This is a genomic window from Nocardia sp. CDC159, assembly GCF_023740735.1.
Taxonomy (GTDB): domain Bacteria; phylum Actinomycetota; class Actinomycetes; order Mycobacteriales; family Mycobacteriaceae; genus Nocardia; species Nocardia pulmonis.
This window is the reverse complement of the sequence record NZ_JAMRXH010000001.1, coordinates 1-57,671: the sequence shown is the minus strand read 5'-3', so window position 1 is coordinate 57,671 and position 57,671 is coordinate 1. Positions and strand designations below refer to the sequence as shown.

Sequence of the window (57,671 nt, the reverse complement as noted above, 5' to 3'; positions counted from 1 at the left end):
ACACGGTGTTCTCCTCGGCATTCGGGTTGCCGCAGTTGCCGATTCCCGACTCCATCGCGGCACAGGTGGCCGAGATCCAGGCCCGGGGCTGGCCGCCGGTGCCCACGCTGCTCACCGCCGATCCGCCCGAACACCACTACTACCGGCGCATGCTGGCCAAGGCGTTCACCCCGCGGTTCATCGCGCGGCTGGAGCCGGAGATCCGGGCGATCGCGCGGTCGCTGGTGGGGAACCTGCCCGAGGGCGAATCCGTGGATCTGGTCGGCACTTTCGCCGCACCGCTGCCGCTGCGGGTGATCGCCCAGGTGCTGGGCGTATCCGATGAGCGCATCGATGACTTCAAACGCTGGTCGGATCAGTTCACCGCGACCGTGGGCGGGCAGCTCGACGATGCCGGGCTGCTCGACCAGGCCCGCGGCATGCTCGAGTACCAGCAGTACTTCGCGGCCGAACTCGACGAGCGCCGCGCCCGTCCGCGCGAGGATCTGCTCAGTGGCCTGGTGGCCACGCCCAGCGCCGAATCCGGTGACGAACCGCTGGGCACCGGGGCGATCCTCAGCATCATCCAGCAGTTGCTGATCGCCGGGAACGAGACCTCGACCAAGCTCATCACCGGCGTCCTGCACGAGCTGGTGCGCGCCCCGCAGTGGTGGGAACGGTTGCGCGACAACCCGATCGAATGTTCCGAGGCGGTGATCGAGGAGGGGCTGCGGCTGCTCAGTCCGGTGCAGAGCATGTTCCGGATCACCACCACCGAGACGTCGCTGGGCGGCTACACCATTCCGGCGGGCGCGCTGGTGGTGCTGGTGTTCGGCTCGGCCAACCGCGACGAGACCGCCTTCGACCGACCCGACGATTTCGATCCCGGGCGCGCGAATGTCAAGGCGCACCTGGCCTTCGGCGCGGGCATCCACGCCTGCCTCGGCGCGCCGCTGGCCCGGCTGGAGAGCCGGATCGCGCTGCAGGAGCTGGCGCGGAGGTTCACCTCGATCCGGGCCGCCGACGACAACGACTTCGCCTACGAGCCGAGCTTCATGCTGCGCGGGCTGCGGCGGCTGGCGCTGATCCTGGAAACCGGTGACCCGCGATGACCGTCGCCGATCCCGACCCCTCCCCCATGCCCGGCACCGCCGCGTCCGAGGTGCTCACGTGGTCGCGTGGCTACGTGGAGCGCCATCCGCTGGCCGCGCTGCGCACGGTCGGCGGCCAGGTCGTGCTGGGCGTGCGGGCGTTTCGGTATCTGGGCGGCGATATCGTGCGCGCGCGTTTCCCGTTCGCCGAATTCGTCGAGCAGGCGACGTTCATGGCGCGCACCGCGGTGGTGCCGACGCTGTTCGTCACCGTGCCCATCAGTGTCACGCTGTCGATCCAATTCGGTTTGCTCGCGGGCCAACTCGGGGCGACATCCCTGGCCGGGGCCGCCAACGGGCTGGCCACCATCCGCCAGGGCGCGCCGCTTGTGGCGGCGATCCTGATGGCGGCGGCGGTCGGCTCGGCGATCAGCGCGGACCTGGGGGCGCGCACGATTCGCGAGGAGACCGCCGCCATGGAGGTCATGGGCGTATCGGTGATCCGGCGGCTGGTGGTACCGCGGCTGGCGGCCAGCGTCGTGATCGCGGTGGCGCTGACCGGATTCACCTGCTTCATCGGCTTTCTCGCGGGCTACGCCTTCACCGTCACCCTGCAGGGCGGCACGCCCGGCAGCTACACCGCGACCTTCGCCTCCTTCGCCACCGTGCCGGACCTGCTGCTCACCCTCGGCAAGGCGGTGGTGTTCGGCGTCATCGTGGCGATCGTGTCCTGTCACAAGGGGCTGGACACCCGCCACGGCGCGGCGGGGGTGGCCAATTCGGTGAATTCCGCTGTCGTGCAGTCGATTCTGCTGCTGATGCTGGTCAATGTCCTGATGACGCAGCTGTATCTGATCGTCTTCCCCAAAGCGAGCTTCTGAGATGGCCGCCACCTACTACCCCATCCGGCTGCGTCCGATCGCCCTGGCCTCGGCCCGGGCGATCCGGCACGTGGCGCGGGTCGGGCATATGGTGGCGTTCTTCTTCCGCATGCTCGCCGGGGTGCCGATCGTGTTGCGGCGGTATCGGCGCGAATTCTTCCAGTTGCTCTCGGATGTGACGTGGGGTAACGGGTCGATCGTGGTCGGCGGTGGCACCGCGGGGGTGGTGCTGGTGGTCGGCGCGGCCGGGGGCGCGGTGGTCGGCATCGAGGGCTACAACGCGCTGAACCTGCTGGGACTGGGGCCGGCGACCGGACTGCTGACCGCCTTGGCCGCGGTGCGCGAGCTCGCACCCCTGATGGCCGCGCTGGCGTTCGGAATTCAGGCCGGCTGCCGGTTCACCGCCCAGCTGGGTGCGATGCGCATCGCCGAGGAGATCGACGCGCTCGAATCGGTGGCCATCCGGCCGATTCCGTATCTGGTCACCACCCGGGTGCTGGCGTCGGCGCTGGCGGTGGTGCCGCTGTTCGTGGCCTGTCTGGCGCTGAACTTCCTGGTGTGCCAGGCGGTCGTGTTCCTGTCCAGCGGCCAGCCCTCGGGCAGCTATCTGCACTACTTCGCGCTCATGCTCAGCGGCCGGGACATGGTCTTCGCGGTGATCAAGGTCGCGGTGTTCGTCGCGATCATGGCCACGATCCAGTGCTACTACGGCTTCCATGCCGGGGGCGGGCCGCGCGGGGTCGGCATCGCGGCCGGTCACGCCATGCGGGCGGGCATCACGATCATGGCGATCGTGAACATGCTGCTCACCATGGCGTTCTGGGGTATCGACGCGGGCGCCAGGTTGGGCGGATAGACATGGGCAACGATTTCGAACTCGACGGGCGCGGCCCGTCGACACCGCTGCTGGTGACCACCGCGATCATGTTCACCGTCGTGTGCGTGGTGGTCGCGGGCCTGCTGGTGGCCAAGTCGAACGGCAGTCTGGACGAACGGGTCTCGGTGACGGCCGAACTGGGCAATGTCGGTGACGGGCTGCCCCGCAAGTCGGACGTGAAATACCGCGGTGTCCTGGTCGGTATGGTGCGCGGCGTCACCCCGGCTCGGCCCGGCGCACCCAATATCGTGCACATCGACCTGAAACCCGAACACGCCCAGACCATTCCGCGCACCGTCACCGCGCGCATCGTGCCCAGCAATGCCTTCGCCGTGTCCTCGGTGCAGCTGGTCGACCACGGCGACGCGCCCCCGCTGCGCGCCGGGGACCGCATCGGCGAGGACCACAGCCTGCCCACCCAGCTGTTCCAGACCACCCTCGCCAAGGTGCGCGAACTGGTCGCGGCGCTGGGGCGCGCCGATTCCGATCGCACCCTGGGCCTGCTGCGCACGCTCGCCGACGCGACGGCCGGACAGGGCCCGGCGCTGACCGCCGCCGTCGACGGGCTCAACCGCGTCACCGCGGAGCTGAACGGCCTGGGCGTGGACGACGGCGGTCCAGCCACGCTGCCCACCTGGCGGCAGGCCATCGCCGCGCTGCGCGGCAGCGCGCCGGAGCTGGTGGACGCCCTGCACGCCACCGTCGCGCCGCTGCGGACGCTGGCCGAACGCCAAGCCGAGCTGACGAATCTGCTCACCGGCGCGCGGCACACCGCGGGCACCGTCGACACCGCGCTCGGCAACCACATCGATCAGCTGGTCGACATCGGCGCCCAACTCACCCCGGTGCTCGGCGTGCTGGCCGACGACGCCGCCGAGTACCCGGCGGTCATGCTGCGAATGAACACCCTCATCGACACGTTCTTCCGGGAACTGTGGACCCGCAGCGGAACCAAGCTGACCTTCTCGTTCAAGATGGTCGTCTCGTTGACCCCGCTGCGTCTCTACACCCGCCCGGACTGCCCCACCTACGGCGATATGCGCGGCCCGAGCTGCGACACCGCACCCGAGACCACACCGGTGCCCGATGTCGTCGGCGTGCCGGACGCGCGCTCGTACGTGCCGCCGCCGGGCACCGTGCTGCCGCCCCCGGCCAGCGCCGCCGACCGGATTCTGCTGGGCCCGTTGGCGATTCCCGCATCCCCGCCGCTGTTCACCCCCGCCCCGGGAGGGACGCCGTGACCGCGCATCACCGTCGAGTACTCTGGCTGGCCGCGTTCCTGGCCGTCTGCCTCACGCTCACCTGGACCATCTTCGTCACCCTGCGCCGCGATGTGAGCGGCCCGACCACGAGCTATGCGGCCGTGTTCACCGATGTCGCCGGGCTGCGGGCCGGTTCGGATGTGCGGATGGCCGGGGTGCGGGTCGGACGGGTGGACGCGGTGGAACTCGACGGCGCACTGGCCCGCGTCCGCTTCCGGGTGCAGCGCGACCAGCCGGTCTACGGCAACACCCGGGCCGCGGTCGTCTACCAGAACCTGGTCGGGCAGCGGTATCTCGGGCTGTCGCTGGCCGATTACGGCCGCCCCGAGCGGCTGCCCGGCGGCAGCGTCATACCCGTCGAGCACACCGAACCGTCCTTCGACGTCACCGCGCTGCTCAACGGATTCGAACCGCTGTTCACCCTGCTGGACCCGGCCAACCGCGGCAACCTGTCCACCGCCCTGATCGAGGCGCTGCAGGGCGACACCCACGCGATCACCACCCTCATCGCCGAAACCTCCCGGCTGGCCCAGACTCTCGCCGGACCCGACGATCTGCTCGGCCGGGTGATCACCGGCCTGGACGGCGTCGCCGCCACGATGGCCGCGCAGGGCCGCCATCTCGAGCACACCCTCACCCAGGTCCGCACGGTGGTGGCCGGGTTGACCGAACGCCGGGCCCAGCTGGTGTCCTCGGTCGGGTCGATCTCGGCCGTGCTGCAACGAGTGTCGGCGGTGCTGACGGGGGTCGCACCGGATCTGGAGCAACTGCTGGGCCGCCAACCGGGATTCCTGGCCACGCTGCTGGCCAATCCGGACGGACTGGCCACGATCGGGGCGAATCTGCCCGCGGTGTTCAAGGGCCTGGCCCGCATCACCGGCGACAGCACCGCCATGAGCGCCCAGGCCTGCGACTTCAACTTCACCATCGCCGATTTCCTCCGTCCGATCATCCCCTCGATCGTCGACGCCTCGACGCCGGGTGGGCAGCGCAAGTACTCGCCGATGTGCAGGTGAATGCCGATGAGACACTTCCGTTTTCGACTACCACGACGTCTGGAATCGATGGACCGGGGCTGGCTGGGCGCGCTGTCGCTGGCCACACTCGCGGTCGTCGTGGCGGCGACCACCGTGGTGAGCACGCTGCATCTCGGCCGGACCCGCTACACCGCGGAATTCCTGCAGGCCGCGGGCATTCGCGGCGGCGAGGAGGTCACCGTCGCCGGGGTGCCGGTCGGCACGGTGGAGGGCGCGCGGTTGGCGGGCGACCGCGTGGTGGTGACGATGACCATCGACAGCGGGGTGCGCCTGGGCGCGCAGACCACCGCGGCCATCGCGCTGACCACCGTGCTCGGCTCGCGCGCGGTCACCCTGCGCCCGGCCGGTCCCGCGGGCCTGCCCGATCGGCGGATTCCCTTGGCGCAGACCACGGTTCCCTACGACCTGCAGCGGGTGCTGCACGATTCCACCACCACCTTCGAGCAGGTCGACGCCGACCGGTTCGCGACCTCCATGCAGACCCTCGCCCGGCAGCTGCGCGACACCCCCTCGGTGCTGCCGCAGGCCCTGGCCAATGTCGAGAATCTCGCCCGGGTCCTCGCCGAGCGGCGTGGGCAGATCTCCGCGCTACTGCGCAATACCGCCCAGGTCGCCACCCTGTTCGGTCAGCAGCAGACCGAACTCGGCGTGCTGATCGAACAGGGCCGGGATCTGGTGCGCGAGCTGGTTTCCCGCCGCGACGCCGTCGTGCGCCTGCTGAACGCGGCCACCACCCTGATCACCACCACCCACGACATCCTCGACGCGCACCGGCCCGATATCGACCAGTTGCTGAGCAATATCCGGCAGCTGACCGCGATGGTCGGCGACCACGACGCCCTGCTGCGCAATCTGCTGCAGGCCATGCCGCTGGCGACCCGGAATGTCGCCAACGCCACCGGCACCGGCCCCTTCCTGGACTTCCTGCTACCCGGCGGCCTGCTGATCGACTCCTGGCTGTGCGCGATCACCGAGGCCGCCAAGCAGAACAACTGGTCCGAGCACTTCCAGTACTTCGAGGACTGCCGATGAGAAGGTTCCCGGCCCGTATCGCCCTGCTCGTGCTCACCGTGCTCGCCCTCGCCGCGGCGGGGTACCGGCTGCTGCCCGACGGCGAACCCGGCCCGCGCACGATCACCGCGCAATTCGACAACGCCATCGGGCTCTACCAGGGCAACACCGTCGCCGTACTCGGTATGCCGGTCGGCACGGTCGAGCGCATCACCGCGCGCGGCGGCTATGTGGAGGTCGTCCTCGCGATCGAGGACGCGAATCTGAGGATTCCCGCCGACGTGCAGGCGGTCACGGTCTCCACCTCGATTCTCACCGACCGCCACGTCGAACTCACCCCCGCCTACACTGGCGGCCCCACCCTGGGCGACGGCGCGGTGCTGGGCTTGGATCGGACGAAGACCCCGGTCGAATTCGACCGCGTGCTACAGATGGTGGACAAGCTCGGCACGTCCATGCGTGGCGACGGCAAGGGCGGCGGACCGATGGCCGAGGTGCTCGATGCCACCACCGCCGTCGCGCAAAGCAGTGGCTCCCAGCTGAAGTCGGCGCTGGCGAAGCTGGCCGAGGCCATCCGCACCGGCGACGACGACGGCCGGGCCACCCGCCAGAGCATCACCACCGTCATCGACAACCTCGGCAAACTGTCCGACGCGGCGGCGCGCAACCAGGATCTGATCCACGAATTCGGTTCCGGCGTGGGCCGATTGAGCGAGCTGCTGGCCGCGGAGGGCATCGGCCGGGGCGAGACCGGCCATCGGCTCAATCAGGTGCTCGACCAGCTGAACACGCTGCTGACCGACCACGGCGACGACCTGCGCGCCACCGTCGCCAGCAGCGCCAGCGTCTCCCAGGCGCTGGTCGACTATCGGCGCGAGCTGACCGAACTGCTGGACGTGGCGCCGCTGGCCGTCGACAACGTCGTCGCCGCGATCGATCAGCGGAACGGCTACCTGCGGGTCGGCGCGCACTTCGACAACGTGTTCTTCGACAGCTCGATGACCAAGGAGGTCTGCAACATCCTGGGGCTGCGCCAATTGGGCTGCAGCACCGGGAAGATGAGCGATATGGGTCCCGACTTCGGGCTCACCTCGATGCTCGAGGCGATGACGAGGTTGGGCAAATGAGCCGCGCCACACGCTATCTCACGGCCCTGCTGTGCGGAGCCCTGACCCTGGCGAGTGCGGCCTGCGCGCGCGGCGTGCAGGATCTGCCGCTACCCGCGCCCGGGGTGAGCGGACCCGGCTACCACCTCGAGGCGGTCTTCACCAATGCGCTCAACCTGCCCGATCGCGCCAAGGTGCGGGTGGGCGGCGCCGACGTCGGCGAGGTCGAGTCGATGCGGGTCCGCGACTACACGGCCGTGGTGCGCCTGCGCGTCCTCGACAGCGTGCGCCTGCCGGTCGGCACGACCGCCGAATTGCGTTCGGCCACACCGCTGGGCGACGTCTTCGTCGCGCTGCGCCCGCCCGCCACCGCGGGTCCGACGCTGCGCGACGGCGACACCATCGCGGTCGGCTCCACCGTCGCCGCCGCGACGGTGGAGGAGGTGCTGGCCTCCACCTCACTGCTGGTCAACGGCGGCGTGATCGGCAACCTCACCCGCGTGCTCAACGGCGTCGGCGCCGCGACCGACGACGGCGGCGCCCGGCTGACCGCGCTGGTCACCCAGTCGCGCGAACTGCTCGCCACCATGGCGCTGCGCACCGACGAGCTGCGCGGCGTGCTCGCCCAAACCGCGTCCCTGGCAGAGGATCTCAACGCCCGCCGCGGTGCGATCGACGACATCCTGGTCACCGCGGGACCCGCGCTGACCGTGATCGCCGACAACACCGCCCAGATCGCCGGACTCGCCGATCAGGTCGCCGCCCTGACCACCCGGCTGCGGCGGCTGCCGTCGATCGCGGGCACCGACACCCGCAGTCTGGTCCACGATCTGAACGAGCTGTCGCGGGCGTTCAATGTCGCGGCGACCGATCCACGCGTCACCATGGCCAATCTGCTGCGCATGCTGCCGCCGACCCTGAAGTTCTTCAGCGCCAACGCGGCCCACTCCGATGTGGACCTGCATCAGGTCGTCGTCGGCCCGGTCGACGATCCCGGGCATCTGGCCGATCCGCAGTTCCGCGCGCCGCTGCCCGAGGACTGGGCCAATCTGGTGGGCTCGCTCACCTTCGTGCTCACCCAGCTCGGCAATCGGGTGACGGGAGGCGGGCGATGAATCCTCTCGAACCTTTCGCACGCGTGCTGGTGCGGCTCGTCCGCCTCGGGGTGGCGCGCAAACTGCTGCTCTCGACCGTGGCGCAGGCGGTGGTCGTGCTGGTCGCGGTGGCCTATCTGATGTTCGGGGCGCTGCGCGCGAATCCGTTCGCCGAGCAGTTGACCGTGCGGGTGGAGCTGGCCGAATCCGGTGGGCTGCTGGCGGGCCAGGACGTGACACTGCGCGGCATCCCGATCGGGCGCGTGGTCTCGGTGCGGTTGCACGAGGGCGGGGTCGAGGCCGTCGCGCGCATCGACGCCGCGGCGCGAATCCCGCGCGACGGCACCATCGTTCGCGTCTCCGGCATGTCACCGGCCGGTGAGCAGTACCTGGATTTCCAGCCCGACGGCGCGGCCGGGCCGCCGCTCACCGACGGCAGCGTGATCGGGCGGGACCGCACCCGCACGCCGATCGCGCTGTGGCAGGTGCTCGGCGATATCGACGGCCTTCTCGCCCAGGCCGATCCGGCCAAGCTGAAGGCGATCGTCGACGAGCTCGGCGTCGGTCCCGACGGCCCGGGCAAACTGCGGGATCTGCTGTCGGGCGCGCAGTTGCTGCTGTCCACCCTCGCGGGTGCGCTGCCGCAGACGATGACACTACTGCGCAGCAGCCGCCCGGTGTTCCAGCTCATCGACACCTCGGGGCCGGGATTGCGCCGGGCGGCCGACGATCTGGCCGCGACCCTGTCGGGGCTGGGGGCCAAGGACGGCGGCATGCGGACGCTGCTCGACGCCTCGCCGCGGCTGCTGCGGCAGGCCGACGCGCTGATCGCCGACAACTCCCCGACCATGGTCCAACTGCTGGGCAATCTGACCACGATCACGCAGCTGGCCTATATTCGGCTCCCCGCGCTGCGGCAGCTGTTTCGCGACGACCGCGGCTCGGTCCTGGAGGCGGTGACCTCGACCATGCACGGCGGCGGCATCTGGGCGGTGGCCAACCTGTACTTCCGGCATTTCTGCGACTACCCGCATCCGCGGGACGTGCCGTTCGTGCCGAACTACCCCGAACCGTTCCTCTACTCCTACTGCCCCGACGACGATCCGGGACTGCTGATCCGCGGCGCCCGCAATGCCCCGCGCCCACCCGGCGACGATACCGCCAACCCGCCGCCGGGTCTGCATCCGCATCAGCGCACCGATCCCACCCCGGTCGGACCGCACACCATTCCCCTGCCCTACGGCGGTCCGACCATGCCACCGGAGTCCGAACCGCAGCGGCACGGTGGCAACTAGTTCGATCCGAGGAGAATCATGAGCGATCACGACATCACCGACGACACTCCCGACGAGCCCGAATCCACCGGTGCGACAGCCGAATCGGACGCGGAATCGTCCGAAGAAGGAGTCGACGACGGTCCCTCCCGCACCCGACGCCGCTACGCGGCGCTGCGCGTGGCCGCCATCGCGACGGCGGTCGTGCTGCTCCTCGGTCTCACCGCCGCCACCGCGATCCTGGGCTGGAAGTACACCGACATGCGGGCGGTGCAGGCCGCCGCGGAGCAGGCGCGCCGCGCCGCCGCCGACTATGCGGTGACCCTCACCTCGGTGGACACCGCCAACCTCGATGCCAACTTCAAATCGGTGCTGGACGGTTCCACCGGTGAGTTCCGCGACGTCTACAGCAAATCCAGCACCCAGCTGCGCCAGCTGCTCATCGACCACAAGGCCACCGGCCACGGCGTGGTGCTGCAGTCGGCGGTGCAGTCGGCCAGCGAGAACGAGGCGGTGGTGCTGCTGTTCGTCGACCAGACCGTCACCAATACCGAAATGCCCGACCCCCGTATCGATCACAGCCGCATCGTCATGACGATGCAGCGGGTCGGCGGGCAGTGGAAGGCCGCGAAGGTGGACATCCCGTGAGGCGAATCATGACCGCGACAACGTTTTTCACCGCCCTGCGCCAGCTGCGCGACGAGCTGATCATGCGCTCGATGCTGGCCCGCGTGGGCGACATCCCGGAGACGGTGCTGCTACCGGTGCTACGCATGGTCGGCGACGACCGCGCTGCCGTGGACGAGCAGTGGGCGGCCCTGACGGCGCATCGCGGCCGCGGTGCGCTGTGGGAGCCGCCGTCTCGGTCCTGGCGGCGGCGCTACGGCCAGTACATCGCCGAATTGGAGTGGGCCATCACCGGATTGACCCGGCACCTGGCCCGCGAGGATGTGAGCGAACTGGTCACCACCGCCGTCTCGGCCCGGCTGCGCCGCTGGCTGCGCCTGCTGCTGCCCGCGTTCGGCACCGTGGGTCTGATACCGGACCGGCTGTACCCCCGGGTTATGGACGTGGGCGTCGGCGTCGCCTCCTTCCTGGTGGGTCCCGTGCACCGCACCGGCGTCGAACCCGACGGCACCCTGGTCTACGACATCCCGGAGTGCGCGATGCACACCGCCCCCGGATCGCTGCTGCCCCAGACCAATTCGTGCCTGATGGGCTGCAAGGCCGCCTGCGAGCGCGTCTTCGACGCCGACTCGGCCATACCGCTCGAATTCGACCCCCACCTGCCGGGCCTGTCGTGCACCCTGCGCGTCCACCCGGCGGGCCGATGAACCGACGAGGAGGGGCCATGACCACCCCGACCGACCAACCCCTGGACTACATCCCGCTGCCCGACGAATACGACTACGAGATCACCGAATTCACCGGCCGCATCCCCGAGGACCTGCGCGGCGTGCTGTACCGCAACGGACCCGGCAAACTCGACGCGGGCGGGCAGCCGCTGGGCCACCTGTTCGACGGCGACGGCATGATCTCCCGCTTCGCCATCGCCGACGGCCGGGTGCACTACCGCAACCGCTTCGTGCGCTCCAAACACTACTGCGCGTCGCTGACCTCCGACGGCATCCCGTTCCGGGCGCTGGGCACCCTGCGGCCGGGCGGGCCGCTGGCCAACGCGCTGCGCTTCCCCGCCAATGTCGCCAATACCGGTGTGGTCATGCACGCCGGAAAACTGCTGGCGCTGTGGGAGGGCGGGCCGCCCACCGAACTCGAGCCCGAAACGCTGGCCACCGTGGGCGTGCACCGGTTCGGCGGGGCGCTGCGCTGGCTGGGCGCGTTCTCCGCCCATCCCAAATGGGACGCCGTCTCCGGCGATATGTTCAACTTCGGGCTGGCCATGATGCCTCGGCCCAAACTCATCGCCTACCGGGTGAACACCCGCGGGCGGCTCGACCGGGTCGGCGAGATCGGCCTGCCGCAACCGATGTTCGTCCACGACTTCGGCCTCACCTCGACACATCTGGTGTTCGTCATCGCTCCGCTGGTGTTCCCGTGGCCGAAGATGTTCGCCGCGGGACTGGGCCTGCGCAACTACATCGACGCGCTGGAATACCAGGCCCAGCGCGGTTCGCTGATCGCGCTGCTCCCCCGCTACGGTGGCAAACCCCGGCTGCTGCCGACCGAGTCGCTGATGCATCTGCATCTGAGCAACACCTACGACGACGGCGCCGACACCGTCGTGGACCTGGTCAACTACCACACCAGCTGGGAGCGGCTCGACGCCCAACTGCGCGGCGTCGGCCGCGGCGCCACCGCCGAGGTCCCCTACGGCGGTCGGTTGCGGCGGCTGCGAATCACCAAGGGCGGGCGCGTGATCCACGAGGACCTGAGCGATCTGCAGGGCGACTTCCCCACCTTCAACCTGCACTACACCGGCAGCCGCAACCGATTCACCTATCTGGCCGTCGGCTCGTCGGACAGCAGCTACCCGAACGCGATCGCCAAGCTGGACAACGTCTGCGGCACCCAGACCGTACACCGGCTGCCCGCCGGGCACTTCGCCCACGAGGCCGTCTTCACGGCCCGTCCCGGCGGCACGGCCGAGGACGACGGCTGGCTGCTGGTGGCCACCCAGGACCGGCCCCGGCGGCGAGCCCATCTGCGCGTCCTCGACGCCCGACGCCTGGATGCGGAGCCGCTCTACGTCGGCGCGCTGCGTCATCACCTGCCGCTCACCTTCCACGGCAGTTTCACCCCGCGCGCCGCCTGACCGGCGCGCCCATCGAATTGCAGGAGTAGGTCATGGATCTCGAACTCAAAGGTAAGCGCGCGCTGATCACCGGCGGCAGCCGCGGCATCGGGCTCGCCATCGCGCAGACCCTGCTCGCCGAGGGGGCGTCGGTCGGTATCTGCGCCCGCGGCGCGCAGCCGCTGGCCGAGGTGGCGGCGCGGCTGGGCGAGCAGGGCACGGTGTTCCACGCGGCCGTCGATGTCGCCGACGCCGCGGCGCTGTCGGAGTTCGTCGGCGCGACCGCGGCGGCGCTGGGCGGGCTGGACATCGTCGTGGCCAATGCGTCGGCCTCGGTCGGCGAGGGCGACCAGGCGTGGGCGAACAATTTCCACACCGACCTGATGAGCCTGGTCACCCTCATCGAGGCGGCCACCCCGGCGCTGGAGCGCAGCGACGCCGCCGCGATCGTGGCCATTGCCAGCACCTCGGCGCTCGAGGCCGGAATTCTGCCCACCGCCAACGGTTTCGGCGCGCTCAAGGCCGCCATGATCCAGCACACCTCGGCACAGGCGCGGGCGCTGGGCCCCAAGGGCATCCGGGTCAACGCGGTCTCACCGGGCCCGGTGTATTTCGACGGCGGGGTGTGGCAGACCATCCGCGAGCGCATGCCCGCGCTGTACGAGGGCGCGGTGGCGGCCACGGCGCTGGGCAAGCTGGCCACCGCCGCCGATGTCGCCGCGGCCGTCGCCTTCCTCGCCTCCCCGGCGGCCGGGCAGATCACCGGCGCGAATCTGGTGATCGACGGCGGCTTCACCAACCGCTTCGACTACTGAGGACCATCCATGTCGGGACCCGCCGGGCGGATCGACGCCGTACTGGTGTGCGGCGGGCAGTGGCACGACTTCGATTACGCGCGACTGCGACTGCTCACCGAACTCGCCACCCACGAGCGGGTACGCACCCGCGTCTTCGAAACCTACGACTGCGCCGACGCGTTGGCGGCGGCCGATCTGCTGATCACCTACACCTGCAATGTGGTGCCGACCGCCGACCAGCGCACGGCGCTGTCGCAATTCCTCCGGCGCGGCGGGCGGTGGCTGGCGCTGCACGCGACGAATGCCGCCATCGCCCGCCGCACCGACGGCCGCTTCGCCACCCCGCGGGTGCTCGGAGAACTGCCGCGGCTGCTCGGCAGCCAGTTCCTCGGCCATCCCCCGATCGCGCCGTACCGGGTCGAGCTCGCCGAGCCGGACCATCCCTTCCTGCACGGCATCTCGGATTTCGAGGTCACCGACGAGCTCTACATCAGCGAACTGCATCCGCCGCTGCGGGTGCTGGCCCACACCCGGTTTGTCGGCGAATCCCCCGGATTCGAGGAGGGACACACCGGCGCCGACGAACCGCGCCCGGTGCTGTATCTCAAGCAGCACGGCGCGGGGACCGTCTGCTATTTCACCCTGGGGCACTGTCGCGGCCGATTCGATCTGCAGGATCTCGGGGTGGACGATCTCGGCACGACCGATCGGGGCAGTTGGACCGTGCCGGAATTCAGCATCGTTGTGAGCCGCTGTGTGGCCTGGGCGGTCACCGGTGTGCCGGATATCGCAATCGTTGCCGGGGAGGCTGTTTCGTGACCACCGCACCGCCACCCGAATGGGTGGGCCGCCCGTCGCTGTTCGACATCGACGGCACCTGGCTCGGATTCGAGGACGAGCGATGCACCGGGGACCGCCGAGCCGAATCGGAGCGTTCCTACGGCGGGTTCACCGACGCGCTCTACTTCCTGCCGCAGCGGCGGGTGTCGCTGCAGACCTGGACCCAGGCCGTCCGCGAGGTGCGGGTGTGCTCGTCGCTGCTGTACCAGGGGCCTGCCCTGATCGGTGTGTTGAACGGCATCCTCACCCGCGATCCGGCCCTGACCGCCGGCCGGATCGGCCACGAAACTCGCTGCGGTCCGGTGTCCTTCGCCATGCCCACCGACGAGGACAGCCGCTACCGCGGGGACGTGCAGCTGTGGAGGGCCGCCCGCGAACCGCTCGGCAGTGCGGAGATGACGATGGAGGTGCATCCGCTGGATCCGCTCACCGCGGAGTATCGGCTGCGTCTGGCCGGGCCGATGGACTCGCTCTCGCGCATCCGGGTGCGTCGTGACGGCAACCGGTCCTTCCACGAGGGCCCCGACATCTGGGGCAACGGCACGGCCTACGGGCGCGCCAATTTCGTTCGCCTCCACGAGAACACCGGCCGCCGCATGATCGGGCGCGAGTTCATGCTCGACGCCGAGCCCGGCACGGACGCCGGTTCCGCGCTGGCGGTGAGCTATCAGATGTTCGACCACACCAGTCTCGCCGTGGTGATGCACGGCGTACTCGAACGGGAATGAGGGCCGCCATGGCAGCCACGAACTATCGCGAAAGTCCCTTCCTCACCGGCCATCACCGGCCCAACCGCATGGAGGTCGACGCACCCGACCTGTTCGTCGAGGGCGAGCTGCCCGCCGATCTGGCGGGGGTGTTCTATCGCAACGGCGCGGAACCGCTGTATCCACCGACCGCCGAGGACTACCACTGGTTCGACGGCGACGGCATGGTGTACGCGTTCTTCCTCGAGGACGGCCGGGTGTCGCTGCGCAGCCGCTGGGTGCGCACCGACAAGCTCCTGCTCGAAATGAAGTACGGCCGCAGGCTCTTCGGCGTGCTCGGCGATCCCGCGACCACCGACCCCCTGGCCGAGGGCACCCGCTACAACACCGCCAACACCAATATCATCCTGCACGGCGGCAAACTGCTGGCCCTGATGGAGGGCGCGCCACCGGTGGAACTGGATCCGCGGACCCTCGACACCCTCGGCGAGGAGCACTACGGCGGCGTCATCACCATGACGTTCTCCGCGCATCCGACCGTCGACCACGGCACCGGCGAGCTGATCAATATCGGCTCGATCGCGCGCCGCCAGGGCACCGCACCCGAGATCCACTACGAGATCATCGATTCCGAGCGGCGGGTGACGAAGTTCGAATCCATCCCGATGCCGCATCAGAGCATGATGCACACCTTCTTCGTCACCGAGAACCACGTCGTCTTCCCGGTGACACCGCTGGACATCAGCCTGAAACGGGTGCTGTCCGGCGGCCCCCTGGTCGCCTGGGATCCCGATCGGCCCACCAAGCTCGGCCTCATGCCGCGACTCGGCACGGCCGCCGACGTGCGCTGGTTCGAGACCGAACCGCGGCAGATGATGCATCAGGCCAATGTGTGGGAGGAGGACGGCCGCATCGTCGCCGATGTCGCCGCGGCCGACGGCACCGCGCTGTTTCCGGATGTGCACGGCCGCTGGCGTTCACACCGGGAGACGCGACAGAGCCTGCGCCGCTGGACGATCGACCCGGCCGCGCGCACCCGGGTGGTGCGCGAGGAGGTGCTCGACGATCACGACATCCAGTTCCCGCGCCCGGACGACCGGCTCATGACCACGCCGAGCCGCCAGGTGTTCGCCAACAGCAATCTGCATTCGGTGCACGGCCGCGCCGAGGGGATGGACTCGGTGCTGCGGGTCGACACCCACACCGGAGCCCAGGACCTCTACCACTTCGGCGACGGCACGTCCGCCGGAGAGCTCATCTTCGCCCCGCGCGTCGGCGGCGCCGGCGAACTCGACGGCTACGCACTGACCCTCGTCCACCGCGCCCACGCCCCCGAGACCGAACTGGCGATCTTCGACGCCGCGCGGCTGGCGGACGGGCCGCTGGCCCGGGTGCGTGTCCCGTTCCGCATTCCCAGCGGTTTCCACTGCAACTACTACAGCGTCGACAACCCGCTCTACCGCCAGGCGACGCGATAGCGAAAGCGAGTGTGCCATGCCAGTTTCCAGCCAGGAGTGGCGACTGATCAGGCGTCCGGCCGGAGCTCCGGCCCCGGCGGATTTCGACCTCGCCACCACCACGGTCGGCGATCCGGGTCCGGGTCAGGTGCTGGTGGCCAACCAGTGGCTGTCGGTCGATCCCTACACGGACAAGGTGGCGCGGCCGGTCTCGGAATTCGGCTTCGACGCCGCGATCGACTACCGCGCGGGCGATCCGGCCGACCTGCTCACCGCCGCCGCCCCCGCGGGCATCGACGTCTATTTCGACAATGTCGGCGGCGCTCAGCTGCAAGCCGCCCTCGCCGCGATGAACCCGTTCGGCCGAATCGCGCTGTGCGGCTGGATTTCCGGCTACAACGCCACCGAGCCGCTGCCGGGCCCCGCGAATCTGAATCTGGCGATCACCAAACGAATAACCCTGCGCGGCTACCTCGTCGGCGATCACCTCGACCGCGCGGGGGACTGGGTGCGCACCGCCGCCCGCTGGCTCGACGACGGCTCGCTGCGGGTGCGCGAAACCGTCGTCGAGGGCATCGAGCACGCGCTGGACGCCTTTCTCGGCATGATGGGCGGGGCGAACACCGGCAAGATGCTCGTGCGGCTGGCGTCGCGGACCGGCCGGGAGGCGTGATGAGTACCACCAACCTGCGCACCATCGAGATACGCAATCCCGCCGACGGCCGGACGGTCGGCTCCGTGCCCGACCACGACGCCGACGCGGTCGCCGACGCCGTCCGCGCCCTGCGATCGCGGCAACCCGAATGGGAGGCCCTGGGTCCGCGCGGCCGCGCGAAATGGCTGCTGCGCCTGCAGGATTGGCTGATCGACAACGGCGCCCACCTCACCGACGTCATCCAGTCGGAAACCGGCAAGACCCGATTCGACGCCGAGATCGAGGCGCCCGCCGCCATCGATCTGATCAAGTACTGGGCACGCAATGCCGAGGCATTCCTCACCGACGAGCACCCGAAACCGCACAGCCCGATCGGGCGGACCAAGCGGCTGATCACCACGTTCCGGCCGCATCCGGTCGTCGGCATCATCACCCCCTGGAATCTGCCGCTGCTCAATCCCTGCTTCGACGCCTTCGCCGCGCTCATGGCCGGGGCCGCCGTCCTGGTCAAGCCGTCGGAGGTGACCCCGCTCAGTGCCGTCGCACTGGGCCGCGGCTGGACCGAGATCGGTGCGCCGCGGGTCTTCACGGTGCTGACCGGGGGCGGCGACACCGGCCGCGCGGTCGTGGACGCGGTCGACTACGTCCAATTCACCGGATCCACGAAGACCGGCCGGGCGATCGCGGCCGCCTGCGGGACCGCGCTGACGCCCTACAGCCTGGAGCTGGGCGGTAAGGATCCGGCCATCGTGCTGGCCGACGCCGACCTCGAGCGCGCCGCCGCCGGAATCGTCTACGGCGGGCTGTTCAATGCCGGACAGGCCTGCATCTCCGTGGAACGGGTGTACGTCGAGGCACCGGTCTACGACCGCTTTCTCGCGCTGCTGACCGCCGAGGTCCGGCGCCTGCGCCACGGCAGGGACGGCCGTGAGTTCGCCTTCGACATCGGTGCGCTGGCGACCCGGGCGCAGTGCGAGATCGTGCGTCGGCATGTCGACGACGCCGTGGCCCGCGGGGCGCGAATCCTGCTCGGCGGCAAGCCGACCGGCGTCGGCACCTTCTTCGAGCCCACCATCCTCGTCGACGTCGACCACACCATGTCCTGCCTCACCGAGGAGACCTTCGGTCCCACCCTGCCGGTGCTGAAGGTCGCCGACGAGGACGAGGCCATCCGACTGGCCAACGACTCGGCCTACGGCCTGTCGGCCACCGTCTGGACCGGCGACCGCCGCCGCGGCGAGCGAATCGCCCGCCGCCTCGAGGTCGGCGCGGTCAATATCAACGACGCCTTCGCCAACCTGGTGAACTTCGCCATCCCCATGGGCGGTTGGAAACAGTCCGGCATCGGCGCCCGCTGGGGCGGCGCCGCCGGAATCCGCAAATACTGCCGCCAGCAGGCCATCACGGTACCGCGCGGTCCTGCCCTGAAGCGAGAACCGCTGTGGTACCCCGCGTCCCGCTGGCGATCCCGGTTCGTCACCACCGCCATGCGCGCCGTCGACGCCCGCGGCCTGCGCCGGTTGCCGCTCCGCCGAGCCAGGCCAGCGCGGCGGTGCACCGATTATTCGACCAGGCAGCCGTAGGTGCGCAGCTGCGCGATCTGGGCTTCGGGCATCTGCTGGCGTCGAGCCTCGGCGATGGTCACCTGCGGCGGGATGCTGCGCGGAAAATTGAAGACGTTGCCCGGGTCCCAGCGCTTCTTGACCGCGACCAGCCGCGGAAAGTTCCCCGCGTAGTACATGTGCAGCCGGTCCTCGATATTGCGGTCGGTCCAGTTCAGATAGGCCTTGTCGAAGTGCGGCCGCAGGTCGGCGTAGATGCCCTCGAACCATGCCATGAATGTGTCGTCCTCGGCGGGATCGGTCCAGTCGCCGCGGATGTCCAGACCATAGGGCTCCGCGCTGTCCAGCGGTGCGGGCAGCTCCGTGCTGCCGTGATGGCCCGCGAAGACCCACGTCCAAATATTGCCGAACGCGCGCGAGTGCCAGCGGGCGAGGATATCGACGGCCGTCTCGTCGAATTCGGTGTACCTGCCCAGGGACAGGCAGGTGGCCCGGGAGCGTCTGTGGAATTCCGGGCTCCCGACCTTGTCGTAGATGACCTGAGTGGCATCGATATAGGGCATGGCCTGCACGGACTGTTCGTCCGGTGCGGGGGTGGCCGCGCGCAGGGACCGCAGCTCCTTGTCCAGCTCGTCCGGCGTGCCCACGAACAGCCCACCGATGTCGACCCACCCGACCGATTCGGGCTGGATGGTGTAGTAGCTGTTGACCCGGGAGTCCGCCGCCGGGGACCAGCGCTGGAAGGCGTCGAAGGTCGCCGCGAACCGGTCCCACGGCCAGACCAGGCGGAACATGGTGACATCCCCGATGGGATGGGTGCGCACGAGGAAGGACGTGACGATTCCGAAATTCCCGCCGCCGCCACCGCGGCAGGCCCAGAACAGATCGGGATGATGCGCCTCGTCGACAATGCGGATTTCCCCCTCGGCGTCCACGATCTCCAGGGCCACCACGTTCTGGGACATGGTCCCGAAGGTGCGGCAGAGCAGCCCGATCCCGTTGCCCAGGGTGTAACCCGCGACCGCCACCTGCGAGCAGGTGCCGGTCGGCACCGCGCGCCCGTGCGCCCACAGCGCTTGTCCGATCTGGTAATTGCGGGCGCCTGGGCCGATGCGCGCCAGATTGTCCGCCATCAGTTCGATGGAGTTGATCTCCGACACGTCGATGACGATCCCGCCCTCCACCGAGGAGTAGCCCTCCGTCGAGTGGCCGCCCGATCGCACCCGAAACGGCACCGCCTGCTCCCGGGCATATCCGACCGCGGCGGCGACCTCCGGGGCGCTGGCACAGTAGATGATTTCCCGGGGGCGAGACTGGTGACGGTCGTTCCAGCCTTTGCGCGCCGCGTCGTAATCGGGACTGTCAGGAGTAACGACCCGCCCGATAGATGACGCCGAACCCGACATGATCCAACCTCCTCCCTGGTCGCGGCTCGAATTCGACGCTCAGGATTCCAAATCCAAATTCTTCGCGACGGAGCGATCCAACATCCGGTCGGGCAACAGCCGTGTCGCCAGCGCGATCAGCGCGATCTCCTTGCCGATGCGGTACCGGGTGCGGGGACGACGGGCCGTCAACGCGTGCTCGACGGCGCGGGCGACGTCGCCGGGGGTGTTCGGACTGGCGGCGGCGCTGGCATCGTTGGCCTTGGCGAAGGCGGCGTAGCGATCGCGATAGAGGGCCGCGATCGCCTCGGGGGCGTTGTCGAACAGGCGATCGGCCATGGCCGCCTGCTTCTCCCAGATCGGGGTGGGGATCGCGGGCGGCTGGATCACCGACACGCCGATCCCGAACGGCGCCAATTCGCGTCGCAGCGCATCCGACAGCCCTTCCTTGCCGAACTGGCTGGCGGCGTAGGCGCTCAGATACGGCAGCGCCAATCGGCCGATCCCCGAGGTGATGTTGACGATGCGCCCGGCCGGGCCGCCGGTGCCCGCGCCCGCTCGCAGCAGCGGCAGGAACTGCCGGACCATCGAGGCCGTACCGATCAGATTGACCTCGAGCTGATTGCGCATCTCCTCGCGCGGAACGCATTCCAGTGGGGCCGAGACGCTGATACCGGCATTGTTGACCAATCCCAGCAGACCGCCGCCCGCCAGCTCGTCGCTGACGAGTTTGTACACGTTGGTGATCGACTGCTCGGAGGTCACATCGATCGGCACCGGACGCAGCCGGTCACCGGGCAGCACGCGGCGTAGCTCGTCGGCCGCCTGGTCACTGCGAATCCCGGCATAGACGATGAACCCGTGGTCGGCCAGATGCACCGCGCACTCCCGGCCGATGCCGGACGAGCAGCCGGTGATCACGATCGCTTTCCTCTTGTCAGCCACAGCGCCTCACTTTCTGCTCGCGACGGATACGGGATGCTCGAGTGCGGTGGTCAGAACGCGCAGCGCTTCGTCGGCGATGCGCGTCGCTCGTTCGACGGTGACCAGGCCCTCGACGTAGGTGACATTCATCTGCAGGGCGTCGTGGCTGGTGTTCACGCTCGCCACGAGGAGTCCGCTGACGGAGATACCGGCGATGAACTGCGCACCCGACAGGCGCCAGTCCGCGATCCGATCCGGGAAGTCGTAGCGGCCGATATTGGACACGCAGATATTGCCCGGACCGTGAGCGTCGAGGAATTCGACGAAGCGGCGGCTCGACGCGACCGAGTCGGGACAGATCAGCGGCTGTCCCGCGATCTGGGCCAGGTGCTGGCGGAAGCGTTTACGACGCATCAACTCTCGATTCACACCGCGCGCCACGTCCCACAGGTCCGCTCCGGGCCCGTAGCCGGGATAGGTGGGCAGGATGCCGACGTAGACGCCCGCGTCCTCGGCCGCCACCGGCGGGACCAGCTCGCCACGCAGATCGACCGGCGAGCCGATGCCGACCCGGCCGTGCGCGTCCGGTGCGACCACGCGGCCGTAGGCTCGCGCGAGGGCGGCCACAATCGCCCCGTGCACCGTCGCCCCCGCGGCGCGGCACTGCGCGGTCAGTGCCCGGGTCTGGTCGCCGCTCAGCTCGCGATGCAGCAGCCTGCTGCGCCGGTCCGAGGAGGCCGGTTCGGCCTGTGGTCGTAACCGCTGCGGGCGGCGGACGAGAGTGAGCGCCTGGTCGACCAGGCCCGTCCCCACGGCGTAAGTCAGGCCCCACGGACCCCGAAACGCCCGCGGCAGCACGGCGTTCAGTGACGGCACCGGCCGCCGGGGCCGATCGGACCCGGGTGCTGCCGCCAGCTCGACCAGCCGGCGCAGCAGCGTCAGCGCGGCGGTCCCGTCGGCGATGACGTGGGACACCGTCACGATCACATCGTGTGTCTGCCCGTCGGCGGGTCCGTGCCGGACATCGGTGACGCGCAGCAGCGGCCGCGTCGCGCCCGGGAGCGGGGTCGCCAGCTCGTGGTCGACCTCGCGTTCCCACGCCGTCTCGTCGCCGGCGACGACCCGGACCGGCAGCCGAGGGTCGGCGGGGGCCACGAAGGCCGGAGCGGTGCCGTCGGGCCGGGTGGCGATACCCGCCCGCAGCAGCGGCTGCTCCCGGGCGAGGGCGGCCGCGGCCCCGCGCAGGGTCTCCTCCGGGAGGTCACCGGACAGGCGCACGCGCGCAACCACATTCAGCGGCGCGATCTGGTCACAGATCCAGTACCACCGCTCGGACACGCTCAGCGGTCGTCGAATCTCGCCATGAATTGTCGTGTCGGCCGCCGGAGAATCGTCGATCATCGAATCGAAACCACCTCTCCCGAGGAGCGGGCTCGCCACGACCAGGCCGGAATGGGAAACTACTGGAATCACCTAGGTCGACTATAGTAGCTGCAGAATTGCGGGAATGTCTGCTCAACAAGACGGAACCGGAGGCGTGCCAGTGACCGAGACCCGTCTCGTCGAACTGTCGGCCGGTCCGATCGAATACCTCGACTCCGGCGACGGCCCACCCCTGGTGTTCCTGCACGGCGCGATGAAGGACGCCGAGGTCTGGCGCGAGGTCGTCGCCCGGCTCGACGGCGCCTACCGCTGCATCCGCCCGACCATGCCTCTGGGCGCACACCGCCTGCCGATGCACCCCGATGCCGACCTGTCCGTCGCCGGGCTCGCCGCTCTGGTCGGCGAATTCCTCGACGCCCTCGAGGTGAGCGACGTGACGCTGATCCAGAACCATTGGGGCGCCGCACAGATCATGCTCGCCGACGGCCACGGCGACCGGCTCGGGCGGCTCGTGCTGTCGGCGTGCGAAGCCTTCGACAACTATCCCCCCGGGGTTCCCGCACGCCTGTTCGCCCGCGCCGCGCGCCTACCCGGACTCCTCACCGCGCTGGGTACCGCCCTGCGCGGCAGCCGGTTCCGTCGGCGATACGCCGCCGGTGACGCCACCGTCGCCCACCCACTCCCCGCCGATCTGGCCGATCGGTGGCTGCTGCGGTTCACCGATCCCGCGATCCGGCGCGACCTGGCCAAGGTGCTGCGTGCGACCTACTCCCCGGCCGACAAGGCCCGTTGGGCGGCGGCGGCCGAACACTTCACCGGCCCGGTCCTGGTCGTCTGGGCGAGTCAGGACCGCCTGATGCCGCGCGACCACGGCCCGCGCCTCGCGGCGTCCTTCCCCCGCGCCGAGCTCGTCGAGGTCGAAGATTCGGGCACCTGCATACCACTCGACCGGCCCGAGGAATTCGCCACCGCGGTACTGCGCTTTCTGAAGAACGGTGCTTTCCGAAGAACGGTCGACCCACCACCGATGTGATGCGTCATACGGTTCGGCTCGTCTGTAACTAACTATTTGCTACTCTCGTCGAAGAGGAACTCCCCCAGACACCGCGACGCCGGAGGCAAGTGGAGTGACCAGATCGGTGAGCATCGCTGTGATCGGGGCGGGATTCTCGGGCCTGGGCATGGCCATTCGACTCAAGCGGGCCGGTTTCTCGGACCTGGTCATCTTCGAGAAGGACCGCGACCTCGGGGGCACCTGGTTGCAGAACCACTACCCCGGCTGTGCGGCCGATATTCCGTCCGTACTCTATTCGCTGTCCGCGTACGAAAAGCGCGATTGGAGCCGGATCTACGCCACCCAGCCCGAGATCCTGGCGTATCAACACGAATTGGCCCGCAGATTCGATCTGGAGCGACACTTCCGGTTCGACACCGAGATCGTGGATTTCACCTTCGACGAGACCACGGCCCGTTGGCGGCTCACCGCCGCCGACGGCCGCCGGTTCGAGGCCGATCTGGTCTTCGGCGGATTCGGGCCGCTGCACCAGCCGCGCATTCCCGCTCTGCCGGGCCGAGATCTGTTCTCCGGCACGCAATTGCATTCCCGCCAGTGGGACGACGACTTCGACCCGACCGGCAAGCGCATCGCCGTCGTCGGCACCGGGTCCAGCGCGGTGGAGATCGTGCCGGCACTGGCCGAACGCGCGGCCCAGCTGTACGTCTTCCAGCGGTCGGCGCCCTACATCATGCCGAAGACCGCCGATGTCGCGGTCACCGGGACGCTGCGCCTGGCGTTGAAATATCTGCCCGGGTTCTACCGGCTCCTGCGATTCCTCGTCGTCGCCGTCACCCATATGGCGCACCTCGCCCAGAAATACGACTTCTTCTGCCGTCTGATGGAAAGGCAGGCGGCCGCCCTGCGGAACAAGGAGATCACAGATCCGCACCTGCGCGAAATGGTGACGCCGACATACCGATTCGGGTGCAAGCGCACACCCAACACCAACGAGTACCTTCCGGCCCTGACCAGACCCGATGTGGAGGTCATCCCCAGCGCGCTGGCGCGGCTCACCGCGCACACCGCCATCGCCGCGGATGGAACCGAACGCGAGGTCGACGCCGTGGTGTGGAGCACCGGATTCGCGGTGGGCGACGCGTTCCGCCGCCTGCCGATCACCGGGCGCGACGGGATCACCCTCGCCGACACCTGCGGGCCACAGGGGGTGGAAACCTATATGGGGCTGTGTGTCTCGGGCTTTCCGAACCTCTTCTTCATCCTCGGGCCGTACGGCCAGACCACGCACACCTCGCTGCTGCTCAACATCGACTTCCAGACCCGCTATCTCACCACCATCGCCCGCGCGTTCCGCGACCACGACCTGCGAACCATCGAGGTGCGGCGCGAGGCCCAACGCCGGTTCCTCGAACGGGCATGGAGCATCACCAGTCTCGGCTTCATGAGCCGCGGCGGCAGTTGCGCGAACTATCTGCAGGACCCCGTCACCGGCCGCGTGCTGGCCTGGCCCGGCTCGGTCACCGACATGTGGCTGCGGCTGCGGCGGGTGCGCTTCGAGGATTACCGGATCACCTATGCCGAGGGTTCGCAAATCCCGAGCGGGTCGCCCGGAATCGCCGTCGTCCCCGAGCCGATCGGAGACTGACATGGCACCGACCTCGCCCCCGCGGGTGATCGTGATCGGCGCGGGCATCGGCGGGCTGGCCGCCGCGATCTCGCTGAACAAGCTCGGAATCGATGTCGAGATCTACGAGCGCGCAACCGAGCTGAAGCCAGTGGGTTTCGGTCTTTCGGTGGGCGCCAACGCCATCAGCGCATTGCGGAGCATCGGCCTCGACCTGCGGCTGGCCGAGCGCGGCCGGACCCTCGAGACCTATCGGATCTTCACCTCCGGCGGCACACTGCTACGTTCGCTGCCGATCGCCGAGGCGATGGCGGCGCTGCCCGACGCCACGGTGCAGATCGGCAGACCCGATCTGCAGCGGGCACTGTTGGATGCGGCGGCCGGCATCCCACTTCATCTCGGCTCTGCCGCCACCGGATTCGAGACGGCCTCGGATTCGGGCCCGGTTCGCGTGCGCTTCGCGGACGGCCGAAGCGCCGAGGGAGATGCGCTCGTCGGCGCGGACGGTGTCCGCTCCGCCATCCGCCGCGGGCTCGTCGGCCCCCACGACGAGGAACGTTATGGCGGCTACGTCGCCTGGCTGGCGCTGGCGCCCTTCGCACATCCCCGGTTCCCGCCCGGTTCGGCAAACCACTACTGGGCCAAGGGAAAACGCTTCGGCATCATCGACATCGGGGGCGGACGCGCTTATTGGTGGGGCACCGAGGAAATACCGGAGCCGACCGACCGGACCTGGAAGCCGGACAAGGATCGGATCGTGCGCACCTTCGCCGACTGGCCCGAGGAGGTGCGCGCCGTCATCGATACCACCCCCGCGGACGCGATCCTCGGGGTCCCGGAAACCGACCGCCCCTTTCTCGAGAACTGGGGCGCGGGCCCGGTCACGCTGCTCGGCGACGCCGCCCATCCCATGCTGTCCAGCCTCGGGCAGGGCGCGTGCATGGCGATCGAGGATGCGGTCGTGCTCGCACGCAGCCTCGCCGCGAGCACGGATCCGGCTACCGGCCTGCGCCGATACGAGGACGCCCGCCGGGACCGCGTGCGCGATATGGTCGCGCTCGCGCACCGCGTCTCCCGCTTCGAACAGGGGCCGACGCGGCTGCGGGCGGCCCTGCGCGACACCGCCGTTCGGCTCCTACCGCACCGGCAGCTGGTTCGATCCTTGCGCGCGCCCTTGGCATTCCCCGACCCGTCGCCCGGATCGGCCGCTCCCTTCGCCCACCTCAGCCCCAACCCGACAGGAAAACGAGATGACTGCTGACGCGCGCAGAACAGTGATCGTGGTCGGCGCGGGCATCGGCGGACTCACCACCGCCATCGCCCTGCGCCGCGCGGGCATCGGCGTCGAGGTCTACGACGCCGCGGACACGACACCCAACTACGGCATCACCCTGACCGCCAACGGGGTCGCGGCGCTGCGCACCCTGGGTATCGAGCTCGCGCCGAGCGACCGGGAGGCGCCGTGGGAGTCGTATCGTTTCATGACCTTTCGCGGGCGGACGCTGAAGCGGATGCCGCTGGGCGAGATCCACGCCCGGTTGGGCGTGACGAGCATGCTCACCAGCAAAGCCGACCTGCGGCAGCTGTTGCTGAAGGAGGCCGAGGGCATCCCCCTCACCGAGGACGCGAGGGCGACCGGCTACCGCATCGACGACAGATCCGCCCGCGTGACGGTCGAGTTCGCCGACGGTCGGCGAGCCGAGGGCGATGCCCTCATCGGTGCCGACGGCATCAACTCCGTGGTACGCCGCCAGCTGGCCGGTCCGGAACCGACCCGCTACGCGGGCCACATCTGCTGGCTGTCGATCGTCGCCTTCGAACATCCGCACTTCGCCACCGGCGCGAGCAACCACTACCTGGGCGCGGGGCAGCGCTTCGGATTGCACGGCATCGGCGGCGGGCGCGCGTTCTGGTGGGCCACAAAGGATATGCCCCGCGCGGCCGCCCGCGACTGGTCCGGCGGCAAGGACCAGATTCGACGCGCGTACGAGGGCTGGGCCGACGAGGTCCAGCAGGTGATCCGCGTGACCCCGGAGGAGTCGATCGCCGTGGTGCCGATGGAGGACCGGGCCGTGCGCGATCGCTGGGGCATCGGACCGGTGACACTGCTCGGCGACGCGGTGCACGCGATGCTGTCCAACACCGGGCAGGGCGCGGCCATGACCATCGAGGACGCCGTCGTCCTCGCCCGCAGCCTGGCCGCGGCCGCCGACCCGGCACAGGGACTGCGCGAGTACGAGAATCGGCGTCGCGACCGGACCCGCCGCGCGGTCGAGCGCGCCCGCCAGATGTCCGATCTCGAGCAGGCGTCACGCCCGATGCTGCGCTTCGCCCGCGCCGTCACCACGCATCTGGTGCCCACCCGCGTTCAGGCGAACGCCATGCGGTCGATGATGACATTGCCCGCGTCGATCGGTTGACGTCAGGACAGATCGGCCAGCGCCGCCGGGCGGACCACGAAATCCTCGGTGCGGGCGGTGGCGTCGATCCGCAGCGCCCTGCGATTGTCATCGGTGTAGGGGTCCCAGCGACTTTCCTTGCTGCTGGCCGGAATCGAGTTGCCGGCGAAGGTGACCAGGGTCTCCTGATGCACCTGGGCGGCGGCGAAATCGGCGGGGGTGCGCGCGGTCTCCTCGGTCAGGAACAGGCTCTGCATATCGCTGCCGTGGATCGCGCCGAGCGCGGGAACCATCGCGGTGGCGGCCACATAGCCGTAGACCTGTAGCCAGGCCGTGCCACCGCCGCGGTTGTGCGCCTCGATCATGCGCAGCGCCGGGCCGTAGTAGTTGAGGTCACCGGCCAGTGTGGCGTCGGCGAGGGTGACGTCGGCGATCGCCTCGCGATACTCGGCGCGCAGTGCCAGCACCTGCTCCACCCGGTCCGGGCGCACGTTGTCCAGCACCGGAATTTCTTTGCCCTGCATCAGCAGCGGAAGGATATTGCCCTCGTCGGCGGTCACGGAGACCAGCAGGGGGATGTTCCGGCCGCTGCCCGCCGCCATACTGTCGAGTACCGGGCGGGGGACGATGTCTCCGTCGATCACGTCGTAGAAGTTGTGGCTGCCGAAGCGGTCGCGCAGCGTGCTGTGGGCGCGGCGCAGTGCCACATTGGGAACCGAGCGCCACCGAACCGGAGTTCCCTCGGTCTCTGCCACGGCATCGGCGAACCGACGGGTACTCGGGGCCACGATGTCCGGATCCAATGCCAGATCCGCCCGGCCGCTGTAGAGGGCCGCCTTGTGGAACAGGCCCTGGGCGTCGGGCACACCGAGCAGCGTCGCCGCGTTCATCGCTCCCGACGACAATCCGAACAGGGTCACGTTGTCGGAGTCGCCACCGAACCCGGCGATGTTGTGCCGCACCCAGCGCAGGACCGCCACGTGGTCACGGACCGCCAGATTCACGGTATCGGCGAACTCGTCGTCGATACCGGCCAGATGCAGGAATCCCCAGGGGCCCAGGCGAAAATTGAACGACACGACGACCAGCCCGTGAGTGCGCGCGTACATGCCCAGGTCGTATCCACCGACCCCGGCCCCGAGCATATTTCCGCCCGCGTGGAACCAGACCAGCACCGGGCGGCGACGTCCATCGGCGGCGGGCGACCACACGTTGACGTACAGGCAGTCCTCGGATTCGGTGGCATCGGGCCGGACGATGCCGGGGATCTCGACACCCGGCCCCAGCGACAGCTGCCACGAGATGGGCCCGAATGCCTTGGCCGAGCGCACCTCTCGCCACGGCGACGGCGGCAGCGGTGGACGCAGGCGCAGGTCGCCGACCGGAGGCTGCGCGTAAGGAATGCCCAACCACGCCGAGACACCCCGATCGAGGACGCCTTCCACCGGACCGTCCTGAGTGTCCACGACCAGGTTCGCGGTCGTTGCCGGTATGCGGCTCATCGCATGATCCTTTCCGCCTGATCGTCGAGATGCAGGACCTTCGTCAGGGTTTCGGCGACCTGCCCGACGAACGGTTCGTCCATCAGGGTCAGGTGATTGCCGGGGACGCTCACCACGTCGATCTTGCCGGTGGTCAACGCATCCCAGCCATTGGTGGCGTCGCCGTAGCGGCTGCCGACGCCGTCGTGTACGGGCCGCAGGATCTCGGGCAGGGGTTCGGCGGCGCGCAGCAACGTCAGATCGTGGTCGGTCCGCTGGGGCCGGTAGTCGACGGTGGCCTGCCAGGTGGCGCGGAAGACGGCGAACAGCCTGCGGATCAGCCCGAGGGAGGAGCCCTGCGGAACGACGCCCTCGGCCACGGCCTGATCCAGAATGAATTGCAGCACTTCGTCGTCCGTCCGCAGCGTCGCGGGAATGGCCGGAACCGGCGCCTCCACCGCTCGGTCACCGCGCAGCAGTTCCCACAGGAACAGCTGATGCGTGGCCAGCCCCAGCGTGTCGGCGGGCGCGTCCACCCGGCCGATCATCGCGTCCAGCAGGACGACCGTGGCCACCTGCTGACCGACGGCCTCCAGCTGCCGCAGCATCTCGAAGGCGATCAGTCCGCCGAGGGACCAGCCGCCGATGCGATAGGGGCCCTCGGGTTGGACGCGCCGGATCGCGCCGAGGTAACTGGCGGCGATGTCCGGAATCGTGTGCAGCGGAGTCGTTCCCGCGTCGATCCCCGCGGCCTGCAGGCCGTAGAGCGGTTGATCGGCGGGCAGGTGCCGCGCCAGCGGCAGATAGCAGGAGACCGTGCCGCCCAGGGGGTGTACGAGGAACAGCGGACTCTTGTCGCCGGAGGGTTTGATCGCCACGAGCGGATCGGATGTCGCCCCCTCGGACGTGCCGCGGAGCAGATCGGCGAGGGCGGCGACGGTCGGCGCGGCGGTGAACGCCGACATCGAGACCTCGGTGCCGTAGCGCCGTTCCACGGCGAGCACGAGCCGGGTGGCACTGAGCGAGGTCCCGCCGAGGTCGAAGAAGCTGTCCTCGATTCCGATGGTGTCGGTGCCGAGGATATCGGCGACCAGGTCGACCAACTCGCCTTCGAGTTCGTCGCGGGGCGACACCGCCGTCGTGGTCCGCGTCGCGGGGTGCAGCGGGAGCCCGCGCAGCACCGCATCGGCGCGCTTGCCCGAGGGCGTGCGCGGGATGGCGTCCACCCACTCGACGTGGGCGGGAACCTCGTAGCCGGGCACGACGGCCGCGACCCGCCGACGGATGTCGTCGATCTCGGCGGCGGCCGGGTCACCGACCAGATAGGCGGCCAGCACGGTGTCGGCGCTGGACCCGGAACCGGTCCGGGCGAGCACGGCGGCCTCCCGAACGGCGGGGACGGCAGCGAGGATCGCGGCTTCCACCTCGGCCGGTTCGACGCGGAAGCCCCGCACCTTGACCTGATCGTCGGCACGGCCCTCGCAGACCACGATTCCGCCGGGCTGGCGGCGGCCGAGATCACCGGTGCGATACAACCGGGAGCCCGCGTCACCTTGGGGATCGGCGACGAAGCGTTGCGCGGTCAGGCCCGGACGATGCTCGTAGCCGTCGGCCAGACATGCGCCGCCCAGGTAGATTTCACCGAGAGCCCGCTCGGGAACCGGACACAGCCGAGCATCCAGCACATGGACTTCCGCCCCGCCGATCGGCACGCCGATCGGCGGCAGCAGCGGGAACTCCCGCGGCTGAGCGGTGAGGCTGTGGTAGGTCGCCACGTGGGTTTCGGTGGGCCCGTACTGATTCTCCACCAGCAGCAGTTCGGGCAGCGCGGCGAGAAAGTCTTTGATCTGCGCCGTGATTCGCAGCTGCTCGCCCGAGGACACCACCCGCGACAGGTGCCGCGGATACCGGCCGGTTTCGACCGCGACCTGCGCGAGTTGTTGCAAGGCGACGTAGGGCAGGAATACGCGCTCGACGGAGGCCGCGTCGAGCAGGCGCACCAGCGCCCGCGCATCGGTGCGCAGCTCCTCCTCGGCCAGCTGCAGCGTCCCGCCACCGCACAGCGTGGCGAAGATCTCCTGAAACGCGACATCGAATGTCAGCGGCGCCAGCTGCACCGTGTGCGGCGCCCGTTCACCGATGCGGCCGGAGGGGGTGGACAGTTGCCAGGCAACGAGATTCGCCAGCCCGCGATGTGGCATCGTGACGGCCTTCGGGCGGCCGGTCGACCCCGAGGTGAACAACACGTAGGCGGTCTGTTCCAGGCGCCGCGGCGCGCCCGGTGCGCGGCGTCCGCCGGATCCGTCCAACAATTCCCCGATGCGTACCGCGCGCTCGGCCGGGATCGCCTCGATCGGATCGCCGTCGATCACGATCAAGGCCGGGGCGGCGTCCTCGATCATGCCGCGCAGTCGGACAGCCGGTTGGCCGGTGTCCAACGGCACCACCGCGGCGCCGGCCGCCGCGATCCCCAGCACGGCGGCGATCCGCTCCGGGCGCTGCGACAAGGCCACTCCGATTCGGGCGCCGGGACCGATGCCGCGGTCCGACAGCGCGAGGGCGATGCCCTGCGCCCGCTGCCACAGCTCCCGATAGGACACCCGACGGGTGCCGTGGATCACCGCCGGTGCGTCGGGTGTGCGGCAAGCCTGGGTCTGCACGGCGTCGACGACATGCATCGGAGCGCCGGATCGCGGCCGGGTGAGCGGTTGCGACGGCCGAAGTGCGGCAAAGTCGATCGCGTCGTCGGGGTGGGTGACGGCCGTCCGCAGGATGGTCAGATAGGCGTGCGCGAACGCCTCTGCCAGCGGCGCGTCGACGTGGATTCCGTCGCCGTCGATGTGGATGCTCAGGGACTTGTTCAGCGGGTTCTCGTAGATGTTGAGCAACAGGCTGAAGTTGGTCTGTTCCTCGACCCGCAGGTCGAAGAACTCGATGTCCGGGGCCTTCGCCACCGCCCCGGCGATGTGGAAGTTCGCGAAGTTGAATGCGGTGACGATGACATCGGTGTCGCCCCGATCGTGCTGGATGGCGCTGAGCGGGTAGGCGCGATAGGGATCGAGCTCGAGTTCCTTCGCGCGGACCGTGTCGACGACCCCGCGCCAGGTTCGGTTCGGATCGGACAGATCGACGGGTACCGGGATCGTGTTGAGGAACAGGCCGGCCACCTGGTCGGCGCCGAATCGGGCCGGGCGGTTGTGTGTCACCAAGCCGGTCGTCACCCGCGGTGCTCCGGAGAACAGGTGCAGCGTCAGGCAGTGGACGGCGAACAGGATCGTGCGGATCGGCACGCGCTGTTGCGCGGCCAGCACGCGGCACGCTTCGGTGACGGCGGCCGGGATCCAGACGCGGTGAGTGATGCGTGCACCGCCGTCGGTGTCGGCCAGGCCGATCGCGCCCAGCGCTGTCGGCTCGGCATCGCGCAGGGCCTCCTGCCAGAACCGGCGCATCTGCGAGGACGCCAGGGCCTGCCGTTCGGCGCGAACGAAATCCGCGAAGGTGGGCAGATCACGCTCGTCGTTGTCGCCCGGCAGCGCCAGGCGCCCGGTTTCGTTCAGGTAGCCCTGCAGCAACTGCGAGATCAGCAGGGCCACGCTCCATCCGTCGAGGATGGCGTGGTGGAAGCTCACGATCACCTCGACGGTGTCGGGCAGCCGGAAGACGTGGACCTCGAACAGCGGCGCCTGGTCGAACCGATAGCCGAAGCCGCGCCGCTGCCGGATGTAGTCGTCGACCCGCGCCGCGGCGGTCTCCGGGGCCAGCGCGGACACGTCGGTGGTCGCGAACGGGAGCCGCACCTCGCGGTGCACGATCTGCAGCGGCTCGCTGAAACCGCTGACGTCGAAGGAGGTGCGCAGCGCGGGGTGCCGCCGGACGAGCGCGGCTCCGGCTCGCAGCCAGGCGTGCTCGTCCCAGGGCAGGCGCAGGATGTAGCGGAAGACGTCGTGGTACAGCGTGGAGGATTCGGATTCGATGCTGTGATACAGCATCCCCCACTGCAACTGCGCGAGCGGGTAGGCGTCGTCGACGTCCCCCAGCCGGGCGCGGTCGATGCCGGTCACCAACGCGAACGGGGCGGTCGATTCCTGCGACGCCGTTCCCTGCCGGGCGATGCGCGCCAGCTCGCCGACCGTCGGGTGGGTGGCCACATCGCGAGCGGTGATCTGCAGGCCGCGCCGGCCCGCCAGCCCGCACACCTTCAACACCAGCAGCGAATCCCCGCCCAGCACGTAGAAGTCGTCGTGCACCCCGATCCGGTCCACCCCCAGCACCTCGGAGAACACCTGCGCCAAAACCTCTTCGGCGTGCACGACCGCCGCGGTGTCGGGAACCCGCCGAGCAGGAGCGCCGCCCTCGCGTGCGGGCGGGGTGGGTCGGGGGCGGGGTCGCCGCGCGGAAATTCGGTCGGCGGGCCGCTCCGGGCGGCTGCACAGCACATCGAGTACGTCGAGGTAGGCGCGGGCGAACTCGTCGGCCGCGGACTCGGTGAGATGGGCGGCGTCACCGTCGATCCGCAGCGTCCACGATTCGTCCACCGGATCGACGGCGACGGTCACCATCAGCTGGAAGTTGGTCTGTTCGGCCACGGCCACATCGAGGACCTCGATCTCGGAGTCGGCCAGAAGCGGTTCGGCGACATGGAAATTCACGTAGTTGAACGCAGTGGCGAGCACCGGTGAGCCGTGCTCGCGCTGGATGGCGCTCAGCGGATAAATCCGATAGGGATCGAGCCGGATCTCCTGGGCGCGCACCGCGGCGACGATCTCACGTCCGCTGCGGCCGGGCTGCGACAGATCGAGCCGGACCGGCACGGTGTTCAGGAACAGTCCGGCAACCTGCTCGGCGCCGAGCCTGGCCGGGCGATTATGGGTCACCACGCCCGTGGTTAGGTGCGCGGCACCCGTGCACGCCCGCAATGCCAGGCAATGCGCGGTGAACACCACCGTGCTCACCGGAAACCGCTCCGCCGCGGCGAATTCGCGCGCGGCCCTGGCCACCGCCAGCGGAACCGGCACCGTGCGCGAAAGGCGTTCGCCGGTCTCGTCGTTGCCGCTCGGCACCGATCCGTCGAGGGTGGTCGCCTGCGCGTCGTGCAATTCCTCGGCCCAGAATCGGCGCATGTCGGCGTCTGCCAGGGCCCGGCGTTCCGCCCGAACGAATTCGGCGTAGCTGGGCAGATTGGCGGTTTCGATCTCCCAGTCCACCCGGTGGCCGGTCTCGCGGAGATAGTCGGCGAGCAGTTGTGAGATCAGCATCGCCACGCTCCATCCGTCGAGGATGGCGTGATGGAAGCTGAACACCAGTTCCACGGTGTCCGGCAACCGGAAAACCCGAAGCGCCCACAGCGGTGCGGCATCGAGTCGGTAGGCGTACCGGCGACGGTCTCGTTCGTAGTCGGCCACCTGCGCGGCCGCCGTCTCGGCGTCCGCCGCGGACAGATCCGTCACGGTGCAGGCCAACGGCACCTCGGGATACACGATCTGCAGCGGTTCGCTGAATCCGTTGACATTGAAGGAGGTACGCAAGGCGGGGTGCCGCTGGGTCAGCCGCGCCCCGGCACGCAGCCAGGCCTGCTCGTCCCAGGGCAACCCCAGGGTGTAGCGGAAGACGTCGTGGTACAGCGTGGAGGATTCGGATTCGATGCTGTGATACAGCATTCCCCACTGCAACTGCGCCAGCGGGTAGGCGTCGGCGGCGGATTCCAGGCGGGCACGGTCGGCCTCGGTGAGCAATGCGAACGGAGCGACCCCGGCATCGCTCGCGTCGCCCGGCCGGGCGACTCGCGCCAGTCGCGCGACCGTGGGGTGGGTGGCCACGTCGCGGGCGGTGATCCGCAGACCGCGCCGCCCGGCCAGGGCACAGGCCTTCAGCACCAGCAGCGAGTCCCCGCCCAGCACATAGAAGTCGTCGTGCACCCCGACCTCGGCGACCCCCAGGACCTCGGAGAACACTTGGGCCAGTACGTCTTCGGCATCGGCGGGCGCGGGGGTGCCGATGACCTGCCGACTACCGGTGTCGACCACGGTAACGGGTGCCGGGGCCGCGACGGGCAGGGTGGTGAGCGAGGCGAGGTCGACCGGTTGTTCGGAATCGCCGCTCAGCCGCTGGAGTATGTCGAGGTAGGTGTGCGCGAACGCCTCGGCCATCGCCTCGGCGACATGGATCCCATCGCCGTCGACACGGACGAACATCGTCTTGTCCACCGGGCTGACGCCGACGTTGACCATGAGCGGAAAGTTGGTCTGCTCGTTGAACCGCACGTCGAGGATGTCGAGATCGGTCGCGCTCAGGAGCGATTCGGCGATATGGAAATCGACGTAGTTGAACGCGGTCGCGATGACCGGCGAGCCGTGCTCGTGCTCGATGGCCGCCAGTGGGTAGCCGCGGTAGGCGTCGAGGGCGAGTTCCCGGGCGCGCACCATGGTGAGGATGTCGCGCCCGCTCGGCCCGGGCTCGGGCAGGTCGACGCGAACCGGCATGGTGTTCAGGAACAATCCCGCCACCCGCTCGGCGCCGAGTCGGGCCGGTCGGTTGTGCGTCACCACTCCGGTGGTGACGCGACGAGATCCCGACAACGCCTGCAAGGCCAGGCAGTGCGCGGTGAACAACACGGTACTGACCGGCACCCGCTGTGCGGCGGCGAGCGCACGTGCCGCCGCGGCTACGCTCTGCGGGACCGCCAACGTGTGCGAAACCCGTTCGGCCACACCGTCGCGATCCTGCGGCCAGATCCGGGTCACCGCACTGTCGGCCAGTTCGTCGGCCCAGAATTGGCGCATTCGCGGGTCGGCCAGGGCTTGGCGCTCGGCGCGGACGAATTCGGCGTAGGTGGGCAGGTCGGTCGGCTCGGCATCTCGCTCCACGCGATGCCCGCTCTCGCTCAGGTAATCGCCGAGCAGTTGCGAGATCAGCATGGCCACGCTCCACCCGTCGAGGATGGCGTGATGGAAGCTGAACACCAGTTTCACGGTGTCGCGCAGGCGGAAGACGCGAATCGCGTACAGCGGCGCGGCATCGAGCCGGTAGGGGTGGCGACGCCGCCGGTCGACATAGTCGGCGATCTCCGCCGCGGCCGATTCGGGGGCGACGCCGCTCAGATCGGTGACCGTGACCGCGGCGGGCACCTCCCGGTGCACGATCTGCAACGGCTCGCTGTATCCGCTGATGTCGAACGAGGTGCGCAGGGCGGGGTGCCGCTCCACCAATCGGGTCGCCGCCCGCAACCACGCCTGCTCGTCCCAGGGCATCCGCATCGTGTACTCGAAGACGTCGTGATAAAGCGTGGCGGATTCGGATTCGATGCTGTGATACAGCATTCCCGACTGCAGCCGCGCCAGCGGATAGGCGTCGGCGGCGAACCAGAGCCGGGCGCGGTCACGGTCGGTGACCAACGCGAACGGGGCGACCGCGTCGTCGGCCGGACCGCCCTGTCCGGCGACCCGGGCCAGCTGCGCGACCGTCGGATGGGTGACCACATCGCGGGGAGTGATCCGCACGCCGCGCTGCCCCGCGAGCGCGCACACCTGCAGCACCAGCAGCGAATCGCCGCCCAGAACGTAGAAGTCGTCGTCGGCGCGCACGGCATCGACCCCGAGCACGGTCGAGAACACCTCGGCCAGAACGGTTTCGGTGCCCGCGGCCACGCCGTCCCGGGTGGCATCGACACTCCCCGCGCCGATCGGTGCGGGTAACGCTTTGCGGTCGGTCTTGCCACTGGGACTCAACGGGATTCGATCGATGCGCTCGAAGCGAGCGGGAATCATGAACTGCGGCAGCACGGTCGCGAGGTGGGCGCGCAGCTGCCGTGGATCGAGCCGGTCGTCGGCGACGTAGAAGGCCACCAGCTGCGACCCGCGCACCGGATCGTCGATCACGGTCGCGGCGGCGCCGCGCACGGCGTCCAACGACACCAGCGCGTCCTCCACCTCACCGAGCTCGACCCGGTTGCCCCGGACCTTGACCTGACCGTCGATGCGGCCCAGATATTCGATCGAACCGTCTGCCAGCCGCCGCACCAGATCACCGGTGCGGTACACCCGGCCCCCTTCGGCATCGAACGGGTCGGCGTGGAACTTCTCGGCGGTCAGCGCGGGTCGATCCAGATATCCCCGGGCCACCCCCGCACCGACCACGATCAGCTCGCCCGGCATGCCGATGGGCTGTTCCAGATCGGCGGGTCCCAGCACATGCAGCTCGATGTTGTCGATCGGCCATCCGATCGGGACCCGCGCGGTGGGAACCGCGGGGTCGGCCGGTGTCTCGTAGCAGGTGATATCGACGGTCGCCTCGGTCGGTCCGTAGAGGTTCACCAGCCGCACGGTCCGGTGGCCGGCACGGGCGAAGATCCGGTTGAACCGGTCGACCAGCCCGCGCCGCAGGGCCTCGCCGCTGCTGAACACCACCCGCAGCGACGCCGTCTGCGACAGCCTCGCGGGCTCGCGTTCCAACAGGTCCAGAAACGGTTCGAGCATCGACGGCACGAAGTGCATCACCGTAACGCCCTGCGCCGCAATGGCGTCCAGCAACTCCGCGGGATCACGCTCCGCGCCCGGTGTGAGCAGTGCGACCCGGGCGCCGGCCAGTGCCCACCAGAACAGCTCCCATACCGATACATCGAAGGAGATCGGAGTCTTCTGCAGCACGACGTCGCGGGCGTCCAACGGGTAGGCCCGCTGCATCCAGGACAACCTGTTGATCACCGAATGATGCTCGACCATCACGCCTTTGGGGCGGCCGGTCGATCCCGAGGTGTAGATGACATACGCCAGGTCGTCGCCCGTGGTCGTCGGCACGACCGGCGTCGACCGCGGCAGCGGGTCGTCGACGAAGACGAACGGCAGCTCCGGACGCACGGCGACCAGCGGTAGATCGCGGCGGGCCAGCACGGCGGTGGCGGCGCTGTCCGACAGCAGGTATTCCACTCGCCGGGGCGGATAATTCGGGTCGATCGGCACGTAGGCGGCGCCGCATTTGAGCGCCGCGAAGATGGCGACCAGCAGTTCCGGACCGCGTTCCAGCAGGACGGCGACCCGGTCACCACGGCGCACGCCACGGGAACGCAGCACTGCGGCCAGTGCGTCGGATTCGGCGTCCAGCTCGCCGTAGCTCAGCGTGCGAGTGGAGACCACGGCCACGGCGTCGGGGGTGCGGCGGGCCTGGCGCACGAAGGCTTCGCCGAGGGTCAGGGTGCGGTCGTAGGGCCGGGCGGTGGCATTCCACCGCGCGATCGCCGCCTTCTCCTCGGGGAACAGCAGGTCCACGCGGCGCAGCTCGCGATCGGGATGCTCGACGATCATGGTCAGCAGGTGCACCAGCCGTCGTCCGACGGTCTGCACCGGTTGCTCGTCGTCGAAAACGTCGGAGTAGTAGTCGAATTCGACGGTGATATCGCCCCGGCCGTACTCGCGCAGATACATCTGCAGACCGATGAGGGAATGACCGGCGGGATAGATCCGGTACTCGTCGGTACGCCCGCTGACCCCCGCCTGCGGGAGGCGGACCTTCGAAACCGCCACGTCGAACAGTTGCCGAGGACCGGCCGCGTCGGTCAGATGGTGCAGCAGCGAGCCGAGGCTGATCCGCTCGTGTGCCTTCATCGCCTGGATCTCGTCCTGGATGCGATGGCTCAATTCGCCGAGTGTGACGCGCTCGTCCAGCGCGATGCGCAGCGGCAGCGCGTTGGCGAAGGTGCCGATCGTCGACCACTCGGCCTCGGACTGCCGGTTGGCGAACGGGATTCCGAGCACGAGGTCATCGGTGCGGCGCAGCCGCCCCAGGTAGATGGCGACCGCGGCCAGGAACTGGGAATACAGCGACGTCGGCCGATCCCGCAGACGGGTGACGAGATCGCGATCGAGCGCGAAGGAGTAGTGCTCGAGCCGAGTTCCGTCCTGCGGCACCGCGGCCCGATCCGCGTCGACCGGCCGGTAGCCCGCCAGTCGGTCGCGGAAGAACCGCAGATCCTCCCGCCACGGCTCCGATCCGGGGTAGTGGCCGATCTCCTCGGCGAACCGCCGGTACGACGAGCCGGGCAGTTCGGCCGGGCGGCCGGTGGAGGCGCGAGCCACGTAATCGAGATGCAGTTGCGGCAGGAAGGTGGTCAGGGCCATTCCGTCGGCGACCAGGTGGTGGCTCTTGATGAACAGGTAGTGGTATCGGTCGCTCTCCCGCACCAGCCAGACCGTGGTCAGGGGGCCGCCGTCGGCGTAGTCGACCGGCCGTGCGGCGGTCCGTTCCATCCAGGTGAGGCAGGCGGACCGAGGATCGGATTCGCCCGACATATCGAGGTATTGGAGCTCGGGGAACTCCTCGTCGACCCACTGGAAGGGGATGCCGTTCTCCGATCCGAACCGCAGCCGCAGGCCGTCGTGCCGGATGAACAGCCCGCGAATGCACTCGCCCATTATTTGCCGATCCACCTCGCCCGCTATTCGCAGGGAATTCACCGAGTTATAGGCACCGACTCCCGGGAACAGGGCCGCCTGGGACCAGATGTCGCGCTGGTAATCGGTCAGCGGGAATCGGTGCTGGTCCATGGCTGGCTCACCCCGTCCTTTCGACAGCGGGCCCTGTCCAACCGTGACGTGTCCGAGCCCGACCAACGAACCTCGAAACTGCGGCAACCGAGTGGCTACTGTGGCCTACTCTAGTAGCTGTTTGATTGCTGAATTTGTGAGATCGACGGTACTTCGGCAAGCCGACAGACGGAGCGGATGATGACGACGGACCATGTCGATTTCTCGCTACTCGAGGTTCCCCTCGCCGGGGACATCGACCCCGACGAATACCTACGCACCGCGATGCACTGGCACTTCGGCGAGGACACCGGCTCTCCGTACTGGCTGGAACGGGCCAGAACACTCGGCTTCGATCCGCGGGCCGACGTCGAGACCTTCGACGACCTGACCCTGTTCCCCAACATCGTCGACGAGCTACGCGCCGTCCCCGTCGAGGACCTCGTTCCCCGCGGGTACGGACCGGGCGGCCCCAGACCGCTGACGTTCGAAAGTGGCGGCACCACCGGTCTGCCCAAACGAGTGATCTTCCCGCCCGGTTGGCTGGAATACCTGCACGACCGAAACCAGCGGTACTGCGAGGCCCACGGCCTGCCCACCCACCGGAACCGGCTGGCGGTGCTTCCCAGCGGACCGCACTTCGCCGGAGCCCTGGTGAAAACGGCCGCCGAACTCGACAACACCACCACGTTCACCATCGACCTCGACCCCCGATGGGTCAAAAAGCTGATGGCCCAGGGCCAGACCGAGCAGGTACAGCAATACGTCCAGCACGTCGTGGACCAAGCCGTGCAGATTCTGCGGACACAGCACGTCGGCATCCTCGTCATCACCCCGCCCCTGCTGCGGGCGCTGGCGTCCCGACCCGACGCCGTCGAACTCGTCACCGCCAAGATCGCCATCATCTGGTGGGGCGGAGCACATATGACCGTCGACGACCGCTACCTCTACAACACCGTCGTCTTCCCTGGCATCCCGCTGGTCGGCATGTACAGCAGCACGATGATCCTCGGGGACACCGCACTACAGCGCCCGGCGGCGGGACCGGACGAGGAGGCCGTCTTCGACACCGACTCGCCGATCACCACGTTCCGGGTCATCGATCCGGCCACCGGGCAGCCGACCCCGTTCGGCGCGCGCGGGCAAGTGGTCATGAACCATGTCAGCAAGGCCATGTTCCTGCCCAACAACCTCGAACGAGACACCGCGATCCGAGTCCCGGCACCCGCCGGGCAGGTGGGGGATTCGGTCGCCGGTCCCAAGCCCGTAGAGTTCTTCGGCACCGAGCGCGTCATCGAAGGTGTCTACTGAGGGCGCGGTGTCCACTTTCGACCATATTTCGTCGTGGGACAACCTGGAGTCCGAGGATTCGGGTCAACAGAATTGACGTAAGCACTCCAGTGAATCAGTGGCTATTCATCAGTAGAACCCCTGTTCCGCATCCGGCCGCAGGCCGGGAAGGAGATGGTCATGTCCTCGGTTGCGATTGTGGGCGCCGGTGTCATCGGGTTGTCCTGGGCTCGGCTGTTCGATCGATGCGGCTGGTCGGTGACGGTCAGCGATCCGCGCGAGGATCTCGCCGAGCTGGTGGGCGCGCAGTTCCCGGCCGGCTCGGTCGCGGCCACCAATGACCTCGAAAGTGCGGTCTCCGGAGTGGATTTCGTGCAGGAGAACGCCCCGGAGCGACTGGCGGTGAAGCGGTCGATCTTCGCGACGCTCGCCACGGCCGCCCCGCCCACGGCCATTCTCGCGTCGTCGAGTTCGTCGCTGCTGCCCTCGGTCATCGCCGAGGGCAACCCGGCCGCGGACCGCATCGTGATCGGCCATCCGTTCAACCCGCCGGAAATACTGCCACTGGTCGAAATAGTGCCGGGCTCGCAAACCAGTAGCGACACCGTTGAGCGGGCCACGGAAATTTACCGCTCGCTGGGCCGGACGCCGGTGGCGCTGCGTAAGGAAATCCGCGGATTCATCGGGAATCGGCTGCAAAAGGCGCTCAAGGAACAGGCGGTCTATCTGGTACAGCAGGGCTACGCGACGGTGGCCGATATCGACGCGGTGATGACCAATTCCCTCGGGCCGCGCTGGGCGGTCACCGGCCCGTTCGCGGCCCAGAATCTGGGCGGCGGGCCCGACGGCCCCCGCCATCTGTACGAGAACGTCGGCGCGGCAATGCAATTCGAGCTCGGCGAACCGGATCTCTCGCCCGCGGCCATGGAGCCCGTCTTCGAGCAGATCGAACACACCTACGGCACCGGCGCGGACGCGTATCGCCGCAATGTCGCCGCCCGCGACGTCGCGCTGCGCGCGGTCCTGCAGGCCCAGCACGCCAAGGAGGAAGCATGATCACCCACCCCGATCCCACCCTCACCGACCGGCTCCGCAGCGCCACCACCCAGCGCGCCACCACCGACGACTACGACCTGTACAAGGAACTGGCCCGCGTTCTGGACGGCCTGGGACTCGAGCCCGGCGACTGCGGCGGCAGCATCGAATTCACCGGAGCCGATCCGGTGGTCCCCGGAGCCACCCGGGTCGCGGCCGCCACGGCACTGACGCTGGTGGCCAAATCCATTGCGGTGGCGAAGCTCTGGCGGATGCGCGGCGGTGCCGGACAGGACATCTCGATGGATCTGCGGGTCGCGCCGCACCGGTTGTGCCCGTTCTACGAGAAGAAGTGGGAGCTGCTCAACGGCTATCCGCTGACCGATCCCGCGAGCGCGACGAGCGCCTTCTTCTCCGACCGGTTCTACCGCACCGCCGACGACCGGTTCGTCCAACCGCTCGAGCCCTATCCGGGACTGCGCCGCGACACCTGCCGTCTGCTCGGCACCGGCGAGGACCCGGCCGATGTCGCGCGCGCGATCGCCCGCTGGAAGGGAACCGACCTCGAGCAGGCCGGTGCGGACTACGGCGTGGTCATGGGCATGGTGCGCGGCGTGGACGAGATACTGCGCACCCGCCAGTACACCTCGGTGCTCGCGGGCATGCCGCTGGTGGAGATCGAGAAGATCGGCGACAGCGACCCGGAGCCGTTGCCGCCCAACGCGATCAGCCCGCTGGCGGGCATCCGGGTGCTCGGTCGAGGTCATATCATCGCGGGCGCGGGCTGCGGGCGTGCGCTGTCGCTGCACGGGGCCGACGTGCTCAACATCTGGAATCCCTACGAGTACGAGATCCCGAAGCTGTACATGACCTCCAACCTAGGGGTCCGCTCGGCCATGCTCGACCTGCACACCGGCGAGGATCACCGCCGCATGCTCGAGCTGCTGGCCGGGGCGGACGTGTTCTACGCCAACCGCCGCCCCGGCTCGCTCGAACGCGCCGGAATCGGCCCCGAGCAGGCCGCGGCCGTGCGCCCCGGCATCATCCACGCCACGGTGAACCTGCACGGCCGCACCGGACCCTGGGCCGGGCGGGTCGGTTTCGATCAGACCGCCGGTTGTGTCGCGGGCATCATGGCCGCCGAGGGCGACGGTGAGGTACCCGCGCTGCCCGGCGTCCCGGTGGTCAACGACTACATCACCGCGTGGCTGCTGGCGACCGGCGTGCTGCGAGCACTGATGCTGCGTGCGCAGGTCGGTGGCTCGTATCGGGTCTCGGTGTCGCTGACCCGGGTGGCGCTGTGGGTGGCCAGCCTCGGTTTCCTCGATCCGGCGTATTCCGCCGAGGTCGCCGGGAAGGCACCGGGACACGAATACCTGCCCCCGGAGATCATCCAGGCCGACACCCCGCTGGGGCTCTACACCGGTATCGCCGAACAGGTCCGGATGTCGCAGACCCCGGGCGCCTACCCCTTCGTCTACGTCCCGCGCGGATCCGGGCGACCGGAGTGGCTCGACGCGAGCCCGCGCAGCGAAGGAGTTCGGTCATGAAGGCACTCGTGGTGCTCAATATCGTCAAGGGTTGGCTGCAGGCCGTATCGCTGGACGGAGCGCGGGTGTGGACGCTGGTCGACACGCTCGACCAGTCCCCCGACGGCGTCGTCGTCGATCAGCGCCGCGGCCACATCTACTGGACCAATATGGGCGCACCGGACCCGGGCAGCGACGACGACCACACCTTCTACACCCGCAACGGCTCGATCGAGCGCGTCGACCTCGACGGCGCGAATCGCCGAACCATCGTCCCCGCAGGCGCTTTCACCACCGGCAAGCAGCTCACCGCCGATTTCGCGGCGGGCAAGCTGTACTGGTGCGACCGGGAGGGCATGCGCGTACTGCGCTGCGATCTGGACGGCAGCCACCTGGAGGAGGTCGTGGTGGCCGCGCGCGGCGAGGACGCCGCCCGCGATCCGCGCAACCACTGCGTCGGCGTGGCGCTGGATCCGAGCCGCCGCATGGTCTATTGGTCGCAGAAGGGCGCACCCAAATCGGGTCAGGGCCGAATCTTCCGCGCTCCCATCGACATTCCCCCCGGCCGCGACGCCACCAGCCGTGACGATGTCGAACTGCTGTGGGATCACCTGCCCGAACCCATCGATCTGCATTTCGATCCGGCCGGATTCCTGGCGTGGACCGACCGCGGCGCCGAACCCGACGGCAACACCCTCAACCGGGCCACCGTCGACCCGGAACCGGCCGCGCCGCAGATCCTTTCGCGCGGCTACGCCGAGGCGATCGGACTGGCCGTTGACGATGGCACCTACTACGTGAGCGACCTCGGCGGCGCGATCCGCCGCGTCGACCCGGTCGCCGGAACCGACACCGAACTCGTCCGCCTCGACCCCGCCCTCACCGGCCTGGCCCTGGCCGAGCTCCCAGGGAAGGGACACTGATCATGCCGACCGCCATCGACCTCGGCGGGCCCGCCACCGGACCGCTGCGGGGCATCAAGGTGATCGATCTGTCCACCGTGGTCATGGCTCCCATGGCGGGCCAGATCCTCGGTGATTTCGGCGCCGAGGTGATCCGTCGAGACCCCGCACGACACCGCCCGCAACTCACCCGCCGGACTGAGCCGCCACCCCGGCATGGGCCCACTGTCCCTGCAGGTCAATCGCAACAAGCGCAGCGTCGCGCTGAACCTCGAGGACGCCGCCGATCGCGCCGCGTTCCTGGATATGCTGGCCGGCGCAGACGTCCTGCTGACCAACATGCGCGGCGGCGCGCTCGAACGGCTCGGCATCGCCTACGACCAACTGGCCCAACAGTTTCCGCGCCTGATCTACGCGCACGGGCAGGGCTTCGCCTCCGATTCCACCCAGGCCGACCGGCCTGGTCGACCTGCAGCGGCGCGCGTCCGGGATCACCCAGTACATGCCCACCCTCATCGCCGACAAGTTCGCCGGGCTGTACCTGCTGTCGTCGCTGCTGGCGGCCCGCATTTTGGTCGAGGCGGGCCCGGGCGGCGCGCAGGTGTTGCGGCCCGACCGCCGAGCCGAGGTGCGGCCCGGTCGGCCGGACCGGCCGTGCGATCCGTCAGCGGTGCGAGCGGCGGAACTCGCTCGGGGTGCGGTGGGCGTGGCGGGCGAAGAATTTGACGAAGTTGGTTGCCTCGCTGAATCCCAGCCGGTCGGCCACGGCGTGCACCGGCAGGTCGGTGTAGGCCAATAACCGCTGGGCCTCCAGCACCAGACGTGCCTCGATCAACTGCTTGGCCGTGTAACCGCTGGCCCGCAGGCAGATTCGATTGAGCGTGCGGGCCGAAATGCCCAGCCGCCGGGCATATTCCGAGGCCATGTGCTCGGTGCGGAAGGTGCGGGTGAGTTCGCGCCGGAAGGCGAGATAGTGGGCGTCGAGCAGGGGTGTCTCGGTGCGAGTGTCGGCCGAGAGCAGGACGATCCGCAACAGCAGCGCCGCCATCAGCAGCCGCAGCAGCTCGACCCGGGGGCCGCGCTCACCCGCGATGCGGTATTCGCGCTCCAGTTCCCGGAACGAATGTTCGATGATGTCGCGGTCCTCGCCGGTCAACCGCCAGGTCAGGGTGCCGTAGATATCGTCGACCACCGAGGTGTCCGGCAGCGGGAACCGGGCCGGGAACGCCGCGGAGAACGAGATGGCGATCGCGTCCAGTGTCGCCCCGGCGGTGGCCGACAGCTGCCGGACCTGCCCCGGCCGGGCCAGCAGCAGTGTTCCCGGCACGAGCTCGTGGTCGACGAAGTCGATCATGAGGCTGCCGCGTCCCGCCGCGACGAACACCAGCAGATGCAGATTGAGCCTGCGCACCTGGTCGTCCCCGGTGAAACCGGACACCGTCGACACCCGGAACGACCCCCCGCTGTCCGCGGTGGGAGCGGGATCCCAATCCTCGAGGACCGGCTGTCCGTTCTCGATCATCGGCGGACGGCTTCGGTAACCGACGGCATATTCATGACGCTACCGCCGCCGTTCGATTCCCGGTCGCGGCCCGCCGGGACGACGACAATGACGGTGGTGCGCAAATCCGACGGGTAGGTTTTTGCCGGAATGCCGAAGCCAAAAGAGTCGTCCGAGCCGCGCCCGTTGCTATCGTGATGTGTCGCACCTTGTTCCGCCACGTCCGATCCCTACACGCAGCCGGAGGCCGAGGCAATGAGGCTCCACACATCGATCCACCGGCGGATGGGCTTCATTGCCGCCGCGCTCGCCATGGGAATCGGAATCAGCATCGCGGCACCCGAGCCCAGTTACGCGGACCTGCCCCCGCTCCCGCTTCCCGATCTCATCTGCCAGGCGGGCACCCAGGCCGAATTCGGTGTCGTCGACAACGCGGTCACCGGAATTTATATCGGCGCCTACCGCAACTGCACCTCTCCGAACGGTAAATATCCGCAATACGTCTCCTGGGTCATCACCGTCAACCCGATCAACGTCAACGGCTGCCCCCAGACCCGCTTCTTCGGCTCGGGAACGACGACCTGGGTCAACCGCGACACGATGACCACCGAACCGGGCACGGTGGATTTCGACGTCGACCTCTCCAGCCTCGCCACGATCAAAATAGCGCTGAAGGTAACCAGCGGCCCGCTCACCGGCAACACCATCTCGGCCCTGGTGGTCCCCTCGTCGACCGACCTGCTCCTGCCCTGCCCCAACGGCGGTTTCGGAATCAGACGCCTGAATTTCGACGGCCAGGGCGTGTTCCGCTCATAGCCAACTCGGCCAGCCGGTCCACCGATGAGCATGGGAGTCGTTCGGCCCAGCCGACTCGCCAAACAGGCTGTCCTACTGGGCATCCTGGGCCTCTCAGCGATCATGGCCGTCGCATCCATGCCGATGGCGCGGCCCGCGCCGAGTTCCGATGCCCTCGCCCGCACCTCGTCCGGCATGGTCCGGGGCACCGTGGCCGGGACCGTGTCGAGGTTTCAGGGAATTCCCTATGCGGCACCGCCATTGGGCCCGCTGCGGTGGCAATCGCCGCGGCCCGTAGGCGAATGGGCCGGTGTGCGTCCGGCGACGGCATCCGGGCCCAGGTGCGCGCAGGAAGACCCGGGCAAGCCGGGTACGCTGCTGGCCGGGTCGAGCGAGGACTGTCTCTATCTCGATGTGACGACGCCGCGTGGCGGCGGCGGTCGGCCGGTCATGGTGTGGATTCACGGTGGCGGTAATACCGCCGGAAGCGGTGCCGACTACGACCCGGCCAGGATGGCCACTCGTGGCGATGTGGTGGTCGTGACGATCAATTACCGCCTGGGCGTCTTCGGCTTCTTCGGCCATCCGGGCCTCGCCGACTCGGGCACGTTCGCCCTGCGGGACCAACAGGCCGCGCTGCGCTGGGTCCGCACCAATGCGGCGGCGTTCGGGGGCGACCCGCACAACATCACGGTGTTCGGCGAATCGGCCGGGGGCGTGGACATCTGCGCGCAGCTGACCTCCCCAGGATCGGCGGGATTGTTCGACCGCGCCATCCTGCAAAGCGGCTCCTGCCTCACCCGGGTGCCGACCTTCGCCGGGCTGGACGGCACCGTGCACATGAGCACCGACGACTTCTGGGTCCCGGTATCGGAGGACGAGGCCGCCGGAGCGACGCTCGCCGCCGCGCTCCAGTGCACCAGCCCGGACACGATCGGCTGCATGCGCGGTAAGAGCCCCAGCGACGTGGTCGGCGCCCGGTGGCAGACCAACGCCGGGTTCGGACCCGCCTACCACACCGCGGCGTTACCGCTGGACCCGGCACTGGCCTCGAGTCGAGGCCAGTTTCACCGTGTCCCGGTACTGTCCGGCTACACCCGCGACGAAGCCCGCCTGACCACCATGCTCACCGAACTGCTGGCCGGACAGCCGTTCACGCCGGACAGCTACCACACCGTCCTGCGCGCCACGTTCGGCTCCCGCACTGCCGACGCGATCGCACACCAATACCCCGTCCCCGACAACGGTGACGCGGGCCTGGCCGTCGCCACCATGGACACCGATCGGGTCTTCGCCTGCCCGCAACTCACCACCATCCGCGCGCTGGCCACCCAAACACCCACCTACGGTTACGAATTCGCCGACCCCGACGCACCGACCTTCATCCCCTACTACAGCGCACGCCCGGCAGGTGCGGCCCATACCTCCGAACTGGCCTACCTCTTCGACCTCCGCAACGGCGGCCCCTACCGCGGATCCGAACCCGCCGAACTCACCCCGGCACAACGAGCACTCGGCAACGCCATGATCGACATCTGGACCGGATTCGCGCGCACCGGACGCGCCCCCTGGGTCACTTACCCGACCGTGCAATCCCTTGCCCCCCAGGGCAATAGCCCGGCCGACGCCTGGACAACCCATCGCTGCGACTTCTGGTCCACCCAGCAGCACGGCAACTGACCCGAAACCCGAACCGCCGCCGCGCATTTCAAGCTCCGCCTAAAGTCTCGTTAGATCGGACGACATTGTTGCGGGTAGGTCACGATTCGGCATATAGTCGGTGCCGCAAACCCGGTGAAACTCGAGGCAACTCCTGTTGTCGTTTTCTTGAAAGGGATCATGCGCTTTTCCCGGCTTCCGTTCGTCTCCCATTCGCGGCCGCTGCCTCGGTTCGAAGAGGTAGATCCGAATAAGATCAGGATCTGGAAGAAACTAGCATTGGCCGCGGCCGCAGCAACAGCCTTGTGCGCGGCCCTGCCGTATTCTGTAGCGAGCGCGCACGGCTACGTCGAATCGCGAGAGAGCCGCGCTGTTCAGTGCGCGAAGGGTCTGCTCCCTTGCGGTTCGATCAAATATGAGCCGCAAAGTGTCGAAGGACCCAAGGGGTTGAAGAATTGCCATGCCAACATTCCGCAGTTCGCCGATCTGAGCGATGACAGCAAGCCGTGGAAGGTGCACAAGGTCGGGCAGATGGTGAACTTCACCTGGAAGTACACGGCCAGGCATCGGACGCAGAACTGGCAGTACTTCATCGGGGACACCAAGGTCGGGGAGTTCGACGGCTGGAATCAGATGCCCGACGAGAAAACAACCCACCATCTGCACCTTTCCGGATTCCAGGGTAAGCAGAAGATGCTCGCCGTCTGGAACATCGGCGATACCGCCAACGCCTTCTATCAGTGCATCGACTTGGATATCGACCGGTCGCATCCGGACGACCCGATGAACCCGAACGATCCGAAGCCGAGCGACCCGAAGCCGACCCAGAAGCCCGACACCCCACGACCGGACAACCCGAAGCCCTCCGCCAACCCACAGCCGAGCAACCCGAAGCCCGACACTCCATCCGCCTCTCCCACGGCGTGGAAGGTCGGGGCGAGCTACAAGGTCGGCGATGTGGTCACCCACGAAGGCAAGCGGTGGAAATGCCTTCAGGCGCATACCGCCTGGGCATCGAACTGGACGCCGCCCGCGACACCGGCCCTGTGGCAACGAGCCTGAGCGGCATCGGCGGTCCGGATTCGAGCGGCCGTCATCGCAGGCCCGCGAGGAATCGGGCGAGTTGTTGACCGCTGGGGTCCGGCCCGCCGTCGTTCTGAATCGCGGCGGCGGCGATGGTGTCGACGTGGTTGTACCCGGGCAGCGTCACCACATGCGCGGTGGGCGGCGGCGGGAAGGCCACGCCGACGCCGAACTGGACGACGCTGTCCCCGGCCCAGGCAATGAAATTCGGTTTGTTCCGGCTGGTGCCGTGATAGCGCAATCCCGACCAGGCGCCGCTGCGAGCCCCGGCGTATCCGGCGCCGATGTCGGTGACCACGCGCAGCGGGAAGTAGGTCTCCCATCCCGCTCCCGGTGATCCGGAACCCAATTGGGTTGCGATATCACGGATATCGGCGACCTCATGGTCGGGCGAGGTGAACCGGACGCCGCGGACGTCGTCGTAATCGCGCCAGGTGTAGAGGGCGCCGCGGTCGGCCGGGGCGACCCGCTGCTGCGGCCCGGCGGTGAACCGCAGGTAGTTGCCGAGTATCGGGATCTGGGTGAGCTCACCGGGATTCGGGAACGTCTTCGGCCGTACCGCCCCGCCCGACAGCGCACCCACCCCTTCCTGAAGCAGCGCGAAATTGGTGGAGTTGTTGTCGATGAGCACACCCAGCAACGCGGTATTGGTGAACCGGAAATCCCGCACCGAGCCGGACCCGTCACCGCCATTGGTGAGGAACGAGGCCCAACTCGGAGCGGTCAGATAGTTCAGCGTCGCGTCGATGTCGAGATCATGGGGCAGATGGGCCAGCAGTCGGCTCTCGCCGTCGGGATCGAGATGGGCCGCGAGCCCCGCCAGCCGCATGATCATCAGTGCCCTGGTGCCCAGAATTGGTGTGGGGCCCAGGATTCGGGGCGTCAGCCCGGCGCGCAGGGCGGTCTCGACCACCGAGGCGGTCGTCCCGACGACGGCGTCGGCGATGCCGCGCAGCAGCGGGCTGTTCTGGATCGCGGCCGGGTCGGAGGAGATCATCGAATCCTGCGCGGCGAAGGCCGCGCACTGGTCCGAGCCCGGCCGTCCGTCGAAGTCCCAATCGGCGAAGAAGCCGGTCACCAGGCCACCGAGCGAGATGCCGGTGCATACGAACTTGCGTTGGCGCGCCGCCGCATCCGGAATCTCGTGCACCATGATCTCGTACTCGTCGCGCACGACGCGCTCGAGCCCCATGAAATCGAGAACGGGCAGATCCGCGGACGATTTGAATCCGGGAAAACGCTGCCCGCCAATCGGTTTGCCGTTGAAGTAGTAGTCGACCGCGTCAAGATAATCACCGGTCTCGAGCGCATAGTCGAATCCGGTGTTCTCGTCCAGGCACGAACTGCGTCGCGCCAACGCCCAGAACTCGATCCGCTGCCCCAACGATCGCGCGGAACGAACCGTATTGAACGCCACGCTGTCCGAACCCACCGCACCGGCCAACATCCCGGGCTGCTGGATCACCACCCGATCGGCCTCGGCCGATACCTCGGGACCATCGGCGAGCCGATACCGCCGAAACCCAACCCGATCACAGGCCGCCGGATGCGCGGGCGCCCCGGCCGGCAACGGAAGCGACAGGCTCACATACGAACTGACAATCCCATCCCGGCTGGACAGCACCCGCTCCCGCCGATCCCCCGCCGCACTCCCCGCCCCAGGCTCCGCCTTCGCTACACCCGCACATGTCGTCGACACAACGAGCGCGACCAGAAACCCCACCCAACCACGCACCCACGTACCCATACCCCCGCGACCCCCGACCAAGCCGACCCGAACCACCATGACCGGCACGCTGCCAGCCCAAACAAGATCAGCACAGGTGGAATACAACGAAGAACCGACCATACGGTATACAAATGGCACAATGAGCCACGGCACCGACTCGTCGTGCCGAGACCCAGGACATCAGAAGTACGGGGTTGGCGAGACAGCCCAACTACGGTGAGGTTATTACAGGCCCACTGAGACGACCGGCCTCTCGCCCCTGTAGTGTCCTGGAGGTTTGCTTCATGAACACCGCACGATTCTCTGGCACCGCGCTCGCCGTTTCCGCGCTCGTCGGCGCCGCAACCCTGCTCACCGCACCGACTGTCTCGGCCTACATCACCGCCGTCACCCCCACCCCGGGAATCGGCCTCGGCGGAGCCTCGTACGGCACCGGATGCACCTACAAGGTCACCATCACCGGCGCCCCCGGCGACCGCGTCTGGATGGAGGACCTCGTCTTCGTCAACGGCCAATACGACCACAACGCAGGCCCCACCGTATTCGGACCCGTACGCGAAATCGAGGGCCAGCCCGGAAAATTCACCGTCGACTGGACTCCCAACGCCATCGGTGACCACTGGGTGAGCGCCGGACACAACCCGGCGACCCGCGAGGGAGCCTCGGTCAAGGTCACCGTAACCAGAGGAATCAACCTGGGCAGCAGCTGCATCGCTGTACCCTGACGCATCCCGCGGCCGGTCCCGCTACCGCAGGACCGGTCACAACTCGCGGAGCCCACGTTACGGAGTTGAGATCCCGAGATTCGGTAACACCGAGCGGACGCTGCCCGACAAAACGGGCATGACACTGAAATGCGTTCCCCCACAACGGTTCTCAGCACGTGCCGGAGCGGTCGTCGCGACGATCGCAGCCGCGCTGGTCGGATTCGCCGGACCCGCCGCCGCGGGCCCCACCGACCCCGTCGTCCAGTTCACGCCGACCTTCACGCGGGTCCCGGGTAACTGTGCCGCGATCATCAACGCCGAGACCGTGCCTCAGCCACGCTCCGGAGAGCTCGGCGTTCGGGTGAGGATTACCCAGTTCGGGCAGGGGTGCAGGGCCTATGAGCTGGGGGTGCTCTGGCGCAACCTCGATACCGGATACAGTAGCGGGCAGGTGCAAGGCGTCCACGGGACCGTTGTCAGCGGCGCGCCCGACGGCGTGATCACCGGAATCGGCATGGCGCCGCGAGCCGGCAGGGTGGAAGCGCGGATCGTGACCTATTCCAAGTACTACCCGCAGCCCCAGGAGCTCGAGCACGTCTCGGGTCGCGCGACGTTCACGCTCAGCTGAGCCCACCGCCACAGGGCCGTTGCCCTGCACGATCCGTCGAGCACGGTGTCGGTGGATAGCTCACGAGATGTGGCCACTGCCATTCGTTGTTTCTGCCGCGGCGGTGATGGCCAGTGGCGGCAATGCGGGACCGGCCGGGGCGGTCTGGTAGATCATGTGCAGCGTGGGGGTCGGTAGTGATTGGGGGATGTCGGAGCGGTCCAGCATGATCTCCAGGTAGCAGCCGCTGTCGTGTCCGGCTGCCGTGGCCAGTGCGGTGTCGAGTTCACCGAGGGTCGTGACCCGGGCGGTGTACCAGTCCTTGCAGCCGAGGGCTTCGGGGAGTTGGTGGTAGTTCCAGGGTGTGAGGACGTCGTAGACGTGGCCCTGCTGCTCGTTCAAAATTTCCTCGATGCCGTACATCGCGTTGTTGAGCACGATGATCACCGGTTTGACGCCATAGCGGCCCATGGTGCCGATTTCGTTGGCAGTGAGCTGATGGGCGCCGTCTCCGGTCACCAGGACCGTGCGGCGGGACGAGTCGGCCAGGGCGGCCCCGAACGCGGCGGGCGTGGCCCATCCGATCGATCCCCACAGGGTCTGGTTGTGGAAGACGGCGCCCTCGGGCAGGCGGAGGCGTGCCATGTGCGCCAGGCACAGTCCGGTTTCGGCGATCACGACGTCGTCGTCGCGCAGGAATTCGGCCAGCCGTGGGTAGAGCGTGGCCGAGGAGACCCGATCCGCGGTGGCACCGGGAACCGGCAGCGCCGCAGGAGGATTGGGCCGAGGGGTGCGGGTTTCGGGCAACGCCGTGGTGAGCTGTTCCAGAACGTCGGCCAGGTATATCCCGCCGAAAATGGTGTGGCCGATCTGGACGTAGTCGGGCCACACCGTGATCATCCGGGCGGGGTCGAGCGCGTCGGTCCACAGACCGGTATTGGAGTCGACGAAAGCGACGCCGCCGAGGTTCAGGATCACCTCGGCGCCCTCCACGGCCTTCTTCACGTCCGGTTCGGAGCCGTCCCCGGCGTACATGCCGAGAAAGTGGGGGTTCGTCTCCGAGATTTGAGCCTTGTCCATCGGGGTGGTGGCATAGGCGAGGCCGGAGGCATCGAGAAACCGAATCAGCTGCCGCGCAAGGCCGAAGCGTCCGATCGTGTAGGCGGGCAGCACGACCGTGGCCTTCGACGCGGTCACGCGTTCGGTGATGGCGGCGATCGCCGCGTCCAGCGATGCGGAATCGCTGTGCGGGCGGGGTACTTCGGCCAGCGGCACACCCGCAACCGGTGTACCGATGATCGGAAGCAACGCCTCGTCCGCCGCGATCGTGAGGTACGCGGGCCGCCGCTGCGCCAAAGCCTCGATGATCACCCGCTCCATCTCCGCGATCGCATTGCGCGCGGTGAGATGGGCGCTGACACAGGCCGAGGCCGCCGACAGGCATTCGAACTGCCGGAACATCCCGTCGCCCAGCGAATGGTGTGTCACCGCCCGGGCGCGCTGCAGCTTGCTGCTCGGTTGCCCGACCAGGTGGAAGATCGGCAGTCGTTCGGCGTAGGAGCCCATGACACCGTTGAGCGCACTCAACTCCCCCACCGCGTACGTCGTGCACAGGATCGCCGCTCCCCGGATACGCGCATAGCCGTCTGCCGCGTAGGCGGCGTTGAGCTCGTTGGCAGCCCCGACCCACGTGACCCGATCGCTGGCTTCGATGGCGTTGTCCAGGCCGAACACATAATCACCGGGCACCCCGAAGACATGCTCGATGCCCAGGTCGGCCAGCCGCGCCACCACGTACTCCGCCACGGTCGGCGGAGTGCTGTCCTCCCCGAAAAACCTGGTGCCACCGTGGAATTTGTCGACAGCGACAGCCGCCGCTACCCCACTGGCAGCGGCGACGGCACCCGCGGCCAACACAGCCCGTCTCGGCAGGCCCCGCTTGGCCCCCTCCCCGCCGGTCCCCTCGGGGGCGGTGGCGGATCCCCGGTCATCGGTGTCCGGCGGCTCGCTCGGCATCAGTGACGGCCTCCTTCGCTGGACATCGAGCCCTGCACACAGTGAGGCTAATTATCAGCTACCGACACTGAATATGGTGGATCCACGCTGCGGACACGATCAGCCGCAGATCGGGGCCCGGTGCCACCAGGCCGCCAGGATGTCGTCGGCCGAGTGCTCGCCTGCGGTCATGCCGATCACGAATCTGGAGCGGGCCGGATCGTCGGGGAACGTCGTCCACAGCTCGCCGCGGTTCGGATCGGAGTTCTCCGTGAGTTCGAGCCGGGCCCCGGAGGGTAGTAGCACTATCATCGGGTCCCCGGGGCAGCCGGAATGGGCAGCCGGGTGGGCGGCGCGGCTGTTGTCGTCCCTGGTTTCGGACCGGTCGGCGAGTTCGGCCAACGACGCATCGATCCAGCGTTTCGCGTCGTCGCCCCGACCCTCGGTACGGCCGGAGTATTCCTGATCACGGCCCTCGTCATCGCCGATTTCCATCTCCTGGTCGGAGGTTCCCACGCGGTAGCCACAACCCTGCTCACCGTCGTCGTGGCCACCTTCATCCTCTGCACCACCATCGCCCGATCGCACCGGACACCGTAATGCCAGCACGGCCTGCCGACGGGTGGCGCGGATTGCCAGCGGCACAGCAGGATCCCGCATTCGCTACTCCGACACGGGTGGAGTGGGGCCGTTCGAAGACCGCAGGGTCGGCAGCGCTGCCGGGCGGCGGGCCGCGGACAGATGAACCAACTTCCCCATATCTCTCAGCAAACCCCAGGCGTCACAACGAAAAAGGTGAATTCTCGGTGTGCTGGCAATAGCCATGTAAGCCGCGCTTGACTACCGAGCCGGATTTCTGTGGGTGTTTTTAGCTGGCACTTAACTGAAAAGATCTTCGACGACACCGCGCACGGCCTCGCCCTATGCTTCCATCCGAAATCAAGCTGCGAGTCGTATCCAAGGGCAGGCGTGCGAATGCTAGGCAAACCCTCGGGATCACCTGATCCCAAGCGGCATCTGTGGGTTTTGGGTTTCATCGCACCGGCGATCGCGTTGCTGCCCTCCCAGCTGGTGTTGCGAACGGGCTCTCCGGTCTTCTGGTGGAGTGGTCTGATCATCGTGTTCGTCGTCATCCCGGTGTTGGATTGGGTGGTCGGGGAGGACGGCAGCAACCTGCGGGAGGAGGATTACTCGCTGCTGGCGAGCGACCGGTACTACCGTTGGTGCTCTTATCTGTTCCTGCCGGTCCAGCTGATCGGCCTGGTCGTCGCGTGCGCCATGTGGTCCGGTCACGAGCTGAGCGTGGTGGACAAGCTGGGTCTGGCGGCGACGGTGGGCTTCCTGTGCTTCATCAGTATCAATGCCGCTCACGAGTTGGGGCATCGTGTCGAGAGCCTGGAGCGGTGGCTGTCGAAAATCGCCCTGGCACAGTCGGGTTACGGCCACTTCACGGTGGAACACAATCGCGGACATCATGTATGGGTAGCCACACCCGGCGATCATTCGAGCGCGTATTACGGTGAATCGCTCTGGGAGTTCCTGCCACGCTATCTGGTCAGCGCCTTCCGCTCCGCGATCGAGCTGGAACGGGTGCGGCTACGCCGAAAAGGTCAGGGATGGTGGAGTATTCATAACCAGATCCTGCAGGCATGGTCGATGACCGCAGTGCTGTTCGGCGGACTGCTCGCCGTCTTCGGCTGGGGCATTTTGCCTTATCTGTTACTGCAGGCAGTGCTGGGCATGGCGTTGCTGAAGACGATCGGCTATATCGAGCACTACGGACTGCTGCGCGAGCGCAAGGCCAACGGTACCTGGGCTCGCTTCTCGCCCCGGGACAGCTGGGACTGCGACTGGCTGGTCACCAACATCTTCATCTTCAACGTCCAGCGACACAGCGATCACCACATGAATCCAGGACGTCGGTATCAGACCCTGCGCAGTTCGGAAAACGCGCCACACCTTCCGGCCGGGTACATCACCATGATCCTGTGTGCGGCGATTCCGCCGCTGTGGCGACGGGTGATGGATCCGCGGGTGCTCGCACACTACGAAGGCGATATCACCAAGGCCAACCTCCATCCCCGAAAACGGGCCAAAATCCTGGCGGCCCATGGACACAGCGAACCGAATCACGCGGAATTGTCGAACCCGGTGGATCACCAGATTTCAAGCGACCTCCATTCCGATGGCGTCGGCCCCATTGGTCGTTGAACGGACAGGTGCGCCAGGCAGGCTCGGCCGAAGAGGTTTGGCACCCACCGACTCCGAAACGTGTACCGCTCGGCTGTGCGGGTAGGCGCTGAACAGGCCCTTCCACCGTGGATGGCCGGTCCTATAGGACGATTCGAGGAGACGCTCATGACCACCGCACGCGACATCATGACCCCCGGTGTCGAATGCATTCGTTCCAGCGATACCGTGCTCGAGGCGGCACGCAAGATGGCCCACCTGGACGTCGGCGCGCTGCCGATCTGCGGCGAGGACAACCAACTCAAAGGCATGCTCACCGACCGCGACATCGTCGTGAAAGTGATTGCCCAGCGCAAGGATCCGCTCGGTGTACACGCCAGCGAACTGGCCCAGGGCACGCCCGTGATGGTGCAGGCCGACGACGATGTCGCCAAGGTGTGCGAAGTGATGTCCCAGCACCAGATCCGCCGGGTCCCCGTACTGGAGAACGACCGGCTGGTCGGCATCGTCGCCCAAGCCGACGTGGCCCGCCAACTCGACAACCCGAAAGCGGGCAGCGTCGTCGAAGCCGTCTCGCAGAAGTGAGCGAGCAGCCCTTCGAGCGCGAGCGACCAGCCGGATCGGTTCTGCTGGCCGGAACGAGGGGAACCGCTTAGCTCTCCCCTCGAGAATCGCCCTGGACCTGGACCGTCGCCGGACGCAACACCCGCGGTCCGCGGTTGCACGATTCGAAGACCCTCGAGCACCCCGACATCCCGCAGGCGCTCCGCTGACTCACAGAAGCCTTCTCGCCCTCGCGGCTTCACGGCGAACAGCCGGTCCGCACCCGGGTGGACCTCGCTACACCGGCGTCGTCGTGCGCTCCCTGCCGGGAGTATATGTCTCCCAGAACGTGGCGCCGGGGATGCCCAAAATCTTCGGGTCGAACACCGGGTCCAGGCCGTCCTTCTGCTGGCGCTCGTAGTCGCGCAGGGCCTTGTACGCCGGTTGCTGCAGGATGATGATGCCGATGATGTTGAGCCAGGCCATCAATCCCACACCGATATCGCCCAGGGTCCACGCCTCGGTCGCGGTCGACACCGCGCCCACCATGACGGAGACCAGGATCAATGCCTGCAGCACGATGGTGAAGTTCGATCCGATCGTGCCGCGGATGATCGGGACCGGGATCATTAGGTACTTGCCGAGCAGGAACCGCAGGTTGGTCTCCGCCATGTAGTAGTAGGCGATGATCGTGGTGAGGCAGAAGAAGGCCAGCGATACAGCGACGAAGGTGGAGCCGACCCCGCTCCACAAGGTGTCGACTCCGACCTGGGCGAAGGCCGGTCCGACCGCGACATCCGCGGGCAGCGCCCCGCCGTCGGCCAGCACGGCCCCACTGGCGCTCTCGCCCTCGAACACCCGATAGGCGCCGGTCGACAGAATCAGGAAACCGGTCGCGGTGCAGACGAACAGAGTGTCGACATAGACCGCGAACGCTTGCACCAGGCCCTGCTTGGCCGGATGGGAGACCTCGGCGGCCGCGGCGGAATGCGGCCCGGT

The 57,671-nt window shown here is 68.4% G+C and carries 44 protein-coding genes and 1 pseudogene (1 of these 45 running past the window's edge); 34 read left to right on the top strand and 11 right to left on the bottom strand.

Going from position 1 to position 57,671, the window contains the following annotated elements; all coding sequences use genetic code 11:
• The 18 genes in view from NDR87_RS00225 to NDR87_RS00140 are tightly spaced (at most 48 nt apart) and all read left to right on the top strand, a layout consistent with a single transcriptional unit that may run on beyond the window.
• Nucleotides 1-1,091, top strand: partial view of a cytochrome P450 gene (locus NDR87_RS00225; RefSeq protein ID WP_251909410.1) — the 3' portion only. 178 nt of this gene lie to the left of the window's left edge; the window shows 1,091 of its 1,269 coding nt (coding positions 179-1,269); its start codon lies beyond the left edge, outside the window; its stop codon occupies nt 1,089-1,091.
• The gene (locus NDR87_RS00220) at nt 1,088-1,951 is read left to right on the top strand and encodes an ABC transporter permease (RefSeq protein WP_251909411.1); all 864 of its coding nucleotides are present in this window, start codon (nt 1,088-1,090) and stop codon (nt 1,949-1,951) included. Before NDR87_RS00225 ends, NDR87_RS00220 begins: the two co-directional genes overlap by 4 nt.
• A gap of 1 nt (nt 1,952) precedes the next feature.
• Nucleotides 1,953-2,807 (top strand): ABC transporter permease, encoded by an 855-nt coding sequence (locus NDR87_RS00215; RefSeq protein ID WP_251909412.1) that lies wholly within the window; start codon nt 1,953-1,955, stop codon nt 2,805-2,807.
• Between the two features lie 2 nt (nt 2,808-2,809).
• Entirely contained in the window at nt 2,810-4,069 is a 1,260-nt protein-coding gene (locus NDR87_RS00210; protein ID WP_251909413.1) for an MCE family protein, read from the top strand.
• On the top strand, nt 4,066-5,106 hold the full coding sequence (locus NDR87_RS00205) for an MlaD family protein (RefSeq protein WP_251909414.1): 1,041 nt from the start codon (nt 4,066-4,068) through the stop codon (nt 5,104-5,106). Before NDR87_RS00210 ends, NDR87_RS00205 begins: the two co-directional genes overlap by 4 nt.
• A gap of 48 nt (nt 5,107-5,154) precedes the next feature.
• Nucleotides 5,155-6,159 carry an MCE family protein gene (locus NDR87_RS00200; protein ID WP_251941042.1) on the top strand — a complete coding sequence of 335 codons (1,005 nt, stop codon included), beginning with the start codon at nt 5,155-5,157 and terminating at the stop codon, nt 6,157-6,159.
• The gene (locus NDR87_RS00195) at nt 6,156-7,265 is read left to right on the top strand and encodes an MCE family protein (RefSeq protein ID WP_251909416.1); all 1,110 of its coding nucleotides are present in this window, start codon (nt 6,156-6,158) and stop codon (nt 7,263-7,265) included. The genes NDR87_RS00200 and NDR87_RS00195 overlap by 4 nt, the downstream gene beginning before the upstream one ends.
• Nucleotides 7,262-8,359: an MlaD family protein gene (locus NDR87_RS00190; RefSeq protein WP_251909417.1), complete on the top strand. Its 1,098-nt coding sequence runs from the start codon at nt 7,262-7,264 to the stop codon at nt 8,357-8,359. Before NDR87_RS00195 ends, NDR87_RS00190 begins: the two co-directional genes overlap by 4 nt.
• The gene (locus tag NDR87_RS00185; protein WP_251909418.1) at nt 8,356-9,633 is read left to right on the top strand and encodes an MlaD family protein; all 1,278 of its coding nucleotides are present in this window, start codon (nt 8,356-8,358) and stop codon (nt 9,631-9,633) included. Before NDR87_RS00190 ends, NDR87_RS00185 begins: the two co-directional genes overlap by 4 nt.
• An 18-nt stretch (nt 9,634-9,651) precedes the next feature.
• Nucleotides 9,652-10,260 (top strand): Mce protein, encoded by a 609-nt coding sequence (locus NDR87_RS00180; protein ID WP_251909419.1) that lies wholly within the window; start codon nt 9,652-9,654, stop codon nt 10,258-10,260.
• Nucleotides 10,261-10,268: 8 nt separating this feature from the next.
• On the top strand, nt 10,269-10,946 hold the full coding sequence (locus tag NDR87_RS00175) for a hypothetical protein (protein ID WP_251941040.1): 678 nt from the start codon (nt 10,269-10,271) through the stop codon (nt 10,944-10,946).
• 17 nt (nt 10,947-10,963) lie between these two features.
• A complete protein-coding gene (locus NDR87_RS00170) occupies nt 10,964-12,385 on the top strand; it encodes a carotenoid oxygenase family protein (protein WP_251909421.1) in 1,422 nt (473 codons plus the stop codon).
• A gap of 32 nt (nt 12,386-12,417) precedes the next feature.
• The gene (locus tag NDR87_RS00165) at nt 12,418-13,179 is read left to right on the top strand and encodes an SDR family NAD(P)-dependent oxidoreductase (protein ID WP_251909422.1); all 762 of its coding nucleotides are present in this window, start codon (nt 12,418-12,420) and stop codon (nt 13,177-13,179) included.
• A 9-nt stretch (nt 13,180-13,188) separates the two neighbouring features.
• Nucleotides 13,189-13,980, top strand: coding sequence for a ThuA domain-containing protein (locus NDR87_RS00160; RefSeq protein ID WP_251909423.1), 792 nt, complete (start codon nt 13,189-13,191; stop codon nt 13,978-13,980).
• Nucleotides 13,977-14,729, top strand: coding sequence for a hypothetical protein (locus tag NDR87_RS00155; protein WP_251909424.1), 753 nt, complete (start codon nt 13,977-13,979; stop codon nt 14,727-14,729). Before NDR87_RS00160 ends, NDR87_RS00155 begins: the two co-directional genes overlap by 4 nt.
• A gap of 8 nt (nt 14,730-14,737) precedes the next feature.
• Nucleotides 14,738-16,186, top strand: a complete 1,449-nt coding sequence (locus tag NDR87_RS00150) for a carotenoid oxygenase family protein (RefSeq protein ID WP_251909425.1) — start codon at nt 14,738-14,740, stop codon at nt 16,184-16,186.
• A 16-nt stretch (nt 16,187-16,202) separates the two neighbouring features.
• A complete protein-coding gene (locus NDR87_RS00145; RefSeq protein WP_251909426.1) occupies nt 16,203-16,838 on the top strand; it encodes a zinc-binding dehydrogenase in 636 nt (211 codons plus the stop codon).
• Nucleotides 16,838-18,403, top strand: a complete 1,566-nt coding sequence (locus NDR87_RS00140) for an aldehyde dehydrogenase family protein (RefSeq protein WP_251909427.1) — start codon at nt 16,838-16,840, stop codon at nt 18,401-18,403. The genes NDR87_RS00145 and NDR87_RS00140 overlap by 1 nt, the downstream gene beginning before the upstream one ends.
• Here NDR87_RS00140 and NDR87_RS00135 read toward each other — a convergent pair.
• The 3 genes from NDR87_RS00135 to NDR87_RS00125 are packed head-to-tail and all read right to left on the bottom strand — an operon-like array spanning nt 18,382 to nt 22,092.
• A complete protein-coding gene (locus NDR87_RS00135; RefSeq protein ID WP_251909428.1) occupies nt 18,382-19,788 on the bottom strand; it encodes an FAD-binding oxidoreductase in 1,407 nt (468 codons plus the stop codon). The genes NDR87_RS00140 and NDR87_RS00135 overlap by 22 nt on opposite strands.
• Before the next feature lie 39 nt (nt 19,789-19,827).
• Nucleotides 19,828-20,712 carry an SDR family NAD(P)-dependent oxidoreductase gene (locus NDR87_RS00130; RefSeq protein WP_251909429.1) on the bottom strand — a complete coding sequence of 295 codons (885 nt, stop codon included), beginning with the start codon at nt 20,710-20,712 and terminating at the stop codon, nt 19,828-19,830.
• Between the two features lie 6 nt (nt 20,713-20,718).
• The gene (locus NDR87_RS00125; protein ID WP_251909430.1) at nt 20,719-22,092 is read right to left on the bottom strand and encodes a hypothetical protein; all 1,374 of its coding nucleotides are present in this window, start codon (nt 22,090-22,092) and stop codon (nt 20,719-20,721) included.
• Nucleotides 22,093-22,234: 142 nt separating this feature from the next.
• Between NDR87_RS00125 and NDR87_RS00120 the strand changes: the two genes are divergently transcribed.
• The 4 genes from NDR87_RS00120 to NDR87_RS00105 all read left to right on the top strand — a co-directional run bounded on the left by NDR87_RS00120 (nt 22,235) and on the right by NDR87_RS00105 (nt 27,133).
• Entirely contained in the window at nt 22,235-23,107 is an 873-nt protein-coding gene (locus tag NDR87_RS00120; protein ID WP_251909431.1) for an alpha/beta fold hydrolase, read from the top strand.
• A 106-nt stretch (nt 23,108-23,213) separates the two neighbouring features.
• Nucleotides 23,214-24,734 carry an NAD(P)/FAD-dependent oxidoreductase gene (locus NDR87_RS00115; protein ID WP_251909432.1) on the top strand — a complete coding sequence of 507 codons (1,521 nt, stop codon included), beginning with the start codon at nt 23,214-23,216 and terminating at the stop codon, nt 24,732-24,734.
• A gap of 1 nt (nt 24,735) precedes the next feature.
• A complete protein-coding gene (locus NDR87_RS00110) occupies nt 24,736-25,974 on the top strand; it encodes an FAD-dependent monooxygenase (RefSeq protein WP_251909433.1) in 1,239 nt (412 codons plus the stop codon).
• Entirely contained in the window at nt 25,964-27,133 is a 1,170-nt protein-coding gene (locus NDR87_RS00105) for an NAD(P)/FAD-dependent oxidoreductase (RefSeq protein WP_251909434.1), read from the top strand. Before NDR87_RS00110 ends, NDR87_RS00105 begins: the two co-directional genes overlap by 11 nt.
• Nucleotides 27,134-27,135: 2 nt before the next feature.
• Here NDR87_RS00105 and NDR87_RS00100 read toward each other — a convergent pair whose 3' ends face one another.
• A complete protein-coding gene (locus tag NDR87_RS00100; RefSeq protein ID WP_251909435.1) occupies nt 27,136-28,614 on the bottom strand; it encodes a carboxylesterase family protein in 1,479 nt (492 codons plus the stop codon).
• Nucleotides 28,611-39,128: a non-ribosomal peptide synthetase gene (locus NDR87_RS00095; RefSeq protein ID WP_251909436.1), complete on the bottom strand. Its 10,518-nt coding sequence runs from the start codon at nt 39,126-39,128 to the stop codon at nt 28,611-28,613. Before NDR87_RS00095 ends, NDR87_RS00100 begins: the two co-directional genes overlap by 4 nt.
• 177 nt (nt 39,129-39,305) lie before the next feature.
• On the opposite strand from NDR87_RS00095, the gene NDR87_RS00090 reads away from it, so the two are divergent.
• The 5 genes and pseudogenes from NDR87_RS00090 to NDR87_RS37605 all read left to right on the top strand — a co-directional run bounded on the left by NDR87_RS00090 (nt 39,306) and on the right by NDR87_RS37605 (nt 44,589).
• Nucleotides 39,306-40,418 carry a phenazine antibiotic biosynthesis protein gene (locus NDR87_RS00090; RefSeq protein ID WP_251941038.1) on the top strand — a complete coding sequence of 371 codons (1,113 nt, stop codon included), beginning with the start codon at nt 39,306-39,308 and terminating at the stop codon, nt 40,416-40,418.
• Between the two features lie 159 nt (nt 40,419-40,577).
• Complete coding sequence (locus NDR87_RS00085; RefSeq protein WP_251909438.1) at nt 40,578-41,453, top strand: 3-hydroxyacyl-CoA dehydrogenase NAD-binding domain-containing protein; 876 nt, start codon at nt 40,578-40,580, stop codon at nt 41,451-41,453.
• Nucleotides 41,450-42,982, top strand: a complete 1,533-nt coding sequence (locus NDR87_RS00080) for a CoA transferase (protein WP_251909439.1) — start codon at nt 41,450-41,452, stop codon at nt 42,980-42,982. The genes NDR87_RS00085 and NDR87_RS00080 overlap by 4 nt, the downstream gene beginning before the upstream one ends.
• Nucleotides 42,979-43,884 carry a hypothetical protein gene (locus tag NDR87_RS00075; protein ID WP_251909440.1) on the top strand — a complete coding sequence of 302 codons (906 nt, stop codon included), beginning with the start codon at nt 42,979-42,981 and terminating at the stop codon, nt 43,882-43,884. Before NDR87_RS00080 ends, NDR87_RS00075 begins: the two co-directional genes overlap by 4 nt.
• A 2-nt stretch (nt 43,885-43,886) precedes the next feature.
• A pseudogene (locus NDR87_RS37605) lies at nt 43,887-44,589 on the top strand (CoA transferase).
• Here the strand turns inward: NDR87_RS37605 and NDR87_RS00065 are convergent.
• On the bottom strand, nt 44,528-45,385 hold the full coding sequence (locus tag NDR87_RS00065) for a helix-turn-helix domain-containing protein (protein ID WP_251909442.1): 858 nt from the start codon (nt 45,383-45,385) through the stop codon (nt 44,528-44,530). The pseudogene NDR87_RS37605 and the gene NDR87_RS00065 overlap by 62 nt on opposite strands.
• Nucleotides 45,382-45,585: a hypothetical protein gene (locus tag NDR87_RS00060; RefSeq protein ID WP_251909443.1), complete on the bottom strand. Its 204-nt coding sequence runs from the start codon at nt 45,583-45,585 to the stop codon at nt 45,382-45,384. Before NDR87_RS00060 ends, NDR87_RS00065 begins: the two co-directional genes overlap by 4 nt.
• 34 nt (nt 45,586-45,619) lie before the next feature.
• On the opposite strand from NDR87_RS00060, the gene NDR87_RS00055 reads away from it, so the two are divergent.
• The 3 genes from NDR87_RS00055 (at nt 45,620) to NDR87_RS00045 (ending at nt 48,880) form a co-directional block, all read left to right on the top strand.
• On the top strand, nt 45,620-46,180 hold the full coding sequence (locus NDR87_RS00055; protein ID WP_251909444.1) for a hypothetical protein: 561 nt from the start codon (nt 45,620-45,622) through the stop codon (nt 46,178-46,180).
• Nucleotides 46,181-46,204: 24 nt separating this feature from the next.
• A complete protein-coding gene (locus NDR87_RS00050; protein ID WP_251909445.1) occupies nt 46,205-47,839 on the top strand; it encodes a carboxylesterase/lipase family protein in 1,635 nt (544 codons plus the stop codon).
• Nucleotides 47,840-47,953: 114 nt separating this feature from the next.
• Nucleotides 47,954-48,880, top strand: coding sequence for a carbohydrate-binding protein (locus tag NDR87_RS00045; protein ID WP_251909446.1), 927 nt, complete (start codon nt 47,954-47,956; stop codon nt 48,878-48,880).
• A 31-nt stretch (nt 48,881-48,911) separates the two neighbouring features.
• Here the strand turns inward: NDR87_RS00045 and NDR87_RS00040 are convergent, their stop codons facing one another.
• A complete protein-coding gene (locus tag NDR87_RS00040; protein ID WP_251909447.1) occupies nt 48,912-50,489 on the bottom strand; it encodes a hypothetical protein in 1,578 nt (525 codons plus the stop codon).
• A gap of 425 nt (nt 50,490-50,914) precedes the next feature.
• Between NDR87_RS00040 and NDR87_RS00035 the strand changes: the two genes are divergently transcribed.
• On the top strand, nt 50,915-51,355 hold the full coding sequence (locus NDR87_RS00035; protein ID WP_251909448.1) for a hypothetical protein: 441 nt from the start codon (nt 50,915-50,917) through the stop codon (nt 51,353-51,355).
• A 118-nt stretch (nt 51,356-51,473) separates the two neighbouring features.
• Complete coding sequence (locus NDR87_RS00030) at nt 51,474-51,965, top strand: hypothetical protein (RefSeq protein ID WP_251909449.1); 492 nt, start codon at nt 51,474-51,476, stop codon at nt 51,963-51,965.
• Between the two features lie 60 nt (nt 51,966-52,025).
• Here NDR87_RS00030 and NDR87_RS00025 read toward each other — a convergent pair whose 3' ends face one another.
• Entirely contained in the window at nt 52,026-53,960 is a 1,935-nt protein-coding gene (locus NDR87_RS00025; RefSeq protein ID WP_251909450.1) for an alpha-keto acid decarboxylase family protein, read from the bottom strand.
• Between the two features lie 99 nt (nt 53,961-54,059).
• The gene (locus tag NDR87_RS00020; protein ID WP_251909451.1) at nt 54,060-54,455 is read right to left on the bottom strand and encodes a hypothetical protein; all 396 of its coding nucleotides are present in this window, start codon (nt 54,453-54,455) and stop codon (nt 54,060-54,062) included.
• Between the two features lie 459 nt (nt 54,456-54,914).
• Between NDR87_RS00020 and NDR87_RS00015 the strand changes: the two genes are divergently transcribed.
• Nucleotides 54,915-56,150, top strand: coding sequence for an alkane 1-monooxygenase (locus NDR87_RS00015; protein WP_251909452.1), 1,236 nt, complete (start codon nt 54,915-54,917; stop codon nt 56,148-56,150).
• Between the two features lie 147 nt (nt 56,151-56,297).
• Nucleotides 56,298-56,714, top strand: coding sequence for a CBS domain-containing protein (locus NDR87_RS00010; RefSeq protein WP_251909453.1), 417 nt, complete (start codon nt 56,298-56,300; stop codon nt 56,712-56,714).
• A 255-nt stretch (nt 56,715-56,969) separates the two neighbouring features.
• Here NDR87_RS00010 and NDR87_RS00005 read toward each other — a convergent pair.
• Nucleotides 56,970-57,671 (bottom strand): alanine:cation symporter family protein (locus tag NDR87_RS00005; protein ID WP_251909454.1); only part of this gene is annotated, 702 nt, incomplete at its 5' end.

Excerpts from the sequence above, each read along its gene's own strand:
- NDR87_RS00125 (WP_251909430.1), bottom strand. The coding sequence starts at position 22,092 with ATGATCGACGATTCTCCGGCGGCCGACACGACAATTCATGGCGAGATT.
- NDR87_RS00110 (WP_251909433.1), top strand. The coding sequence starts at position 24,736 with ATGGCACCGACCTCGCCCCCGCGGGTGATCGTGATCGGCGCGGGCATC.
- NDR87_RS00165 (WP_251909422.1), top strand. The coding sequence starts at position 12,418 with ATGGATCTCGAACTCAAAGGTAAGCGCGCGCTGATCACCGGCGGCAGC.
- NDR87_RS00190 (WP_251909417.1), top strand. The coding sequence starts at position 7,262 with ATGAGCCGCGCCACACGCTATCTCACGGCCCTGCTGTGCGGAGCCCTG.
- NDR87_RS00050 (WP_251909445.1), top strand. The coding sequence starts at position 46,205 with ATGAGCATGGGAGTCGTTCGGCCCAGCCGACTCGCCAAACAGGCTGTC.
- NDR87_RS00010 (WP_251909453.1), top strand. The coding sequence starts at position 56,298 with ATGACCACCGCACGCGACATCATGACCCCCGGTGTCGAATGCATTCGT.
- NDR87_RS00160 (WP_251909423.1), top strand. The coding sequence starts at position 13,189 with ATGTCGGGACCCGCCGGGCGGATCGACGCCGTACTGGTGTGCGGCGGG.
- NDR87_RS00175 (WP_251941040.1), top strand. The coding sequence starts at position 10,269 with ATGACCGCGACAACGTTTTTCACCGCCCTGCGCCAGCTGCGCGACGAG.
- NDR87_RS00075 (WP_251909440.1), top strand. The coding sequence starts at position 42,979 with ATGAAGGCACTCGTGGTGCTCAATATCGTCAAGGGTTGGCTGCAGGCC.
- NDR87_RS00135 (WP_251909428.1), bottom strand. The coding sequence starts at position 19,788 with ATGTCGGGTTCGGCGTCATCTATCGGGCGGGTCGTTACTCCTGACAGT.
- NDR87_RS00015 (WP_251909452.1), top strand. The coding sequence starts at position 54,915 with ATGCTAGGCAAACCCTCGGGATCACCTGATCCCAAGCGGCATCTGTGG.
- NDR87_RS00215 (WP_251909412.1), top strand. The coding sequence starts at position 1,953 with ATGGCCGCCACCTACTACCCCATCCGGCTGCGTCCGATCGCCCTGGCC.
- NDR87_RS00140 (WP_251909427.1), top strand. The coding sequence starts at position 16,838 with ATGAGTACCACCAACCTGCGCACCATCGAGATACGCAATCCCGCCGAC.
- NDR87_RS00170 (WP_251909421.1), top strand. The coding sequence starts at position 10,964 with ATGACCACCCCGACCGACCAACCCCTGGACTACATCCCGCTGCCCGAC.
- NDR87_RS00185 (WP_251909418.1), top strand. The coding sequence starts at position 8,356 with ATGAATCCTCTCGAACCTTTCGCACGCGTGCTGGTGCGGCTCGTCCGC.
- NDR87_RS00105 (WP_251909434.1), top strand. The coding sequence starts at position 25,964 with ATGACTGCTGACGCGCGCAGAACAGTGATCGTGGTCGGCGCGGGCATC.
- NDR87_RS00080 (WP_251909439.1), top strand. The coding sequence starts at position 41,450 with ATGATCACCCACCCCGATCCCACCCTCACCGACCGGCTCCGCAGCGCC.
- NDR87_RS00210 (WP_251909413.1), top strand. The coding sequence starts at position 2,810 with ATGGGCAACGATTTCGAACTCGACGGGCGCGGCCCGTCGACACCGCTG.
- NDR87_RS00180 (WP_251909419.1), top strand. The coding sequence starts at position 9,652 with ATGAGCGATCACGACATCACCGACGACACTCCCGACGAGCCCGAATCC.
- NDR87_RS00085 (WP_251909438.1), top strand. The coding sequence starts at position 40,578 with ATGTCCTCGGTTGCGATTGTGGGCGCCGGTGTCATCGGGTTGTCCTGG.
- NDR87_RS00200 (WP_251941042.1), top strand. The coding sequence starts at position 5,155 with ATGGACCGGGGCTGGCTGGGCGCGCTGTCGCTGGCCACACTCGCGGTC.
- NDR87_RS00150 (WP_251909425.1), top strand. The coding sequence starts at position 14,738 with ATGGCAGCCACGAACTATCGCGAAAGTCCCTTCCTCACCGGCCATCAC.
- NDR87_RS00095 (WP_251909436.1), bottom strand. The coding sequence starts at position 39,128 with ATGGACCAGCACCGATTCCCGCTGACCGATTACCAGCGCGACATCTGG.
- NDR87_RS00030 (WP_251909449.1), top strand. The coding sequence starts at position 51,474 with ATGACACTGAAATGCGTTCCCCCACAACGGTTCTCAGCACGTGCCGGA.
- NDR87_RS00090 (WP_251941038.1), top strand. The coding sequence starts at position 39,306 with ATGATGACGACGGACCATGTCGATTTCTCGCTACTCGAGGTTCCCCTC.
- NDR87_RS00025 (WP_251909450.1), bottom strand. The coding sequence starts at position 53,960 with ATGCCGAGCGAGCCGCCGGACACCGATGACCGGGGATCCGCCACCGCC.
- NDR87_RS00065 (WP_251909442.1), bottom strand. The coding sequence starts at position 45,385 with ATGATCGAGAACGGACAGCCGGTCCTCGAGGATTGGGATCCCGCTCCC.
- NDR87_RS00220 (WP_251909411.1), top strand. The coding sequence starts at position 1,088 with ATGACCGTCGCCGATCCCGACCCCTCCCCCATGCCCGGCACCGCCGCG.
- NDR87_RS00055 (WP_251909444.1), top strand. The coding sequence starts at position 45,620 with ATGAGGCTCCACACATCGATCCACCGGCGGATGGGCTTCATTGCCGCC.
- NDR87_RS00195 (WP_251909416.1), top strand. The coding sequence starts at position 6,156 with ATGAGAAGGTTCCCGGCCCGTATCGCCCTGCTCGTGCTCACCGTGCTC.
- NDR87_RS00035 (WP_251909448.1), top strand. The coding sequence starts at position 50,915 with ATGAACACCGCACGATTCTCTGGCACCGCGCTCGCCGTTTCCGCGCTC.
- NDR87_RS00145 (WP_251909426.1), top strand. The coding sequence starts at position 16,203 with ATGCCAGTTTCCAGCCAGGAGTGGCGACTGATCAGGCGTCCGGCCGGA.
- NDR87_RS00100 (WP_251909435.1), bottom strand. The coding sequence starts at position 28,614 with ATGAGCCGCATACCGGCAACGACCGCGAACCTGGTCGTGGACACTCAG.